This window comes from Mycolicibacterium sp. XJ879 (assembly GCF_053483935.1).
On record NZ_JBEFTH010000009.1, the window covers coordinates 1 to 57671 of the forward strand.

52 protein-coding genes (1 of these 52 running past the window's edge) are annotated in these 57671 nt (G+C 66.8%); 33 read left to right on the forward strand and 19 right to left on the reverse strand.

Translation table 11 applies throughout. The features are described from left to right. From pgl to tkt, 5 genes are all read right to left on the reverse strand, one after another. Nucleotides 1–725: 6-phosphogluconolactonase (gene pgl / locus ABQF13_RS18930; RefSeq protein ID WP_448394322.1), on the reverse strand; the 725-nt coding region annotated here is incomplete at its 3' end. Then, nucleotides 722–1630: a glucose-6-phosphate dehydrogenase assembly protein OpcA gene (opcA, locus tag ABQF13_RS18935; RefSeq protein ID WP_448394323.1), complete on the reverse strand. Its 909-nt coding sequence runs from the start codon at nucleotides 1628–1630 to the stop codon at nucleotides 722–724. The genes pgl and opcA, both read right to left, overlap by 4 nt. Beyond that, on the reverse strand, nucleotides 1627–3186 hold the full coding sequence (gene zwf / locus ABQF13_RS18940) for a glucose-6-phosphate dehydrogenase (protein WP_448394324.1): 1560 nt from the start codon (nucleotides 3184–3186) through the stop codon (nucleotides 1627–1629). Before zwf ends, opcA begins: the two co-directional genes overlap by 4 nt. Continuing rightward, a complete protein-coding gene (gene tal / locus ABQF13_RS18945) occupies nucleotides 3183–4322 on the reverse strand; it encodes a transaldolase (RefSeq protein ID WP_448394325.1) in 1140 nt (379 codons plus the stop codon). The genes zwf and tal overlap by 4 nt, the downstream gene beginning before the upstream one ends. A 19-nt stretch (nucleotides 4323–4341) precedes the next feature. After that, nucleotides 4342–6432, reverse strand: a complete 2091-nt coding sequence (gene tkt, locus ABQF13_RS18950; protein ID WP_448394326.1) for a transketolase — start codon at nucleotides 6430–6432, stop codon at nucleotides 4342–4344. A gap of 185 nt (nucleotides 6433–6617) precedes the next feature. Between tkt and ABQF13_RS18955 the strand changes: the two genes are divergently transcribed. Next, nucleotides 6618–7574, forward strand: a complete 957-nt coding sequence (locus tag ABQF13_RS18955; protein ID WP_448394327.1) for a heme o synthase — start codon at nucleotides 6618–6620, stop codon at nucleotides 7572–7574. Between the two features lie 18 nt (nucleotides 7575–7592). Here ABQF13_RS18955 and ABQF13_RS18960 read toward each other — a convergent pair whose 3' ends face one another. After that, entirely contained in the window at nucleotides 7593–8564 is a 972-nt protein-coding gene (locus ABQF13_RS18960; RefSeq protein WP_448394492.1) for a quinone oxidoreductase family protein, read from the reverse strand. 29 nt (nucleotides 8565–8593) lie between these two features. Between ABQF13_RS18960 and ABQF13_RS18965 the strand changes: the two genes are divergently transcribed. Continuing rightward, nucleotides 8594–9259 (forward strand): DcsG N-terminal domain-containing protein, encoded by a 666-nt coding sequence (locus ABQF13_RS18965; RefSeq protein ID WP_448394328.1) that lies wholly within the window; start codon nucleotides 8594–8596, stop codon nucleotides 9257–9259. On the opposite strand, the gene ABQF13_RS18970 is transcribed toward ABQF13_RS18965, so the two are convergent. The 3 genes from ABQF13_RS18970 to ABQF13_RS18980 are packed head-to-tail and all read right to left on the reverse strand — an operon-like array spanning nucleotide 9209 to nucleotide 11455. After that, entirely contained in the window at nucleotides 9209–10159 is a 951-nt protein-coding gene (locus tag ABQF13_RS18970) for a COX15/CtaA family protein (RefSeq protein ID WP_448394329.1), read from the reverse strand. The genes ABQF13_RS18965 and ABQF13_RS18970 overlap by 51 nt on opposite strands. Nucleotides 10160–10205: 46 nt before the next feature. Then, nucleotides 10206–10883 carry a DUF429 domain-containing protein gene (locus ABQF13_RS18975; protein WP_448394330.1) on the reverse strand — a complete coding sequence of 226 codons (678 nt, stop codon included), beginning with the start codon at nucleotides 10881–10883 and terminating at the stop codon, nucleotides 10206–10208. Beyond that, nucleotides 10880–11455, reverse strand: a complete 576-nt coding sequence (locus ABQF13_RS18980; RefSeq protein WP_448394331.1) for a TetR/AcrR family transcriptional regulator — start codon at nucleotides 11453–11455, stop codon at nucleotides 10880–10882. The genes ABQF13_RS18975 and ABQF13_RS18980 overlap by 4 nt, the downstream gene beginning before the upstream one ends. A gap of 89 nt (nucleotides 11456–11544) precedes the next feature. On the opposite strand from ABQF13_RS18980, the gene ABQF13_RS18985 reads away from it, so the two are divergent. Next, nucleotides 11545–12228 (forward strand): hypothetical protein, encoded by a 684-nt coding sequence (locus tag ABQF13_RS18985; protein ID WP_448394332.1) that lies wholly within the window; start codon nucleotides 11545–11547, stop codon nucleotides 12226–12228. Here ABQF13_RS18985 and ABQF13_RS18990 read toward each other — a convergent pair. The 3 genes from ABQF13_RS18990 to mptB are packed head-to-tail and all read right to left on the reverse strand — an operon-like array spanning nucleotide 12142 to nucleotide 15556. Further along, nucleotides 12142–12921, reverse strand: a complete 780-nt coding sequence (locus ABQF13_RS18990) for an ABC transporter permease (protein WP_448394333.1) — start codon at nucleotides 12919–12921, stop codon at nucleotides 12142–12144. The genes ABQF13_RS18985 and ABQF13_RS18990 overlap by 87 nt on opposite strands. Beyond that, the gene (locus ABQF13_RS18995) at nucleotides 12918–13826 is read right to left on the reverse strand and encodes an ABC transporter ATP-binding protein (protein WP_448394493.1); all 909 of its coding nucleotides are present in this window, start codon (nucleotides 13824–13826) and stop codon (nucleotides 12918–12920) included. Before ABQF13_RS18995 ends, ABQF13_RS18990 begins: the two co-directional genes overlap by 4 nt. Nucleotides 13827–13858: 32 nt before the next feature. Then, nucleotides 13859–15556 carry a polyprenol phosphomannose-dependent alpha 1,6 mannosyltransferase MptB gene (gene mptB / locus ABQF13_RS19000; RefSeq protein WP_448394334.1) on the reverse strand — a complete coding sequence of 566 codons (1698 nt, stop codon included), beginning with the start codon at nucleotides 15554–15556 and terminating at the stop codon, nucleotides 13859–13861. Nucleotides 15557–15665: 109 nt separating this feature from the next. Between mptB and ABQF13_RS19005 the strand changes: the two genes are divergently transcribed. The 8 genes from ABQF13_RS19005 to ABQF13_RS19040 are packed head-to-tail and all read left to right on the forward strand — an operon-like array spanning nucleotide 15666 to nucleotide 22910. Then, nucleotides 15666–16406, forward strand: a complete 741-nt coding sequence (locus ABQF13_RS19005) for a helix-turn-helix transcriptional regulator (protein ID WP_448394494.1) — start codon at nucleotides 15666–15668, stop codon at nucleotides 16404–16406. Next, nucleotides 16403–17848 carry a Fe-S cluster assembly protein SufB gene (gene sufB, locus ABQF13_RS19010; protein ID WP_448394335.1) on the forward strand — a complete coding sequence of 482 codons (1446 nt, stop codon included), beginning with the start codon at nucleotides 16403–16405 and terminating at the stop codon, nucleotides 17846–17848. The genes ABQF13_RS19005 and sufB overlap by 4 nt, the downstream gene beginning before the upstream one ends. After that, nucleotides 17845–19029: a Fe-S cluster assembly protein SufD gene (sufD, locus tag ABQF13_RS19015; RefSeq protein WP_448394336.1), complete on the forward strand. Its 1185-nt coding sequence runs from the start codon at nucleotides 17845–17847 to the stop codon at nucleotides 19027–19029. The genes sufB and sufD overlap by 4 nt, the downstream gene beginning before the upstream one ends. Then, nucleotides 19029–19796: a Fe-S cluster assembly ATPase SufC gene (sufC, locus tag ABQF13_RS19020; RefSeq protein ID WP_448394337.1), complete on the forward strand. Its 768-nt coding sequence runs from the start codon at nucleotides 19029–19031 to the stop codon at nucleotides 19794–19796. Before sufD ends, sufC begins: the two co-directional genes overlap by 1 nt. Before the next feature lies 1 nt (nucleotide 19797). Further along, entirely contained in the window at nucleotides 19798–21060 is a 1263-nt protein-coding gene (locus tag ABQF13_RS19025) for a cysteine desulfurase (RefSeq protein ID WP_448394338.1), read from the forward strand. A 9-nt stretch (nucleotides 21061–21069) separates the two neighbouring features. Further along, nucleotides 21070–21540 (forward strand): Fe-S cluster assembly sulfur transfer protein SufU, encoded by a 471-nt coding sequence (sufU, locus tag ABQF13_RS19030; RefSeq protein ID WP_448394339.1) that lies wholly within the window; start codon nucleotides 21070–21072, stop codon nucleotides 21538–21540. Continuing rightward, nucleotides 21518–21865 (forward strand): metal-sulfur cluster assembly factor, encoded by a 348-nt coding sequence (locus tag ABQF13_RS19035; protein WP_448394340.1) that lies wholly within the window; start codon nucleotides 21518–21520, stop codon nucleotides 21863–21865. The genes sufU and ABQF13_RS19035 overlap by 23 nt, the downstream gene beginning before the upstream one ends. 49 nt (nucleotides 21866–21914) lie before the next feature. After that, complete coding sequence (locus tag ABQF13_RS19040; RefSeq protein WP_448394341.1) at nucleotides 21915–22910, forward strand: GGDEF domain-containing protein; 996 nt, start codon at nucleotides 21915–21917, stop codon at nucleotides 22908–22910. A gap of 15 nt (nucleotides 22911–22925) precedes the next feature. Here the strand turns inward: ABQF13_RS19040 and ABQF13_RS19045 are convergent, their stop codons facing one another. After that, nucleotides 22926–23210 carry a hypothetical protein gene (locus ABQF13_RS19045; RefSeq protein WP_448394342.1) on the reverse strand — a complete coding sequence of 95 codons (285 nt, stop codon included), beginning with the start codon at nucleotides 23208–23210 and terminating at the stop codon, nucleotides 22926–22928. A 196-nt stretch (nucleotides 23211–23406) separates the two neighbouring features. Here ABQF13_RS19045 and ABQF13_RS19050 point away from each other — a divergent pair, with 196 nt between their 5' ends. The 6 genes from ABQF13_RS19050 to ABQF13_RS19075 all read left to right on the forward strand — a co-directional run bounded on the left by ABQF13_RS19050 (nucleotide 23407) and on the right by ABQF13_RS19075 (nucleotide 32324). Further along, nucleotides 23407–28251 carry a DEAD/DEAH box helicase gene (locus ABQF13_RS19050; protein ID WP_448394343.1) on the forward strand — a complete coding sequence of 1615 codons (4845 nt, stop codon included), beginning with the start codon at nucleotides 23407–23409 and terminating at the stop codon, nucleotides 28249–28251. A gap of 54 nt (nucleotides 28252–28305) precedes the next feature. Then, nucleotides 28306–28833, forward strand: a complete 528-nt coding sequence (locus ABQF13_RS19055; protein WP_448394495.1) for a hypothetical protein — start codon at nucleotides 28306–28308, stop codon at nucleotides 28831–28833. 304 nt (nucleotides 28834–29137) lie between these two features. After that, nucleotides 29138–29503, forward strand: coding sequence for a thioredoxin (gene trxA, locus ABQF13_RS19060; RefSeq protein WP_448394344.1), 366 nt, complete (start codon nucleotides 29138–29140; stop codon nucleotides 29501–29503). 18 nt (nucleotides 29504–29521) lie between these two features. Further along, nucleotides 29522–30352 (forward strand): enoyl-CoA hydratase, encoded by an 831-nt coding sequence (locus ABQF13_RS19065; protein ID WP_448394345.1) that lies wholly within the window; start codon nucleotides 29522–29524, stop codon nucleotides 30350–30352. Between the two features lie 15 nt (nucleotides 30353–30367). Beyond that, nucleotides 30368–32005 carry an ABC-F family ATP-binding cassette domain-containing protein gene (locus ABQF13_RS19070; protein WP_448394346.1) on the forward strand — a complete coding sequence of 546 codons (1638 nt, stop codon included), beginning with the start codon at nucleotides 30368–30370 and terminating at the stop codon, nucleotides 32003–32005. Between the two features lie 124 nt (nucleotides 32006–32129). After that, the gene (locus tag ABQF13_RS19075; protein ID WP_427058476.1) at nucleotides 32130–32324 is read left to right on the forward strand and encodes a helix-turn-helix domain-containing protein; all 195 of its coding nucleotides are present in this window, start codon (nucleotides 32130–32132) and stop codon (nucleotides 32322–32324) included. Here the strand turns inward: ABQF13_RS19075 and ABQF13_RS19080 are convergent. Both ABQF13_RS19080 and acnA read right to left on the reverse strand, forming a co-directional pair. Beyond that, complete coding sequence (locus ABQF13_RS19080) at nucleotides 32321–32890, reverse strand: TetR/AcrR family transcriptional regulator (RefSeq protein WP_448394347.1); 570 nt, start codon at nucleotides 32888–32890, stop codon at nucleotides 32321–32323. The two genes, ABQF13_RS19075 and ABQF13_RS19080, sit on opposite strands and share 4 nt — an antisense overlap. A gap of 3 nt (nucleotides 32891–32893) precedes the next feature. Further along, complete coding sequence (gene acnA / locus ABQF13_RS19085; RefSeq protein WP_448394348.1) at nucleotides 32894–35743, reverse strand: aconitate hydratase AcnA; 2850 nt, start codon at nucleotides 35741–35743, stop codon at nucleotides 32894–32896. Between the two features lie 129 nt (nucleotides 35744–35872). Here acnA and ABQF13_RS19090 point away from each other — a divergent pair, with 129 nt between their 5' ends. From ABQF13_RS19090 to ABQF13_RS19135, 10 genes are all read left to right on the forward strand, one after another. Beyond that, the gene (locus tag ABQF13_RS19090) at nucleotides 35873–36391 is read left to right on the forward strand and encodes an Rv1476 family membrane protein (RefSeq protein ID WP_448394349.1); all 519 of its coding nucleotides are present in this window, start codon (nucleotides 35873–35875) and stop codon (nucleotides 36389–36391) included. Between the two features lie 253 nt (nucleotides 36392–36644). Continuing rightward, entirely contained in the window at nucleotides 36645–38084 is a 1440-nt protein-coding gene (ripA, locus tag ABQF13_RS19095; RefSeq protein WP_448394350.1) for an NlpC/P60 family peptidoglycan endopeptidase RipA, read from the forward strand. A 14-nt stretch (nucleotides 38085–38098) separates the two neighbouring features. Continuing rightward, on the forward strand, nucleotides 38099–38806 hold the full coding sequence (ripB, locus tag ABQF13_RS19100; protein ID WP_448394351.1) for an NlpC/P60 family peptidoglycan endopeptidase RipB: 708 nt from the start codon (nucleotides 38099–38101) through the stop codon (nucleotides 38804–38806). Between the two features lie 148 nt (nucleotides 38807–38954). Then, complete coding sequence (moxR1, locus tag ABQF13_RS19105; protein ID WP_448394352.1) at nucleotides 38955–40115, forward strand: chaperone MoxR1; 1161 nt, start codon at nucleotides 38955–38957, stop codon at nucleotides 40113–40115. Further along, nucleotides 40112–41059, forward strand: coding sequence for a DUF58 domain-containing protein (locus ABQF13_RS19110; protein ID WP_448394353.1), 948 nt, complete (start codon nucleotides 40112–40114; stop codon nucleotides 41057–41059). Before moxR1 ends, ABQF13_RS19110 begins: the two co-directional genes overlap by 4 nt. Before the next feature lie 30 nt (nucleotides 41060–41089). Beyond that, the gene (locus tag ABQF13_RS19115) at nucleotides 41090–42097 is read left to right on the forward strand and encodes a VWA domain-containing protein (protein WP_448394354.1); all 1008 of its coding nucleotides are present in this window, start codon (nucleotides 41090–41092) and stop codon (nucleotides 42095–42097) included. 30 nt (nucleotides 42098–42127) lie between these two features. After that, nucleotides 42128–43138 (forward strand): VWA domain-containing protein, encoded by a 1011-nt coding sequence (locus ABQF13_RS19120; protein WP_448394355.1) that lies wholly within the window; start codon nucleotides 42128–42130, stop codon nucleotides 43136–43138. Between the two features lie 103 nt (nucleotides 43139–43241). Then, nucleotides 43242–44009: a 3-oxoacyl-ACP reductase FabG gene (gene fabG / locus ABQF13_RS19125; protein ID WP_448394356.1), complete on the forward strand. Its 768-nt coding sequence runs from the start codon at nucleotides 43242–43244 to the stop codon at nucleotides 44007–44009. Nucleotides 44010–44024: 15 nt separating this feature from the next. Then, the gene (inhA, locus tag ABQF13_RS19130) at nucleotides 44025–44834 is read left to right on the forward strand and encodes an NADH-dependent enoyl-ACP reductase InhA (protein ID WP_448394357.1); all 810 of its coding nucleotides are present in this window, start codon (nucleotides 44025–44027) and stop codon (nucleotides 44832–44834) included. A 3-nt stretch (nucleotides 44835–44837) separates the two neighbouring features. After that, nucleotides 44838–45836, forward strand: a complete 999-nt coding sequence (locus tag ABQF13_RS19135) for a ferrochelatase (RefSeq protein ID WP_448394358.1) — start codon at nucleotides 44838–44840, stop codon at nucleotides 45834–45836. Here ABQF13_RS19135 and ABQF13_RS19140 read toward each other — a convergent pair. Next, nucleotides 45833–46690 (reverse strand): Rv1486c family protein, encoded by an 858-nt coding sequence (locus ABQF13_RS19140; RefSeq protein WP_448394359.1) that lies wholly within the window; start codon nucleotides 46688–46690, stop codon nucleotides 45833–45835. The genes ABQF13_RS19135 and ABQF13_RS19140 overlap by 4 nt on opposite strands. A 59-nt stretch (nucleotides 46691–46749) precedes the next feature. Between ABQF13_RS19140 and ABQF13_RS19145 the strand changes: the two genes are divergently transcribed. Both ABQF13_RS19145 and ABQF13_RS19150 read left to right on the forward strand, forming a co-directional pair. Continuing rightward, nucleotides 46750–47181 carry an NfeD family protein gene (locus ABQF13_RS19145; protein ID WP_448394360.1) on the forward strand — a complete coding sequence of 144 codons (432 nt, stop codon included), beginning with the start codon at nucleotides 46750–46752 and terminating at the stop codon, nucleotides 47179–47181. A gap of 22 nt (nucleotides 47182–47203) precedes the next feature. Further along, nucleotides 47204–48370, forward strand: a complete 1167-nt coding sequence (locus ABQF13_RS19150) for an SPFH domain-containing protein (RefSeq protein WP_448394361.1) — start codon at nucleotides 47204–47206, stop codon at nucleotides 48368–48370. 18 nt (nucleotides 48371–48388) lie between these two features. Here ABQF13_RS19150 and ABQF13_RS19155 read toward each other — a convergent pair whose 3' ends face one another. Both ABQF13_RS19155 and ABQF13_RS19160 read right to left on the reverse strand, forming a co-directional pair. Beyond that, the gene (locus tag ABQF13_RS19155; RefSeq protein WP_448394362.1) at nucleotides 48389–50053 is read right to left on the reverse strand and encodes a glycine/sarcosine N-methyltransferase; all 1665 of its coding nucleotides are present in this window, start codon (nucleotides 50051–50053) and stop codon (nucleotides 48389–48391) included. Nucleotides 50054–50235: 182 nt separating this feature from the next. Then, nucleotides 50236–51000: a TVP38/TMEM64 family protein gene (locus tag ABQF13_RS19160; RefSeq protein ID WP_448394363.1), complete on the reverse strand. Its 765-nt coding sequence runs from the start codon at nucleotides 50998–51000 to the stop codon at nucleotides 50236–50238. A 104-nt stretch (nucleotides 51001–51104) separates the two neighbouring features. On the opposite strand from ABQF13_RS19160, the gene mutA reads away from it, so the two are divergent. The 4 genes from mutA to lipL are packed head-to-tail and all read left to right on the forward strand — an operon-like array spanning nucleotide 51105 to nucleotide 57506. Next, a complete protein-coding gene (gene mutA, locus ABQF13_RS19165) occupies nucleotides 51105–52949 on the forward strand; it encodes a methylmalonyl-CoA mutase small subunit (RefSeq protein WP_448394364.1) in 1845 nt (614 codons plus the stop codon). 1 nt (nucleotide 52950) lies between these two features. Next, nucleotides 52951–55197 (forward strand): methylmalonyl-CoA mutase, encoded by a 2247-nt coding sequence (scpA, locus tag ABQF13_RS19170; protein ID WP_448394365.1) that lies wholly within the window; start codon nucleotides 52951–52953, stop codon nucleotides 55195–55197. Next, on the forward strand, nucleotides 55198–56172 hold the full coding sequence (gene meaB, locus ABQF13_RS19175) for a methylmalonyl Co-A mutase-associated GTPase MeaB (protein WP_448394366.1): 975 nt from the start codon (nucleotides 55198–55200) through the stop codon (nucleotides 56170–56172). Nucleotides 56173–56231: 59 nt separating this feature from the next. Then, nucleotides 56232–57506 carry an esterase/beta-lactamase LipL gene (lipL, locus tag ABQF13_RS19180; protein WP_448394367.1) on the forward strand — a complete coding sequence of 425 codons (1275 nt, stop codon included), beginning with the start codon at nucleotides 56232–56234 and terminating at the stop codon, nucleotides 57504–57506. 3 nt (nucleotides 57507–57509) lie between these two features. Here the strand turns inward: lipL and ABQF13_RS19185 are convergent, their stop codons facing one another. Further along, on the reverse strand, nucleotides 57510–57671 hold the end of the coding sequence (locus ABQF13_RS19185; RefSeq protein ID WP_448394368.1) for a hypothetical protein. The gene runs 576 nt beyond the window's last position; 162 of the gene's 738 nt are visible here — the last part of the coding sequence; the start codon falls outside the window, past its right edge; its stop codon occupies nucleotides 57510–57512.

Genomic DNA, 57671 nt, shown 5'->3' on the forward strand with positions numbered 1-57671 from the left:
GCGGCGTCCTCGTCGAGCAGCCAGACCGTCGCTTCTCGACCGACCGCGCCCGCAGCCGGCCAATCGGCAGGGGTGGCACCGCCGACCGCGGCGGCCACCGCTTTAGCCTTGGCCCCGCCGGAGACCACCAGCCATACCTCCCGCGCCTGCTGCACCGCGGGCAGCGTCAGCGTGATGCGCTGCGGCGGCGGTTTGGGGGAGTCGTTGACGGCCACCACCATCCGGTCCTTCTCACGCACCGCAGCAGTGTGCGGAAACAGCGAGTTGATGTGGCCTTCTGGGCCCATGCCCAGCAGATGCACATCGAAGGCCGGAGCGGGCTCACCGTCTTCGGCGTTGGCGGCCAACTCCCGCTCGTAGTCCTGCGCGGCGGCCTCGATGTCGTCGCCGAACTGGCCGCCGCTGGCCGACATCGGGTGCACGTTGACATCGGGGATGTCGATGTGGTCCAGCAGCGCCTCGCGGGCCTGCTTGTAGTTGCGCTCGTCGTCGTCCTCGGGAACGAACCGATCATCGCCCCAGTACAGATGTACCTTCGTCCAGTCGATCCCGGAACTGCGCGCAGCGACGCGCTTGAGCAGGCCGATACCCGTACCGCCACCGGTCAACACGATGTGCGCGTTACCCCGCTCGGCGATCGCGTCGCCGATCGCACCGATCAGGCGATCACCTGCGGCCTCGACCAAAGCGGCGGTGTCCGGGTACTTCTCGACGATCGTGCTCACGTGTATTGCACCTTGCCTATGCCTTGTAGTGCTTCATGGTAGATCTCGTCTGGGTCCAGCCTGCGCATGTCTTCGGCAAGACACTCCTTGGCTTCTCTGCGCGCCAATGGAATTCGAGCCTCCGGCCTGCTGGTGCGGCTCAGCGTGGCGGTGACGCCATTCTGCGGCCGCTGCAGCGTGATCGTCTCGCCGCTGCGGACAAGTTCCACCTTGAGGTCACCCGACACCCGCCGTACTGGGCCGCCGATTCTACTGGCCAGCCAACCCGCCAGGATGTCCAGCGCGGGTTCGTTGCTGAGACCCGACACCAGCGCCGAGGTGATCGGCTCATGGGGATCCAGTTCGACGGCGGCAGCCAGCAGCGCCCGCCAGTAGGTGACCCGGCTCCACGCCAGATCGGTGTCGCCGTCGGCGTAGCCGTCCAGGCGGCTCTTGATCGTCGCCAGCGGATCAGCGCTGGCCGTGGCGTCCGTGATGCGTCGAATCGCCAACTTGCCCAATGGATCCTGCGCGGGCACCGGTGGCGCAGCGGTGGGCCACCAAGCCACCACCGGGGTATCGGGAAGCAGGAAGGGAAGCACCACGCTGTCGGCGTGCTCGGCGAGGTCACCATGCAGGCGCAGCACCACCACCTCACCGGCGCCCGCATCGGCGCCGACGCGAATCTCACCGTCCAGCCTAGGTTGCGGCGCGCCGCGATCGCCTGCGACCGCGACGATCACCCGGCACGGGTGCTCACGGCTGGCGTAGTTGGCCGCCTCGACGGCGTCCTCGAGACATCCATCGTCTGCTGCGATGACCAGCGTCAGCACCCGGCTGAGCGTTATCGCGCCACCTTCTTCACGCAACCCGGTGATCTTCTTGCTGATTTCGGTGGTGGTGGTGTCGGGCAGTTCGACGATCACGGCCGCCTCCATTCCCGGCCCATTTGATGCAGCATGTCGAACGCCGAAGACGGGCCCCAGGTGCCCGCCTCATAGGGTTCCGGTTTGCCGTGGGCAGCCCAATCGTTCAGTACGGGATCAAGGATCTCCCAAGATAATTCGACTTCGGCGTTCACGGGGAACAGCGAGGGCTCACCCAACAACACATCGAGGATCAGCCGCTCATAAGCCTCGGGGGAGTCCTCGGCGAACGCCGAACCGTAGGAGAAATCCATGTTGACGTCACGGACTTCCATCTGGCTGCCCGGCACCTTGGACCCGAACCGCGTGGTGATGCCCTCGTCGGGCTGGATCCGGATCACCAGCGCGTTCTGCCCGAGTTCCTCCGTCATGGTCTTGTCGAACGGCAGAAACGGCGCCTTCTTGAAGATAAGTGCGACCTCGGTGACCCTGCGTGCCAAGCGTTTTCCGGTGCGTAGGAAGAACGGCACACCGGCCCAGCGCCGGTTGTCGACCTCGAGGGTGATCGCGGCGAAGGTCTCGGTCGCGGAATCCTTCGAGAAGCCTTCCTCTTCCAGCAGCCCGGGTACTTTCACGCTGCCTTGCCACCCGGCGGCGTACTGGCCGCGTGCGGTGGTCCGGTCCAAGGGTTGCATCAGCTGGGTCGCCGAGAGCACCTTGATCTTCTCGGCCTGCAGTTCACGCGGTCCGAAGTTGGCCGGCTCCTCCATGCACACCAGCGCCAGCAGCTGTAACAGGTGGTTCTGGATCACGTCCCTGGCGGCCCCGACCCCGTCGTAGTAGCCTGCCCGCCCGCCGAGCCCGATGTCTTCGGACATGGTGATCTGGACGCTGTCAACGTAGTTGGCGTTCCACACCGGCTCATACAGCTCGTTGGCGAAGCGCAACGCCAGAATGTTCTGCACCGTTTCCTTGCCGAGGTAGTGGTCGATCCGAAACACCGACTCCTCGGGAAACACGCTGTTGACCACGGCGTTGAGCTCGCGGGCGCTCTGCAGGTCATGGCCGAACGGTTTTTCGATGACCACTCGGCTCCAGTGGCCTTGCGCAGGACGGGCCAACCCGGTCCTCTGCAGTTGCTCGCACACCACCTGAAAAGAATTGGGCGGGATGGAGAGGTAGAACGCGTGGTTGCCGGCGGTGCCCCGTTCGGCGTCCAGCTTCTCCAGCGTTTCGGCGAGCCGCACGAATGCCGCGTCGTCGTCGAAAGTGCCCTGGACGAACCGGATTCCCTCGGCCAAACGGTCCCAGACCTCTTGGCGAAACGGGGTACGCGCGTTCTTCTTGACGGCCTCATAGACCACCTCGCCGAAACTCTCGTCGGCCCAGTCGCGGCGAGCGAAGCCCACCAGGCTGAAGCTGGCGGGCAGCAGGCCACGGTTGGCCAGGTCGTAGATCGCCGGCATGAGTTTCTTGCGGGCGAGGTCGCCGGTGACGCCGAAGATCACCAGACCACAGGGGCCTGGGATGCGGGGCATTCGCTTATCCCGCTTGTCCCGCAGGGGATTACGCCATCCCGCACCGCCCGATGCGGCTCGCTGGGCCGCGGACGTCATTTGTTCGCGGCGTCGAGCTGACCCTGGGTAGCTTCGAGCAGCTCGAGCCATGACTTCTCGAACTTCTCAACTCCTTCGTCCTCCAGCACCCGGAACACGTCGGGCAGATCGATGCCGACGCCGCTGAGCTTGTCGAAGACGGCCTGCGACTCCGCGCCCTTGCCGGTCACCGTGTCGCCGCTGATGACGCCGTGGTCGGCGACCGCGTCGAGCGTCTGCTCCGGCATGGTGTTCACCGTGTGGGGGGCGACCAGCTCGGTGACGTAGAGCGTGTCGGCGTACTCGGGGTTCTTCACACCGGTGGACGCCCACAGCGGGCGCTGCACCCGTGCACCGTCGGCCTTGAGGGCCTCATAGCGTGAACCGCCGACGAACACTTCCTCGTACGCGGCGTAGGCGAGCCGGGCGTTGGCAACGCCGGCCTGACCGCGCAGCGCGAGGGCTGTGTCCTTCCCCGAGTCCGAGGCTATCTTCTCCAGCCGGTTGTCGATCTCGGTGTCGACCCGGGAGACGAAAAACGATGCCACCGAATGGATCTTGGACAGGTCGTGGCCGGCTTCCTTGGCCTTTTCCAGCCCGGCCAGGTATGCGTCCATCACCATGCGGTGCCGCTCGACGGAAAAGATCAGCGTGACGTTGACCGAAATACCTTCGGCCAGCACCGCGGTGATCGCGGGCAGCCCGGCCATGGTGGCCGGGATCTTGATGAACAGGTTGGGCCGGTCGACGATCTTCCACAGTTCCACGGCCTGCAGGATCGTCTTGTCGGTGTCGTGCGCCAGCCGCGGGTCGACCTCGATGGAAACCCGGCCGTCCACGCCGTCGGAGGCCTCGTGGGCCTTGGCGAGCACGTCGCAGGCATTGCGGACGTCGTCGGTGGTGACGGTGCGGACGGTGGCGTCCACATCGGCGCCTCGGCTGGCCAGTTCGTTCACCTGATCGTCGTAGGCGGTACCGTCCGAGAGCGCCTTCTGGAAGATCGTCGGGTTGGTCGTGACACCCACAACGCATTTGGTGTCGATCAACTCCTGCAAGTTGCCGGTCTGCAGCCGGTCTCGGGAGAGGTCGTCGAGCCATACCGACACTCCCGCAGCGGACAGCGCCGCCAGGTTGGGATTCTGGGTTTTTTCTGCCATTGCTCCTGAGCCTTTCACTTCAGTTGTCTAGCGATCGCTCCGCGGCGGCCACCACAGCTTCTGGGGTGAACCCGTACTCGCGGAACAACGTCTGGTAATCGGCGGATTCCCCGTAATGCTCGATCGATACGATCTCGCCGGTGTCGCCGACCAGTTTGTGCCAGCTCTGCGCGACCGCCGCCTCCACGGCAACGCGCGCAGACACCGCGGGCGGCAGCACGCTGTCGCGGTACTCGACCGGTTGCGCCTCGAACCACTCGACGCACGGCATCGACACCACCGTCGCGGTGACGCCCTTGTCGCCCAGCATCTTCTGGGCTGCCACGCACAGCTGCAACTCGGAGCCGGTGCCGATGAGCACGACGTCCGGTTGCTTGTCGGGGGCGCCGCCCAAGACGTACCCGCCCCTGGCAACGCCTTCGGCGTCCGTGCCCTCGAGCACCGGGATGGCCTGGCGGGTCAGGATCAGGCCGACGGGGCCGCTGTTGGCGCCGCGTTCGATGATCGTGCGCCAGGCGTAGGCGGTTTCGTTCGGGTCGCCAGGGCGCACCACGGACAGGTTCGGGATGGCGCGCAGCGCCGCGAGGTGTTCGATCGGTTGGTGGGTGGGGCCGTCCTCGCCGAGCCCGATCGAGTCGTGGGTCCAGATGTAGATGGTGTCGATGTCCATCAACGACGCCAACCGCACCGCGGCGCGCATGTAGTCGGAGAACTGCAGGAACGTACCGCCGAAGGCGCGGGTCGGTCCGTGCAGCACGATGCCGGACAGGATCGAGCCCATGGCGTGTTCACGCACACCGAAGTGCAGCACCCGACCGTACGGGTCCGCCGTGTAGTCCTTGGTCGAAATCGACGGCGGGCCAAAGGAGTTCGCGCCCTTGATGGTGGTGTTGTTACTGCCCGCCAGGTCGGCTGAGCCACCCCACAGCTCGGGCAGCTTCGACGCGACATCGTTGAGCACCTGGCCGAACGCGGCGCGGGTCGCGATGTCCTTGGAGCCGGGCTCCCAGTAGGTCAGGTCGGCGTCCCAGCCCGGTGGCAGCTCTTTGGCCAGCAGTCGGTCCAGCAGCGCCTTGCGTTGCGGTTCGCGCTGCGCCCAGGCGTCGAATTCGCTCTGCCACTTCTCGCGGGCCTCCTTGCCGCGATCGACCAACTTGCGGGTGTGCTCGATGACATCGGGGCGCACCTCGAAACTCTTGTCCGGGTCGAAGTCGAGGATCTTCTTGACCGCGGCGACTTCCTCCTCGCCGAGCGCGGCGCCGTGGGCCTTGCCGGTGTTCATCAGGTTGGGTGCGGGGTAGCCGATGATGGTGCGCAGCGCGATGAACGACGGTTTGTCGGTGACCTTCTTGGCCTCGGCGATCGCTTCCTCGAGCCCGACGACGTTCTCGCCGCCCTCGACTTCCTGCACGTGCCAGCCGTAGGCGCGGTAGCGGGCGGGGGTGTCCTCGGACAGCGCGATGTTGGTGTCGTCCTCGATCGAGATCTGATTGCTGTCGTAGAAGACGATCAGGTTGCCCAACTGCTGGGTGCCGGCCAGCGACGACGCCTCGCTGGTGACGCCCTCCTCGATGTCGCCGTCGGAGGCGATCACATAGATGTAGTGGTCGAACGGGCTGGTGCCGGGCGCGGCGTCGGGATCGAACAGCCCGCGCTCGTACCGCGACGCCATCGCCATCCCGACGGCGGAGGCCAGCCCCTGCCCCAGCGGGCCGGTGGTGATCTCAACGCCCTTGGTGTGCCGGAACTCCGGATGGCCGGGTGTCTTGGACTTGAAGGTGCGCAGCGCCTCGATGTCGGAGAGTTCGAGCCCGAAACCGCCCAGGTAGAGCTGGATGTACAGGGTCAGGCTGGAGTGGCCGGCCGACAGCACGAAACGGTCGCGGCCCAGCCAGTGCTGGTCGGTGGGGTCGTGGCGCATCTGGCGCTGAAACAGCGTGTAGGCCAGCGGAGCCAGGCTCATCGCCGTGCCGGGATGACCGTTGCCGCGCTTCTGGACCGCGTCGGCGGCAAGTACCCGCACCGTATCGACGGCGCGCGTATCGACCTCCGTCCAATCGTCCGGGTGGTGCGGGCGGGTGAGGGCGGAAATCTCGTCGAGTGTGGTCACTAGGCGCTCCTGGTCGAGGGTTGAGCTCGGCACGCTGCTCGTAAAAACACCCTAGTGCGGGATAGTCATCCAGTGCAGGCAGCAGCGGGAGGATATGGGGAGGATTAGGACGCCGTTCGGGTGCGGTCTACCATCGTCTGTAGTAGACGCTTCGCGTCGCCGGTATTTCGACAGGAGTGACCTGCGTGAACATTCGGGAAGGCCACCTCAACGAGGAGACGCTGGACCGGACGTCGGCTACCCAAAGCTTGCGGCGACAGTTCCTCGACAAGGTGCTCGGCTACATCTCGCTGACCAAGCCGCGCGTCATCGAGTTGCTTCTGGTCACCACCATCCCGGCGATGCTTCTGGCGAACCGCGGAACCGTCGACCCGCTGCTGATCCTCAACACCCTTGTCGGTGGCCTGCTGGCGGCCGCGGGCGCCAACACGCTCAACTGCGTCGCCGATGCCGACATCGACAAGGTGATGAAGCGCACCGAGCGCAGACCGCTGGCGCGGGCCACCGTGCCGCGCAGCCACGCGCTGGTGTTCGGCCTGGTGCTGTCGGTCGCGTCGTTCTTCTGGCTGTGGTGGACGACGAACCTGCTCTCGGCGCACCTGGCCGGCGCGACCATCGCCTTCTACGTGCTGGTGTACACGCTGCTGCTCAAACGCCGCACCTCGCAGAACGTCGTGTGGGGCGGGGCGGCCGGGTGCATGCCGGTGATGATCGGGTGGTCGGCGGTCACCGGCACCATCGCCTGGCCCGCGCTGGTGATGTTCGCGATCATCTTCTTCTGGACGCCGCCGCACACGTGGGCGCTGGCCATGCGGTACAAGGAGGACTACCGCGCCGCCGGGGTGCCGATGCTGCCCGCGGTGGCCACCGAGCGTCAGGTCACCAGACAGATCCTCATCTACACCTGGCTGACGGTCGGGGCGACGCTGGCGCTCGCGCCCGCAACCGGATGGCTGTACACGGCGGTGGCGCTGCTGGCGGGCGGCTGGTTCCTGGTGATGGCGCATCAACTCAACGCCGGGGTGCGCCGCGGTGAACCGGTCAAACCGTTGCGGCTGTTCCTGCAGTCCAACAACTATCTGGCCGTGGTGTTCTGCGCGCTGGCGATCGACTCGGTGCTCGCGCTGCCGACATTGTTCTGAGCGGGCTGACTCGCCCGGCTACGGCACCAGAACCACTGAGCCGAAGGTCTTTCGGCCCTCCAGGTCACTGTGCGCGGTTGCCGCGTCCTCGAGCCGGTAGCGTTCGCTGACCGTCACGTTGAGGGTGCCGTTGGCGATCGCCTCGAGCAGTTCTCCCGCGCGCCAGGCGAATTCATCGGGTGTGCGGGTGTAGTGCACCAGCGTGGGACGGGTCAAAAACACCGAACCCGAGGTGTTCAGCAACTGCGGGTCGAACGGCGGGACGGGCCCGCTGGCCGCGCCGAACAACGCCAGCGTGCCACGCACCGCCAAGCTGGCCAGGCTGGCGTCGAAGGTAGCCGCACCCACGCCGTCGTAGACGACCGAGACGCCGCCGTCGGTGAGGTCCTTGATCTGCGCGCCGAACTCGGCCGGATCGTCGGGGTAGTCCAGCACCTCGATCGCGCCTGCGTCGCGCGACATCTCGGCCTTCTCCGGCGTCGACACCGTCGTGATCACCTGGGCGGCCATGCTGGTGGCCCACTGCGTCAGGATCAACCCGACCCCGCCCGCGCCGGCGTGCACCAGCACGGCGTCACCCTGCTGCACCGGGTAGGTCGACTTGATCAGGTAGTGCGCAGTCATCCCCTTGAGCAAGGATGCGGCGGCCACCTCGGGGGCGACGACGTCGGGCACGTAAGCGCAGAAATCGGCTGCGGCGACGCTGTACTCGGCGTAGGCGCCGTTGGCCTGGGCGGTGACGACCCGGTCGCCGACCTTGAGCGCGGGAACGTTGTCGCCGACGGCCTCCACCGTGCCGCACACCTCGTTGCCGATGATGAACGGCGTCTCCCGCGGATACAGCCCGGAACGAAAGTAGGTGTCGAGGAAGTTCACGCCGATCGCGTCGGCCTTGATCAGCACCTCGCCAGGGCCGGGAGCGGGCTGCGGTTTCTCGACGTAGGTGAGGACCTCTGGTCCGCCCGTCTCGGTGATCTCGATAGCGTGCATGCTCACATCCTCCCAATATCCTTGCAGTTGTGAAGCTGGCCCGGCCCGACGTGTTCCATCCCCGCATCGTGCTAGCGGGTAGTACCGAGCTGCCCGCCGGGGACGGCGACGACGCCGGCCTGGTCGGGGCCCTGCGCGAGCACGGCCTGCACGCCCGGTGGCTGCCCTGGGATGATCCCGCCACCCTGGCAGCCGATCTGGTGATCCTGCGCGCGGCTGGCGCCGGCGAGGAGTTCCTGGCCTGGACCCGCCGGGTCCGCAACCTGCTGAACCCGCCGGCGGTGGTCGCCTGGAACACCGGCGCGCGGTATTTGCAGGATCTGGCCGACGCCGGCGTTCCGACAGCAACGCACGGCACCAAAGAGGTCTCGCTGGTGTTCCTCGGCGGTCGGCAGTCACACGCCTTCACCCGCCGGGCGCAGGCCGAACCGGACTTCGAGGTGTGGGACGTCGGCCACGCGGCCCTGGCGGCTGCAGCCGATCGTCTGCAGCTCGCACCGGCCGAGTTGCTCTACGCGCGCGTAGACCTGACCGGGGGGCCGCGTCTGCGCCGCCTCGACCTGGTCGCGCCGACGTTGGGCTGGGCACGGCTGGACCCGACCACCCGCGCTCGGCAGCAGCGGGTGTTCGTGCGCGGCGTGGAGTCAGCGCTGGACCGGCTCGGGCTCGGCCCGTTCTCGCATCGACGCCCATAGCGCGGCGGTGGCCGCGGTACACAACGCGGCGCCGGCGACGTGCACGGCCACCAGCGCCGCGGGCACGCCGGTGTAGAACTGTACGACGCCGACCAACCCTTGCGCGCACACCAACACCAGCAGCACCGCCAACCGGATCAGCACGGGGCGGGTGGTTTTCACCGCGAGCAGCCCGAAGCCCAGGCCAACCAGCAGCGCCAGATATGCCACCAGCAGCGACGAGTGCAGGTGCACCAGCGTGGTGATCTCGACCTCGAGCCGCGGGACCGGGCGGGTCGCGCTCTTGTCACCCGCATGCGGACCCGCGGCGGTGACCAGCGTGCCGGTCACCAGCACGGCGGCCAGTGCGACGCCGCTGAGAAATGTCAGCTGCCGCAACGGGTTCGGCGCTCGCCGGACCAGGACGCCGTCGTCGGGCTCGCCGATCTTGACGAACAGCAGCACCGCCAGCCACACCATCGTCATCGACGCCAGCAGGTGGATGGCCACCGTCCACCACAGCAGCCCGGTCAGCACCGTGATGCCGCCGATCACCGCCTGCACGACCGTCGATGCCGGCATCAGCCACGCATAGATCTGCACTTCGCGTCGCCGTCGGGCCCGGGTGACGGCGAGCACCGCGAGCGCGGCGGTGATCACCACCAGAAACGTCACCAACCGGTTGCCGAACTCGACCACCTGGTGCACGACCGGCACCTCGGCGACCGGAACCGGGGTGAAGCTGCCGGGGAAGCACTGCGGCCAGGTCGGACAACCCAGTCCGGACGCGGTGACGCGCACGATCGCGCCGGTGACCGAGATACCGCCCTGGGTCAGGATCACCAGGAAGGCGATGACACGCTGCGTCCGCAGGCTGGGCAGCGGCAGCAGGTCGACCAGCCGCAGAAAGACGCGTCGCACGCTCCGATGGTAGTTGAGGCCAACTACACGCCGTAGTAGCGGGTACTCAGTACCAGATCGCGATCAATTGGCCGTGCTCGTTGCGCTGCGGCGGATCCGGTACGCACACCGCCTCACCGCGCGCGATCCGGTCGGCGCTCCACGCCACCGCCGCGGCGTCCAGCACATCGTCGGCGGGCACCTGCCCGACCTCGGCGCCGAGGTCCTCCGGAACCACGACCCCGGCCTGGGCCAGCACCCGTAACCGCGCTCGCTGTCCGCGCCAGGTCTTCTTGGCACCGTCCTCGAAGCGCAACCCCAGCCGCTGAAACGACAACTCCGGGTGGACCTCGTGCAGCGCTGTGCCGGTGTCGTAAAGCCGGTTGGCCTCAAGTACTTTCGCGCGCAGTCCCCATGCCTGCCTGCTGGGCATCCAGCCTGCCAGAGCCTTGCAGCGACGCTTGGCCGCGTCGTAGTCGGGTTCGTCGAAGACCGGCCGCGGCGGCGTGATGTACACGCTGGCGCCGCGACGGCCGAGCATCGCGCGCGCTGCGCGGTCCGCGGTGCGTTCCCCGGACTGCACCAGCCCGAGTGGGATGTCGACGGCGACGACGTCCGCGTCGGTGAGGCGCGCGACGAGATCGTCGAGCCTCACGGCGAAGTGCGCGTCGGCGAATCCGGCGTCGTGCAGCTCCACGCCGACCCAGCCGGCGCGGCAGGCGTCCACGCCCAGCACGCACGTCATCGCCGGCGGGGCGCCACGAACGGCACCAGCACCTCGTCGACGAGCTGCACGACCAACTCGTCGGTGATCGGGTCGCCGGTGATCAGCAGCCGGTGCCACAACACGCTCTGGCCCAGCTCGCGGGCGATCTCCACGGGGACGTCGGCGCGGACGTCGCCACGCTCGATGCCGCGGGTCAGCAGGGCTGCCATCTCCTGCTTGCGCCAGCCGATGACGTCGTTGCGGAACGCCTCGGACAGCGCTGGGTCCTGCGCCGTCGCGGCGACCGCGGCGCGCAGCACCGCCGCGTCGGGCCCGGTGAACAGCGCCGCCCAGCCGCGCAGCACGCTGAGCATGTCGGTCCGGTAGCTGCCCGTGTCGGAATGCGGGATCGACGTCGTCGCGATGCGTAGCAACGTATCTCGCAGCAGTGTCGCCGCGTCGGGCCATCTTCGGTACAGCACCGGCTTGCTGGTCTGGGCGGCGGCGGCCACGGCTTCCATCGTCACGGCTGCCGGACCGTGCTCGGCCAACAGGCCGAGCACCGCGGTGCGGATGGCGGTGTCCAGTTCGTCGCCGCGCCGTCGCTGCATCGATATCCCCTAGGAAACGCTTGCGTATCTTAGCGCCGGAGCCTAACGTACCGAATATAAGAAACGAACCCGTATCTTGGAGGTCCGTCATGGCCCGGTCAGTGCTCTACCCGCTGCGTTCGGTCGACACCGCGACGGTCCGGTACGCGAGCTTTCCGCACCACCGGCGACGAGTCACGATCGTGCACCGCCCGCTGCCCGGGGTCACCCCGGCGATGCTGCTGGATTGGTTCACCCACCTCGGCGAAACCATGCGCTACGGCGGTGAGGTCATCGACCGCTATCTCGCCTGGCATCCCATCGACCACATCGCATGGGAACTCGCCAAGGCGGCGCCCGGCGGCGGCGCCGCCGAGGGCGCGCGCTTTCGCATCGTGGAGGCGTTCGGTGCCCGGCCGGAGTTCCGCGTCGACGTCGTGGAACGGGTCGAGAAACTCGACGAAACCGGGATCCGCCTGGTGCAGCGCCTCGGCGGGGTGGTGATCTTCGCGCTGGAGCACACCTGGTCGGCGGGTTCCGAAGGCACCCATTACGTCAGCGTGATGGACGTCGGGGCGCGCCCGGCGCTGATGGCGCCGGTCAACCGGGTGTTACGGCGCAAACTCCCCGACGAGATGCTCACCGCGTGGGTGAAACACAACATCGAGGAGGTCGGTCAGCTGGAGTATCTGCTGCCCGCGCTGGGCTCAAGTGAACCGGAACCAGCGCAGCGCGCACAACGCGGCCACCAGACCCCACACCGCGAGCACCAGCAGGCCGAACCAATCCACTGACACCGTCATCGCCTGCGACAGCGCCTCGGTCAACGCGCCCGACGGGGTCAGCCGGGCCACCCACTGGACCGCCTGCGGCACCATGCCGCCCTCCAAAGTCAGCGCACCGAGCCCGGCGAAGACGAACCACAGCAGGTTGGCCACCGCCAGCACGATCTCGGCGCGCAGCGTGCCGCCCAGCAGCAGACCCAACGCAGCAAACCCTGCGGTGCCCAGCGCGATGACCGCCGCGCCGAGCGCCAACCCGGCCAGCTCCGGCCGCCAGCCCAGCGCAAAGCCGATGCCGCCCAACACAATCGACTGCAGGAAAACCACCGCCACCACGGCCAGTGACTTGCCTGCGATGATGCCCCACACCGGAAGGGCGGTGGCCCCCAGCCGTTTGAGCGCGCCGTAGCGGCGATCGAACGCCACCGCGATCGCCTGGCCGGTGAACGCCGTGGAGATCACCGCCAGCGCCATGATCGCCGGCACGAACGTCGCCGCGCGGTCCGGGCCGAACGAGCCCAGCGGCAGCACGATCAACCCGATGAGCAGCGTGATCGGGATGAACATCGTCAGCAGCAGCTGTTCGCCGTTGCGCAACAACAACCGCAGCTCCAGCCCGAACTGGGCAGCCAGCATCTTCGACACCGCGGCCGGGCGAGGATCGGGCGAGAACGTGCCTGGCGCAAAACGATTCGGAGTGGTCACGGGCGCAGCTCCCTGCCGGTGAGGTCGAGGAACACGTCTTCGAGGCTGCGCTGTTCCACGCGCATATCGGTGGCCAGCACGTCGAGCCGAGCGCACCACGCCGTCACGGTGGCCAGCACCTGCGGGTCGATCGCACCCTCGACGAGGTACTCGCCGGGAGAGGTTTCGGTGGCTTTGTAGCTCTCCGGCAGCGCCGAGATCAGCAGCGAAAGGTCGAGCCGGCGCGGCGCGCGGAACCGCAGCTGGTTCTCCGCACCGCTGCGCATCAGCTCCTCGGGCGTGCCGGTCGCCACCGGCGATCCGTTGTCGATGATCAGGATCCGGTCGGCCAGCTCCTCGGCCTCGGTGAGCTGGTGGGTGGTCAACACCACCGTCACCCCGTCGCGGCGCAACCCGTCGATCAACTCCCACACCACGATCCGGGCGTGGGCGTCCAGACCGGCCGTCGGCTCGTCGAGGAACACCAGCTCCGGACGTCCGACGACCGCGCACGCCAGCGCCAGCCGCTGCTGCTGGCCCCCGGACAGCCGCCGATAGGTCGTCCGCGCTGCTTCGGTCAGCCCCAACGTCTGCATCAACCACTGCGGATCGAGCGGGTTGGCGGCGTAGGCGGCGACGAGGTCGAGCATCTCACCGGCGCGGGCTGCGGGATAGCCGCCCCCGCCCTGCAGCATCACACCGATGCGTGCGCGCACCTGCGCGTTGTCGTCGAACGGATCGAGGCCGAGGATCTCGATGGTGCCGGAGTCGGGTTTGAGAAACCCCTCGCACATCTCGACCGTAGTGGTTTTCCCCGCCCCGTTGGGGCCGAGCAGTGCGAACACCTCGGCGGTGTGCACCTCGAGGTCGAGGTTCGACACCGCGGTCGTCGAGCCGTACCGCTTGCTGACTCCGCGCAGGCGCACGGGAGCGGACGACGCCCGCGATCCAGGGTGGCTCACGGGGAATCAGCGTAGGCGTCGGGCTTCACCGAAGGTGGGGGCGGTGGCGAGGGCTGATCGTGGGGCGCCGGCTCATCGGTGGTGGGTAGTTTGCGCCAGGGTAGGCGGTTGTGGGACAGCATCATCAACAGCAGCACCGTCACGGTGCTCGCCACCACGGCAAGCAGGATCTGGAAAAGCGTGAACCGGTCGCCGTTGGCGGTCGGGCCGAAGATGCCGACCACCAGCGTCACCACGATCGTCGTGCCGCGGAACGCCGGCCGGGTGGCCCAGGCCGCAAGGGGGATCACCGCCCACAGCACGTACCAGGGCTGCACCACGGGGAACAGCAGCACCGTCATACCGAGCGCGACGCCGAGCCCGCCGACGGGGTGCAACTTGCCCCGCAGCACGGCCAGCAGCAGCCAGGTGACCAGGATCGCGATGATGAGGACGCCGATGCCGCGGGCCAGGCCGAGGATGGCGGTGGTGTGATCGCCGAGCCCCAACAGGATGCCGACCTGACCGGTGCCCAGGGCCAGCAGCGTGGGCAGTGACATCCAACTGCGCACGACGTTGGCCGTGCCCAGCGTGAACAGCCACCCGAAGCCCAGCCCGCTGGCCCAGCCGATCAACGCCATCACCGCCACGCAGATCGCGGCCAGCGACCCTCCGGAGGCGAAGAACGCCTTGACCGTGCCGCCCCAGCGGTGCGCCAGCGCCATCGCCACAAAGCCCAGCGCCAGCAGCGACGGCAGCTTGACCTGCGACGACATCGTGATGAGCACGACGCCGAGCAGCAGCATCGCCAGCGGGTACCACTGCGCCCACTCCTCGCGGCTGCGGGGCCATGTCATCGGGTGCGGAAAAAGGGAGCTGGCGGCGTCGACGCCGCGCAGCGCGAACTCCGTGCCCGCCAGCATCAGGCCCAGCATCAGCGCCTCGTTGTGGATGCCCGCAACCAGATGCATGATCAGCAGCGGGTTGGCCGCACCCAGCCACAGCGCGCTGACCTCGGCCACCCCGCACCTGCGCGCGAGCCGCGGGGTCGCCCACATGATGAGCGCGACACCAAGCAGCACTACCAGCCGGTGGCAGAGCACCGCGGCGACGATGTTCTCGCCGGTGATCTCGGATATGCCCTCGCCCAGCCAGACGAACAGCGGGCCGTAGGGCGCGGGGGTCTCGCGCCACATGGTCGGCACCGACAGCGTGAACACGTGATCGAGGCCCAGCCCAGTGGCCGGCCCGACCAGGTACGGATCGAGGCCCTTGCTCGCGATTTCGCTTTGGGCCAGGTAGGAGTACACGTCGCGGCTGTACATCGGCGGGGCGATGAGCAGCGGCGTCACCCACAGCAACAGGGTGCGGTCGAGCTGGCTGCGCGACATGCGGCGATCGCCGAGGACGAAGCGGCCCAGCATCAGCCAGGCCAGCGCCATCATCACCGCGCCGGTGGTGGTCATGGTCAGCGACACGGTCTGAAGCCGGGACGGCAGGTTGAGCAGCCGCACCCCGAAGGTAGGGTCCTGGACGACCGGGCGGGCGCCGACGCCCAGCGCCCCGATGGCCATCAGCACGGTGCCGGTGGCTCCGAAAACCCGGGTCCGCCGCAGCGCGATGACCTCGGCGTCGTTCAGTGGCGAGCCGACCGGCCGCTCGTCGGCGTGCCAGCGGGCGATCGACGAGGACAGGGACTTGAGGCGGGCAGCCACCACAGCAGCGTAGCGGCCCGGAATCGGTGGTCTCAGGCACGTTCGCGGCGGCTAAGGGTGCCCTTGCTTTACATGTGTTTTCGAATTCCGTCACAATGGTGTTGTGAAAATAAGTCCGGAAGTCAGCAGCGACCGCCACACGCGTGGCGCGATCGTGCAGATGCTGCTGGAATCCGGACCCATCACCGCAGGTGAGATCGGCGAACGGCTCGGTATTTCCGCAGCGGGCGTGCGCCGACACCTCGATGCGCTGATGGAGGCCGGCGATGCGCAAGCCAGCGCTGCGGCGACCTGGCAGCACAGCGGCCGGGGCCGTCCGGCCAAACGGTACCGGCTCACCGCTGCGGGCCGGGCCAAGCTCGGCCACCGCTACGACGACCTGGCGGCGGCCGCGATGCGGCAACTGCGGGAGATCGGCGGCGACGATGCCGTGCGGACCTTCGCACGTCAACGCATCGACAGCATCCTGGCGGGAGTAACCGGCGGGTCCGATGACGTTGAAACAACTGCGGACCAGGTGGCGGCGGCGCTTACCGAGGCCGGTTACGCCACCACCACGACGCCGGTTGCCGGTCCGGTGGACGGCATCCAGCTGTGTCAGCACCACTGCCCGGTGTCACACGTCGCCGAGGAGTTTCCCGAACTCTGCGAGGCCGAGCGCGAGGCGTTCGCCGAGGTGCTCGGAACCCACGTGCAGCGGTTGGCCACCATCGTCAACGGCGACTGCGCGTGTACGACGCACGTGCCGCTCGCCGAGAAGAGCGCGAAGAAGAGCAAGGCCAAACCGAAGACCCTTCGGCGCACAGCCCGCGCCGAAGCCCCGACAAGCAAACAAGGAGCGTCGAAATGACGACCACCCCCGAGATCCAGAAGGTCGGCGAACCGCTCAGCCAGGAAGAGGCCATCGCCTCGCTGGGCCGGTACGGCTACGGCTGGGCGGACTCCGACGACGCGGGCGCGGTCGCCCAGCGCGGTCTGTCCGAAGCGGTGGTGCGCGACATCTCGGCGAAGAAGAGCGAGCCGGAGTGGATGCTGGAAACCCGGCTGCGTGCGCTGCGCACCTTCGACAAGAAGCCGATGCCCAAGTGGGGTTCCGACCTCGGCGGTATCGACTTCGACAACATCAAGTACTTCGTGCGGTCCACCGAGAAGCAGGCGGCCACGTGGGACGACCTGCCCGAGGACATCCGCAACACCTACGACAAGCTGGGCATCCCGGAGGCGGAGAAGCAGCGCCTGGTCTCCGGTGTCGCGGCCCAGTACGAGTCGGAGGTGGTCTACCACCAGATCCGCGAGGACCTGGAGGCCCAAGGCGTCGTCTTCCTCGACACCGACACCGCGCTGCGCGAGCATCCGGAGATCTTCAAGCAGTACTTCGGCACTGTGATCCCGGCCGGCGACAACAAGTTCTCCGCGCTGAACACCGCGGTGTGGTCGGGTGGTTCGTTCATCTACGTGCCGCCCGGCGTGCACGTCGACATCCCGCTGCAGGCCTACTTCCGGATCAACACCGAGAACATGGGCCAGTTCGAGCGGACGTTGATCATCGTCGACGAAGGCGCCTACGTGCACTACGTGGAGGGCTGCACCGCACCGATCTACAAGTCCGATTCACTGCACTCCGCCGTGGTGGAGATCATCGTGAAGCCCGGCGGGCGGTGCCGTTACACGACGATTCAGAACTGGTCGAACAACGTCTACAACCTCGTCACCAAGCGGGCCCGCGCCGAGGCGGGCGCCACCATGGAGTGGATCGACGGCAACATCGGCTCGAAGGTCACCATGAAGTACCCGGCCGTGTGGATGACCGGTGAGCACGCCAAGGGCGAGGTGCTCTCCGTCGCGTTCGCCGGCGAGGACCAGCACCAGGACACCGGCGCGAAGATGCTGCACCTGGCGCCGAACACGTCGAGCAACATCGTGTCCAAGTCGGTGGCCCGCGGCGGCGGACGCTCGTCCTACCGCGGTCTGGTGCAGATCAACAAGGGCGCGCACGGCTCTAAGTCCAATGTGAAATGCGATGCGCTGCTGGTCGATACGATCAGCCGTAGCGACACCTACCCGTATGTCGATATCCGCGAGGACGACGTCACGATGGGCCACGAGGCCACCGTGTCGAAGGTCAGCGAGGATCAGATGTTCTATCTGATGAGCCGCGGCCTGTCCGAGGACGAGGCGATGGCCATGGTGGTGCGGGGCTTCGTCGAGCCGATCGCCAAGGAGCTCCCAATGGAGTACGCGCTGGAGCTCAACCGGCTGATCGAGCTGCAGATGGAAGGCGCAGTTGGGTGACGACAAGCAATCTGACCACGGCCGTCGAGGGGCAGAACAAAGGCGAGGTGTTCACCTCGTTCGACGTCGACGCCTTCGAGGTGCCGCACGGCCGTGACGAGATCTGGCGGTTCACGCCGCTGAAGCGGTTACGCGGGCTGCATGACGGCACCGCGCCGGCCACCGGAAGCGCGCGCATCGACGTGACCGAACGCCCGGGTGTGACGGTGGAATCCGTGCGCCGCGGCGACCCGCGACTGGGCGAAGGTGGCGTGCCCGCCGACCGGATTGCCGCCCAAGCGTTTTCGTCGTTCAACAACGCGACGGTCGTCACCGTCGGACGGGACACCGTGGTGGACGATCCGATCGAGATCGTGGTGACCGGGCCCGGTGAGGGCGCAACGGCATACGGTCATCTTCAGGTGCGCGTCGAAGAACTCGCAGAGGCGGTGATCGTCATCGATCACCGCGGCAGCGGAACCTACGCCGACAACCTCGAGTTCGTCGTCGGTGACGCCGCCACGCTCAAGGTGGTGTCGATCGCCGACTGGGCCGACGATGCGCTCAACGTCAGCATGCACCACGCATCGCTGGGCAAGGACTCGGTGTTTCGGCACACCGCGGTCACACTGGGCGGCGACCTGGTCCGGATGACGGGACGGGTGCGCTACCGCGCGCCAGGCGGTGACGCCGTACTGCTGGGCCTGTACTTCGCCGACGACGGGCAGCATTTCGAGTCACGCCTGCTCGTCGACCACGCCGAGCCGAACTGCCGCTCGCAGGTGACGTACAAGGGTGCGCTGCAAGGCGATCCGGCGTCGGCCAAACCCGATACCCGCACGGTGTGGATCGGCGATGTGCTGATCCGGGCCGCGGCCAGCGGCACCGACACCTTCGAGACCAACCGCAACCTGGTGCTCACCGATGGTGCGCGTGCGGACTCGGTACCCAACCTCGAGATCGAAACCGGTGAGATCGTCGGCGCCGGCCACGCCAGCGCGACCGGGCGGTTCGACGACGAGCAACTGTTCTATCTACAGGCGCGCGGCATCCCCGAGGATCAGGCGCGACGGCTGATCGTGCGCGGCTTCTTCGGCGAGATCATCCAGCAGATCACCGTACCCGCAGTGCGCGAACGCCTCAGCGACGCCATCGAACACGAGCTCGAGCTCACCGAAGTACTTCAAGGCAAGGACAGCTAATGACCACTCTGGAAATCAAGGACCTGCACGTCAGCGTCGCAGCCACTGAAGCGGCCGATGCGATCCCGATCCTCAAGGGCGTCGATCTCACCGTGAATTCGGGGGAGGTCCATGCCCTGATGGGGCCCAACGGATCCGGGAAGTCCACGCTGTCCTACGCGGTGGCCGGACACCCCAAATACGAGGTGACCTCGGGCTCGATCACGCTCGACGGCCAGGATGTACTGGAGATGACCGTCGACGAGCGCGCCCGCGCCGGCCTGTTCTTGGCCATGCAGTACCCGGTGGAGGTGCCCGGGGTGTCGATGTCGAACTTCCTGCGTTCGGCCGCGACGGCGGTGCGCGGTGAGGCCCCCAAGCTGCGGCACTGGGTCAAAGAGGTCAAGGGCGCAATGCAGGCCCTCGACATCGACACGTCGTTCTCCGAACGCAGTGTCAACGAGGGCTTTTCGGGCGGTGAGAAGAAGCGTCACGAGATCCTTCAGCTGTCGCTGCTGAAGCCGAAGATCGCGATCCTCGACGAGACCGACTCCGGTTTGGACGTCGACGCGTTGCGCGTCGTCAGCGACGGGGTGAACCAGTACGCCGAAACCGAGAACGGCGGCATCCTGCTCATCACGCACTACACGCGGATCCTGCGGTACATCCAGCCGCAGTTCGTGCACGTGTTCGTCGGTGGGCGCATCGCGGAATCGGGTGGACCCGAACTGGCCGACGAACTCGAGGAGCACGGCTACGAACGGTTCGCCCAAGCCGTGGAGGCCTGAGATGACGACCGCGCAGACTCTGGACGTCACCAGGATCCGGGCTGACTTCCCGATTCTGAAAAAGGTGATGCGCGGTGGGAAAACGTTGGCGTACCTGGATTCCGGAGCCACCTCGCAGCGGCCGGTGCAGGTGCTCGACGCTGAGCGGGATTTCCTGACCACGTCCTACGGCGCGGTGCACCGCGGCGCGCACCAGTTGATGGAGGAGTCCACGGACGCCTACGAACAGGGCCGTGAAGACATCGCCGCGTTCGTCGGCGCCCGGCCCGATGAGCTGGTGTTCACCAAGAACGCGACCGAGGCGCTCAACCTGGTGTCCTACGTCTTCGGCGACAACAGGTTCGAGCACGCGGTCGGCCCCGGAGACGTCATCGTGACCACCGAGGTGGAGCACCACGCGAACCTGATCCCGTGGCAGGAACTGGCCCGTCGTACCGGCGCGACGCTCAAGTGGTACCAAGCCACTTCCGAGGATCCCGAAGCCGGACGCATCGACCTCGACTCCCTTGCGCTCGATGACCGCGTCAAAGTCGTTGCGTTCAGCCATCACTCGAACGTGACGGGTGCCCTGGCGCCGGTGCACGAACTGGTGGCGCGGGCCAAGGCCGTCGGAGCGCTGACTGTGCTGGACGCGTGCCAGTCCGTTCCGCACCAGCCGGTGGACTTCGCGGCCCTGGATGTGGACTTCGCGGCATTCTCCGGACACAAGATGCTGGGCCCCACCGGCATCGGCGTGCTCTACGGACGGCGTGAACTGCTCGATGCGATGCCGCCGTTTCTCACCGGCGGCTCGATGATCGAAACCGTCACGATGGATGGCGCGACGTACGCCCCGCCGCCGCAGCGCTTCGAGGCCGGAACGCCGATGACGTCTCAGGTCGTCGGATTGGGCGCCGCCGCACGCTATCTCCGCGAGGTCGGGATGGACGTGGTGGAAGAGCACGAGGCGCAACTGGTGGCCGCGGCGCTCGAGGGGTTGGCCGGCATCGACGGCGTACGCATCATCGGGCCGACGACGCTTGCGAACCGGGCGTCCCCGGTTTCGTTCGTCGTCGACGGTGTGCACGCCCACGACGTCGGGCAGGTGCTCGACGACGAGGGTGTCGCTGTGCGCGTGGGTCATCACTGCGCGTTTCCGCTGCACCGCAAGTTCGGGATCGCCGCAACGGCGCGCGCGTCGTTCGCGCTCTACAACACCCTCGACGAGGTCGACCGCCTGGTGGCCGGTGTGCGGCGGGCTATCGAGTTCTTCGGCAGGGCCTGAGGTTTCGCGATGCGTCTCGAGCAGATGTATCAGGAAGTGATCCTCGATCACTACAAGCGTCCGCACCATCGGGGTCTGCGCGAGCCGTTCGCCGCCGAGGTGCACCACGTCAACCCGACGTGTGGTGACGAGGTGACGCTGCGGGTGGCGCTGTCCGCCGACGGGGAGACCGTTACCGACATCTCCTATGACGGGCAGGGTTGTTCGATCAGCCAGGCGGCGACATCGGTGCTGACCGATCAGGTGATCGGCCAGAGCGTGGGCGATGCGCTCAAGACGGTGGCGGCCTTCAGTGAGATGGTTTCGTCGCGCGGCACCGTTGCAGGGGATGAAGATGTGCTCGGCGACGGCGTGGCATTCGCGGGGGTGGCGAAATACCCCGCGCGGGTGAAGTGCGCGTTGCTGGGCTGGATGGCTTTCAAGGATGCGCTTGCGCAAGCCAGTGAGGAGATGTCAGATGAGCGACACCGCAGTGCCTAATGAGGAACTGTTGTTCGATCTCGAGGAGGCGATGCGCGACGTCGTGGACCCCGAACTGGGGATCAACGTCGTGGACCTCGGCCTCGTCTACGGTCTGAACGTCGAGAAGGGGGAGCAGGGCAACGTCGCGCTGATCGACATGACGCTGACGTCGCCGGCCTGCCCATTGACCGACGTCATCGAGGACCAGTCACGTACCGCGCTGGTGGGCACTGGGCTGGTCAACGAGATCAAGATCAACTGGGTGTGGAACCCACCGTGGGGGCCCGACAAGATCACCGACGACGGCCGCGAACAGCTGCGGGCACTCGGCTTCACCGTCTAAAGCGACAGTCAACCGGCGCCCCGATGCGGCGTCGGATTAGTCTGATCGCGTGATCAGCGGGACGGCTGTATCGCCGTTGGGAAGTGCGTTGCGCAGGCGCATGCTGGTGGCCTACCTGGTGATCCTGCTGGGCTTGTACGCGCTGAGCGTGGCGGTCGCGTTCGGGGGGGACTCACCACCGTCGGATGTGCGGGGCGAGGGTCTGGCGGTCGCGCTATGCCTGGTCGGGGTGCTACTCGCGGTGCGCACACCGCTGCGGGGCTGGCGCTACATCGCAGCGGTGGCGTGCGCGGGCACTGCCCCCATCGTCGCCCTGTTGTTTCACGAACAGCTTGCCGCGCAGGTCTGGTCGGTTGTTCCGCTGATGTTCGTGGCGATATTTCTGCGGAGCTGGCATCGGCCGGTCACGGCGCGCGCGACGTCTGCGGCTATCGCTGTCGGTGCGGCGTTGACGCTGTTGGTGGCCCCGGCCCCGGTGCCGGCAATGTGGTTGGTGCTGTACCTGGTGTGCATACCCGGGGCAGGGGAAGTGTGCGGCTGGGTGAGCTCGGCATTGATCGACCTAGCGTTGCGTGATCCGCTGACGGCGGTATGGAATCGGGCCGGTGTCGAGCGACACGCGAACGAGATGGTGGCGCGTGCGCGACGGCGGCGCCAGCCGGTTGCCGTGATCGTCCTCGACGTCGACGACTTCAAGACCGTGAACGACAGCCACGGGCACCTGGCCGGTGACGCAATCCTGGTCGAGCTGACGCAGCGGTGGACCCCGATAGTGCCTGAATCGTCGGTATTGGGCCGGGTGGGCGGTGACGAATTCGTCGTCGTTCTCACCGGGTATGACCAAAACCGGGCCCGGGCACTGGCCGCCGAACTCGCCGACGGGAATGCGGTGCACGTCACCTACGGGCTGACGCTCGATCCGACCGGCGCCGAACTTTTCGAGACACTGTTTCGGGCCGCCGATCGGGACCTCTATCGGCGCAAGCGGATGCGCAAATCCCAACCGAGGGGCACGGTTGACCTGACGAACTTCTCGGCAAGCTGAAGCCGGTCGGCGCAGCTATCTGTCGCGTAGTCCGATGATCAGGTCTGTCATCTCGGCCATGTGCTCTTCGACAGACCGAAAGCGGGAGTCCGTTAGCCGCAAGCCGTGGTCCATCCGTTGGAACCCCTGGTTCACACGTTGCTCGAGTTCGGTGAGCCTCGTGGTGTGGTCGCGCTGGTGCATCGCGAGTTCACGCTGGTTGGCACCCAACGCGTTGACGGCCGCGAGCACGGCGCGGTAGTCGGCCTGGGAGGCCTCCAGTGCCGCTATGCGCGCCTCGAAATCTTCCAGTGTCGCCACGTCACCATCATAAGGCGGGGTCCTGCATCGGATGGTCGCGTCTGTGTCGGGCTGTGAATGACGCGTCGGGCCAGGATCGCTGACTCGCCCACGTCGACGAAGTCCACGCACCTCTTTGCCAGCGCAATTGCCTGCGGCATGTCAGTTGCCGTAAGTATGGTCGTGACGCTTTGCGTGAGAGGGGAGGTGGACGGCCATGGGCTCCGTGCACGACGTCATCGACGCACTTCGTAAGGCGCCGTCGAACTCCGAGCGCGGAACGAAGTTCGAGAGGCTGATGGTGCGCTATTTCGAACTCGACCCGACGCTGTCACAGCAGTACGACGCCGTTTGGCGCTGGACCGACTGGCCGGACCGCAAGGGAAAGGTCGACACCGGCATCGACCTGGTCGCCCGCGAACGTGACACCGGTGAGTACACCGCGATCCAGTGCAAGTTTTACGAGCCCACACACACCCTCTCGAAAGGTGACATCGACTCGTTCTTCACCGCGTCGGGAAAGAAGCCGTTCACCAACCGGGTGATCATCTCCACGACTGACCGATGGGGTAAGAACGCGGAGGACGCCCTCGCCGACCAGACCGTCCAGGTCCAGCGGATCGGTATGGCCGAAATCGCCGAATCGCCGATCGACTGGGACATCGCCTGGCCGCAGGGCGATCTCGAGGTCAGTTTGTCGCCGGCGCAGCGACACGGCGCCAGACCGCACCAGGTCCAGGCGATCGAGAAGGTGTTCAACGGGTTCGCGGTCGGTAACGACCGCGGCAAGCTGATCATGGCGTGCGGCACGGGTAAGACATTCACCGCATTGAAGATCGCCGAGGGCACTGCTGTCGAAAACGGGAACAAGGCGCGGATTCTGTTCCTGGTGCCGTCCATTTCGCTGCTGAGCCAGACGTTGCGGGAATGGACGGCGCAGTCCGAACTCGATCTGCGTGCCTTCGCAGTGTGTTCGGACACCAAGGTGTCGCGGTCAGCCGAGGACTACAACATCCACGACGTGCCGATCCCGGTCACGACAGACCCCCAAGTTCTATTGCACGAAATGCAGCACCGCAGGCGCGCACAAGGCTTGACGGTGGTGTTCTGCACCTATCAGTCGCTGCCGGTGGTCGCCAAAGCCCAAGGGCTCGGCCTGGATTCGTTCGATCTGGTGATCTGCGATGAGGCACATCGCACCACCGGTGCGACGCTCGCCGGCGAGGACGAGTCGAACTTCGTCCGCATCCACGACGCCGACTACCTCAAGGCCACCCGACGGCTGTACATGACGGCGACGCCACGCATCTTCGATGAGAACGTCAAGGACAAGGCCAACGAGCATTCGGCTGAGCTGGTGTCCATGGACGACGAGCTCACCTACGGTCCGGAGTTTCATCGGCTGACGTTCGGTGAGGCGGTCGACCGGGGTTTGCTGACCGATTACAAGGTGCTCGTTCTCACCGTCGACCAGTCGGTGATCGCGGCTCGGCTGCAGCAGGAACTCGCCAACGTATCGGGTGAACTGTTGCTCGACGACGCCTCGAAGATCGTGGGTTGCTGGAACGGGCTCGCCAAGCGGGCAGGTACTGCGCCAGACGGGACGGGTTTCGCGCCAGCAGAGGCGCCGATGCGCCGGGCGGTCGCGTTCGCTCAGGACATCAAGACATCGAAGCGGGTCGCCGAGATCTTTCCCCGGGTGGTGGAGGCGTATGCCGATCTGCTGAACGAGCGCGAGGACGACGGCGAGCGTGTCGAGGAGACCAACCGTGGTTTGAAGTGTTCGGTCCGCCACGTCGACGGCACATTCAACGCGTTGGCCCGAAACGCGGAGCTGTCATGGCTCAAAGGTGTTGTCGCCGAAGATGAATGCCGCATTCTAACTAATGCCCGGTGCCTATCCGAGGGTGTCGATGTACCCGCACTCGACGCGGTGCTGTTTCTCAATCCGCGTAACTCGCAGGTGGACGTGGTGCAGTCCGTCGGCCGGGTGATGCGCAAGGCGCCGGGTAAGGACTACGGGTATGTGATCCTGCCGGTCGCAGTGCCGGAGGGTGTTGAGCCGTCGATCGCCCTGGACGACAACAAGCGGTTCAAAGTGGTGTGGCAGGTACTCAATGCCCTGCGGTCACACGACGAGCGCTTCGATGCGATGGTCAACAGCCTCGCGCTTAATAGCAAGTCCGACACCAAGAGGGCCGGCGAAGGCAGCAACAAACTACTTGGCGGTCACGTAGGGCCGACAACCGATGAACCCGGTTCGGATGTCGGCTTACAGCAGCCCGGCAACACCGCGGCGCAGATGGCGTTGTTTTCGCTGGCGCAATGGCAAGAAGCGATCTATGCGCGCATCGTCGACAAGGTCGGCACCCGGACGTACTGGGAGCAGTGGGCCGCCGACGTGGCCGACATTGCTGCGGCGCTCATCACCCGGGTCAAGGCGCTGCTCGGCGGCGCGAACCCCCGGGTCTCCGAGGCATTTGACCAGTTCGTCGCGGGCCTGCGGGACAACCTCAACGACTCGATCACCACCGAAGATGCGATCAGCATGCTCTCACAGCACCTGATCACCAAGCCGGTGTTCGACGCGTTGTTCTCCGGGCACGACTTCGCGTCCCACAACCCGGTGTCGCGGACCATGCAGAAAATGGTCGACACGCTCGGCGACGCGGGGTTGGAGGCGGAGACCGCGAAGCTGGAGGGCTTCTACGAATCGGTGCGGCGTCGCGCGAGCGCAGTGTCCAGCGCCGAAGGCAAGCAGCAGGTCATCGCCGAGCTGTACGAGAAGTTCTTCCGAATTGGCTTCAAAAAGCAATCTGATGCGCTGGGAATCGTCTACACACCAGTAGAAGTCGTCGACTTCATTCTGCGGGCGGCCGACCACGTGATGCGCGAACACTTCGGCAAGGGCCTGACGGACGAGGGCGTGCACATCCTCGACGGGTTCGCCGGCACCGGCACGTTCATCACGCGGTTGATGCAGTCCGGCTTGATCACTCCAGGGGATCTGGCGCGCAAGTACGCGAATGAGTTGCACGCCAACGAGATCATGTTGCTGGCGTACTACATCGCTGCGGTGAACATCGAGGCCACCTATCACGCGCTGGTGGGCAAGACTGCCGACACCGGTGACTACGAGCCTTTCCCGGGGATTGCGCTGGCCGATACGTTTCAGATCAGTGAAGCCGACGACAGCATGGACGCGATCATGTTCCCCCAGAACAACAATCGGATCCTCAACCAGCTACAGACACCGATGAACGTGATCATCGGCAACCCGCCGTACTCGGTGGGTCAGACGAGCGCGAACGATCTGAACGCGAACGTCAAGTACCCGACGTTGGATTCACGGATTGAGCAGACGTACGCGAAGCGGTCCACGGCTACGAACAAGAACAGCCTGTATGACTCGTATATTCGTGCATTCCGGTGGGCAACAGACCGGATTGGCGACGCAGGGGCTATCGCGTTCGTGTCCAATGGGGGCTGGATCGACGGCAACACCGCAGATGGCATGCGGCTGTCTCTGGCCAATGACTACTCGACGATCTATGTGTATAACCTCCGAGGCAACCAGCGGACTGCGGGCGAGCTGTCGCGCAAGGAGGGCGGCAAAGTGTTCGGCGGTGGCAGCCGCAACACCGTGGCAGTGTTCATCGGTGTCAAGGATCCCACCCACGCCGGACCGTGCCGGGTCTTCTACCGCGATATCGGCGACTACCTCAGCCGCGAGGATAAGTTGCGCATCGTCGACGCCGAGCAGGTCGACGCGGTCGAATGGACCAGCATCACGCCGAATGACCATGGCGACTGGGTGAACCAACGTGACGAAGCCTTCCTCGTCTGGCCCCTCATAGGCGACAAGGAAGGCGGTCAGCGAGTCTTCGCGAATTACTCGGCGGGCCTGAAGTCCAACCGCGATAGCTGGGTCTACAACTTCTCAGCAAAAGTAGTCGAGTCAAACGTGAGCCGAATGATCGACTTTTATAACGGCCAAGTCGACGCCTTCGCTGCTCGCCGTACGGCAGATCCGCTGGCAGACGTTGACGCGTTCATCGATACCGACCCCACTAAGATCAGTTGGGGGGGAAGCATCAAGTCGCAATTATCAAGGGGCAAGCGCTTCACATACCGTCCGGGTCACGTTGTCCCGGCGTTGTATCGGCCGTTCCATCCGCAATGTGTCTACTTCGATGCCCAACTTAACGAGCGTCGGTACCAGCTGCCGACGATGTTCCCGACCCCGCAGCACACGAACCTCGGTTTCTATACTCCGAATGCTGGCAGCATGGCTCCTCCCTTCATGTGCCTTATGACGGATCGGCTGCCGGATAACGGTGTTGCGGGTACCAGCGCGGCAAACTACTACTCCCGCTGGACCTACGAGAAGGCGGAATCCGCCACCGGGGAACTCGATTTCGGTGCGGCTACCGATATCGACGAATACGGCTACCGGCGCATCGACAACGTCACCGACGAGATCCTCAAGCTCTACCGCGAAGCCCTCGGCGAGCAGGTCACCAAGGACGACATCTTCTACTACGTTTACGGTCAACTGCACGACCCGGACTACCGCGAGAAATATGCCGCCGATCTCAAGAAAATGCTGCCGCACATCCCCACGCCGGGAAGTCATGAGCGGTTCGACCAACTCGCGGACGCCGGCCGAAAGCTCGCCGAGCTGCATGTCAGCTACGAATCAGTCGAGCCGTATCCGCTTGATGTGCAACTGAAACCAGGTGTCGATCCGGATGATCGCGAGACCTGGCGCGTGCAGAAGATGAAGTGGCGGTCCAAGACTGACCACTGCGCGATCACATATAACGCCAAAGTGACTATCGCGGGCATTCCCCAGGAAACCGAGCGTTACATGCTCGGATCACGATCCGCGCTCGGCTGGATCATCGACCGCTACAAGGTCACCACCGACAAAGCCTCCGGCATTGTCAACGACCCCAACGACTGGTGCGATGAGCACGATGACCCGACCTACATCGTCGACCTCATCAAGCGGGTTACCACGGTGAGCATAGCGACGATGAAGATCGTCGATACCCTCTGACGCACGGGGGCGAGCCACAAAACCGACTGATCGAAGGGACGGCCGTTGGTCACGGTGCCGGCATTCGCATGGCGCGGCGGCTTTGTCCGCCGAGCGCTGACGATCGGGCCTGCGGTCGGGCTGGTCCTCGGTGTGCTGGCATGGCTGGATTCGGGTCTGGTTGCTGCAGGCGTTTGCGTTCTGGTGATTGTCGGTGTGTTCTACGGCGTCTGGATGGCGCGGCGTATGAAGCGGTATTGGCCTGGCGCCGAAGGTCTTTCGGGCGCGGAGCGAGTGAAGGTGGTGCGTGCCGCACGACGCGGTGAGCGCATCACCGATGCCCGGCTGACCCCAGCGGCCCTCGACTACCGCACCGGCATCCACGCGGCGGCGGAAGAAGCCAAACCGTTCCGCTGGCTGTTGCCCGTCGTCTTGGCTGTCGGTGTGGCCACCGCCGGGTGGGACGCCGCTTTCGGCTCATGGGGCAACGCAGTGGCCTCGTTCATCTACCTGGTGATGCTGCTGGCGGAGGTGTTGTGGTGGCCGAGGCGACGCGCGCGGCTTCTGTCCAACGTCGACCGCGCATCCAGCACCCCTCGATGAGCTTCGACCCCCTCTGCGTCGCCACCCGACGCTAGCTACGCGGGCTGGCGGAAAGCCTGATCGCGGGCTCGCTGTACCGGGTGGCGGGCACCATCCTGTCGGCGGTGCGTCCGGCCGGCTTCGCGGGCCCCGGGATCGCGCTGGCCGAACGCGCCGTTCGGAGCACTGAACGCCCTGGACCCGGCCCACGACGCCGACACGCTTACCGAGCGCATCGTCGCGTTCTTCGTGCGCGGCCGCACCGAACTGTGGGGTGGCCCGTAGGCTGGGAACATCCCACCGCCAACCAGCGTTAGGAAGCAACGTGGCTACCAAGGAATTGACCGCCGAAGAATTCAACGACACCATCAACGACAACGAGATTGTGCTGGTGGATTTCTGGGCGTCGTGGTGCGGCCCGTGTAAAGCGTTCGCGCCGACGTTCGCAGCGTCTGCGGAGGAACACCCCGACGTGGTGTTCGCCAAGGTCGACACCGAGGCCGAGCAGGAACTCGCGGCCGCCGCCGACATCCGCTCCATCCCCACCCTGATGGCGTTCAAGAAGGGCAAGCTGGTGTTCAACCAGGCCGGGGCGCTGCCGCCCGCGGCGCTCGAGGAGCTCGTGCAGCGCGTCAAGGAATTCGACGTCGACGCCGCGATCGCCGCTCAGAACGACGGCCAGCCCGAGTGAGCGGACGCACGCGATAGCGTGCAGTCCGTGACCGAGCAGACCGATTTCGTCCTCGTCGACCGCCCGCGCGCCGATATCGCGCTGGTGACCCTGAACCGGCCCGAACGCATGAACTCGATGGCGTTCGACGTGATGGTTCCGCTCAAGAAAGTCCTCGACGAGCTGAACTACGACAACGCCGTGCGGGTGATCGTGCTCACAGGCGCCGGGCGGGGCTTCTCGTCGGGCGCCGACCACAAGTCGGCGGGCAGCGTTCCGCACACCGATGGCCTGACCCGGCCGACGTTCGCGCTGCGATCGATGGAAGTGCTCGACGAGGTGGTCCTGGCGCTGCGCAAGATGCACCAGCCGGTGATCGCCGCGGTCAACGGCGCAGCGATCGGCGGGGGCCTGTGCCTGGCCCTGGCCTGCGACATCCGGGTGGCCGCCACCAGCGCGTATTTCCGCGCCGCCGGGATCAACAACGGCCTGACCGCCAGCGAGTTGGGCCTGTCGTATCTGCTGCCCCGCGCGATCGGCACCTCGCGGGCGTTCGAGCTGATGCTCACCGGCCGCGACGTCGAGGCCGAGGAGGCCCAACGGATCGGCCTGGTGTCCACGACGGTGGCCGACGACCAACTGCTGCAGACCTGCTACCAGCTGGGGGAGCGGATCGCGTCGTTCTCGCGGCCGGGAATCGAGTTGACCAAGCGCACACTGTGGAGTGGACTGGACGCCGCTAGCCTCGAAGGGCACATGCAGGCCGAAGGTCTGGGCCAACTCTATGTGCGTCTGCTCACCGCGAACTTCGAAGAGGCGGTGGCCGCGCGCGCCGAGAACCGGGCCCCCAACTTCACCGACGACAAGTAACAGGAGAGCAGCCGCGTGATCACCGCAACGGACCTCGAGGTCCGCGCCGGCGCGCGCACGCTGCTGTCCACCGACGGTTCGGCGCTGCGCGTGCAGCCCGGCGATCGCATCGGGCTCGTCGGACGCAACGGCGCCGGGAAGACCACCACCATGCGGATTCTGGCGGGTGAGGGCGAACCCTACGCCGGAAAGATCTCCCGGGCAGGTGAAATCGGGTACCTGCCACAGGATCCGAAAGAGGGCGACCTCGACATGCTGGCCCGCGACCGGGTGCTGTCCGCCCGCGGCCTCGACACGCTGCTCTCCGACCTGGAAAAGCAGCAGGTGCTGATGGCCGAGGTCGCCGACGACACGGCCCGGGACAAGGCCGTTCGGCGCTACGGCCAACTCGAGGAGCGGTTCGCCGCACTGGGCGGCTACGCCGCCGAGAGCGAGGCCGGCCGGATCTGCGCGAGTCTGGGCCTGCCCGAGCGGGTTCTCACCCAGCCGCTGCGCACGCTGTCGGGCGGACAGCGGCGCCGGGTGGAGCTGGCGCGAATTCTGTTCGCCGCCTCCGAAGACGGCTCGGGGGCCTCGGGTTCCACGACCACGCTGCTACTCGACGAGCCGACCAACCACCTCGACGCCGACTCCATCGGTTGGTTGCGCACCTTCCTGCAGAACCACACCGGCGGGCTGGTGGTCATCAGCCACAACATCGACCTGCTCGCCGACGTCGTGAACCGGGTCTGGTTCCTCGACGCCGTGCGCGGTGAGGTCGACGTCTACAACATGGGCTGGCAGCGCTACCTCGACGCCCGTGCCACCGACGAGCAGCGTCGCCGTCGGGAACGCGCCAACGCCGAACGCAAGGCGGCCGCACTGCGCACCCAGGCCGCGAAGATGGGCGCCAAGGCAACCAAAGCCGTTGCCGCGCAGAACATGCTGCGCCGGGCCGACCGGATGATGGCCGCGCTCGACGAGGAGCGGGTGGCCGACAAGGTGGCCCGAATCAAGTTTCCGACGCCGGCCCCGTGCGGGCGCACCCCGTTGGTGGCCAAGGGGCTGACCAAGAATTACGGGTCGTTGGAGGTGTTCTCGGGCGTCGACCTGGCCATCGATCGCGGCTCGCGCGTGGTGATACTCGGTCTCAACGGTGCGGGCAAGACCACGCTGCTGCGCCTGCTGGCCGGGGTGGAGACACCGGACGCCGGCGCGATCGAGCCGGGCCACGGCATGAAGGTCGGCTACTTCGCCCAGGAGCACGACACCCTCGACGACGCCGCCACGGTGTGGGAGAACATCCGCCACGCGGCACCCGATACCGGCGAGCAGGATCTGCGGGGGCTGTTGGGCGCGTTCATGTTCAGCGGTCTGCAACTCGAGCAGCCGGCAGGCACCTTGTCCGGCGGCGAGAAGACCCGGCTGGCATTGGCCGGCCTGGTCGCCTCCACCGCCAATGTGCTGCTGCTCGACGAGCCGACCAACAACCTCGACCCCGCGTCCCGCGAACAGGTGCTCGACGCGCTGCGCAGCTACGTCGGCGCGGTGGTGCTGGTGACACACGATCCGGGCGCAGCCGAGGCGCTGGACCCGCAGCGCGTCGTGCTGCTGCCCGACGGCACCGAGGACTTCTGGTCCGAGGAGTACGCGGAGCTGATCGAGCTCGCCTGACCGGCGGGCGGGTGTGTAGCCGAATTGCGAACCGTTTCACCCATTTCCACCCACCGGGTGTAGCAGCTTCCTACGCTGGGTATCCGTCGGGGCATCACAAGTGCGCGGGGAGGTGCCAGGCAGGATGACCCAGAAGAAGTCCAGCAAACCAAGAGACCAGCTCTTGAACGAGTTGCGCAGCGCGTACGAGAACGGCGCGAGCATCCGGACGTTGGTCGCGTCGACCGGCCGCTCGTACGGCTCGATACACAGCATGTTGCGGGAGTCAGGTACGACGATGCGCAGCCGCGGTGGTCCCAACCACCGCAGCCGCCGTTAGCGTTGCTGCTGGCGCAGCGACGCCTCGACGAGGTCCAGTACGCCGCTGAGCCTTTCAGGATCATCGCCTGACGCCAGCCGTGCGACCAGACCGTCGAGCACGAGGTCGAGGTAGGTTTGCAGGACGGCGCTGGGGACGTCGTCGCGCAGCCGCCCGGCCTGCTTCTGCCGCCGCAGTCGCGCCGTGGTCGCGGCCGACAGTTCAGCCGAGCGTTCCTTCCAGCCGCGGTGAAACTCCGGGTCGTTGCGCAGCTTGCGGGCGATCTCCAACCGGGTGGCCAGCCAGTCGAACTGATCGGGCGCGGCCAACATATCCCGCATCACCTGCACGAGGCCTTCGCGCGCCGCCACATCGGCCATCCGCTCGGCGTCCTCGCGGGCCAACTCGAAGAACAGCGTGTCCTTGTCGCGAAAGTGATGGAAGATGGCGCCGCGCGACAGCCCGATGGTCTGCTCGAGCCGCCGCACGGTCGCCTTGTCGTAGCCGTACTCCGCGAAACACCTCCGGGCACCGTCGAGGATCTGGCGGCGGCGGGCCGCCAGATGGTCGTCGGTGACCCGCGGCATCCGTCAGGACTTCAACATGTTGCGCAACACGTACTGCAGGATGCCGCCGTTGCGGAAGTAGTCCGCCTCACCGGGGGTGTCGATGCGCACCACCGCATCGAACTCGACCGGATCGACGCCCTCCTTCGTGGCTTTCACCTGCACGGTCTTGGGCGTCTTGCCTCCGTTTTTCCCGTCGCTGCGCTCGCCCCGGTCGTTGAGCGCCTCGATGCCGGTGATGTCGAACGTCTCGGTGCCATCCAGCCCGAGGCTGGCCGCCGACTCGCCCTGGGGGAACTGCAGCGGGATGACGCCCATGCCGATCAGGTTGCTGCGGTGGATCCGTTCGAACGACTCGGCGATCACCGCGCGGACGCCCAGCAGGCTGGTGCCCTTGGCGGCCCAGTCCCGCGACGAGCCCGAACCGTACTCCTTACCGCCCAGCACGACCAGCGGAATGTTCTGCGCCGCATAGTTTTGCGCGGCATCGTAGATGAACGCCTGCTCGCCGTCCTTGGTGAAGTCGCGGGTGTAGCCGCCCGCGACGTCGTCGAGCAGCAGGTTGCGCAATCGGATGTTGGCGAAGGTGCCGCGGATCATCACCTCGTGGTTACCGCGCCGCGAACCGTAGGAGTTGTAGTCCTTGCGCTCCACGCCGTTGGCGTCGAGGTACTGCGCGGCCGGTGTGCCGGGCTTGATCGCGCCGGCGGGGGAGATGTGGTCGGTGGTCACCGAGTCACCCAGCAGCGCAAGTACTCTGGCGCCGCTGATGTCGGACACCGGCTCGGGCTCGGCGGACATACCGTCGAAATACGGGGGCTTGCGGACGTACGTCGAGTCGGGGTTCCACTCGAAGGTGTTACCGCTCGGCGTCGGCAGGTTGCGCCACCGTTCGTTGCCCTTGAAGACATCGGCGTAGTTCTTGGTGAACATCTCGCGGTTGATCGCCGAGGCGATCGTGTCGTTGATGTCCTGCTGCGACGGCCAGATGTCCTTGAGGTAGACCTCGTTGCCGTCCTTGTCCCTGCCCAACGGTTCCGCGTCGAAGTCGAAGTCCATCGTGCCCGCCAACGCGAAGGCGATCACCAAGGGCGGCGACGCGAGGTAGTTCATCTTCACGTCGGGGTTGATGCGGCCCTCGAAGTTGCGGTTGCCCGACAGCACCGCGGTCACCGACAGGTCGTTGTCGTTGACGGCCTGTGAGATCTCGTCGGGCAGCGGGCCGGAGTTACCGATGCACGTGGTGCAGCCGTAGCCCACCAGATAGAAGCCGAGCTTCTCCAGATAGGGCCACAACCCGGCCTTCTCGTAGTAGTCGGTGACCACCTGCGAACCCGGCGCCATCGTGGTCTTCACCCACGGCTTGGTGCTCAACCCCTTCTCCACGGCGTTGCGGGCCAACAGCGCCGCGCCGAGCATGACCTCGGGGTTGGAGGTGTTGGTGCACGAGGTGATCGCCGCGATCACCACGGCACCGTGATCGATGATGAACTCGCCGTGCTCGTCGGACTTCACCTCCACTGGGTTGGTCGGCCTGCCGTCGGCGCCGACGGCCGCGGACGGAACCACCGCATCGTCGTCGGCGAAGGCGAGGCTGGCTGCGGGATCACTGGCCGGGAAGGTGTCCTCGACGGCCTCGTCGAGCTTGGTGTGCTCAACGGGCATGTTCTGTTCGACGTAGTTGTGGATGTCCTTGCGAAACGCGGTCTTTGCGTCGTTGAGCGCGATGCGGTCCTGCGGCCGCTTCGGTCCAGCGATCGACGGCACCACCTCGGACAGGTTGAGCTCGAGGTACTCGCTGAACTTCGGCTCCCGACTCGGGTCGTGCCACATGCCCTGTTCCTTGGCGTAGGCCTCGACCAGCGCCAGCTGCTCGTCGCTGCGCCCGGTGAACCGCAGGTAGCTGATGGTCTCTTCGTCGATCGGGAAAATCGCTGCGGTGGAACCGAATTCCGGGCTCATGTTGCCCAGCGTGGCACGGTTGGCCAGTGGCACCTCGGCCACGCCGTCGCCGTAGAACTCGACGAACTTGCCGACCACACCGTGCTGTCGCAGCATCTCGGTGACGGTCAGCACGACGTCGGTGGCGGTGACTCCTGGCTGGCGCTCGCCGGTCAGCTTGAACCCGACCACCGGGGGGATCAGCATCGACACCGGCTGGCCCAGCATGGCGGCCTCGGCCTCGATACCGCCCACGCCCCAGCCCAGCACGCCGAGCCCGTTGACCATCGTGGTGTGACTGTCGGTGCCCACGCAGGTGTCGGGGTAGGCGGTCCCGTCGCGGTCCATCACGACGCTGGCCAGATACTCGATGTTGACCTGATGCACGATGCCGGTGCCCGGCGGCACCACCTTGAAGTCGTCGAACGCACCCTGTCCCCACCGCAGGAACTGGTAGCGCTCGCCGTTGCGCTCGTACTCGATCTCGACGTTGCGCTCGAACGCATCGGCGCGGCCGAACAGGTCGGCGATCACCGAGTGGTCGATCACCAGGTCCGCGGGGGCGAGCGGGTTGACCTGTTCGGGGTCACCACCAAGTTCGGCGATCGCCTCACGCATGGTGGCCAAGTCGACAATGCACGGCACGCCGGTGAAGTCCTGCATCACCACCCGGGCGGGGGTGAACTGGATCTCCACGCTGGGTTCGGCTTCCGGATCCCAGTTGGCGATCGCCTCGATGTGCTCTTTGGTGATGTTGGCGCCGTCCTCGGTGCGCAGCAGGTTCTCGGCTAGCACCTTGAGGCTGAAGGGAAGGCGCTCGGTGCCCGGCACCGCGTCGAGGCGATAGATCTCGTAGCTCTTGTCGCCGACCTTGAGCGTGTCACGGGCACCGAAAGAGTTCAGGGACGAATTGGCGTTATTACCTTTGCTCACATCAACTCCCGGCTAGTTCTCGCCGCCGACGGGCTGAGTCGACGGCCCACGTAACCCTAACAGTACGCTTGTCCTGCAATACGGCCAGGGTCGTCGCTTTACGGGTACCCATAACGTACGGTTCTGACTGTGAACGGACCGCACGTAATCCCGTATCTGCCGGGTTATATCCCGCCGGACGTCGATATGGACCAGATCAACGCCGACGTTGCCGACGACGGGGTTGCCGTGCCGCCCGCCGCCGCAGCCGACGTACCCGCGTTACGTGAGGTCGTCGAGCAAGCAGGCCAGGAAGGCATCGACCTCAAGATCGTCATCATCGAGCACAACCCGCCGATCGACACCCCGCTGCGCGACATCGCGACCGAGGTCGGCCAGGCGCATCCGGGGTCCACGGTGCTGGTGCTTAGCCCCTCGGAGTCCGGCACGTACAGCCCGACCATCGACCGGGTCACGCTGGAGGCCGGCCAGGACGTCGCTGAGGGCCGCGGGCCGGTGCAGGGTGCGAAGAACTTTCTCGGCGAGTTGACGACCGAGCACTTTCCATGGACGGCATTCACACTATTGCTCGTACTCGGGGTGGTGGCCGCCGTTATAGCGACCCGAATGTTGCAGGTTCGTAGCAAGCGCGTACTTTCCCGCGACTAACCTCAAAGTCCACGCCAGCCAGCAGCTTTTGTCTGCATTAGGTGCCGCCGGGCAAATGCAAAGATCACGGCGAGATAACACCTTCTGCAATTACAAAGTTGTAGTTTGTTACTAAAGTTTCTTCAGCGTCAGATGTGTCGTACGGTGCAAACGGTGGCTGATGTTGTAGTTGTGATTGCTGTGACTTCTGCGTACTCAGGCGCCCGACGAATGTGCCCGCACGTTCGCGTCGAGCCATAGGAGACACGAGTCGATGAGACGCAACCCTGGCGCCTCTGTTTCGCGGCCGCGCGGACGTCTTTGCGCGGCTCTGCTGGCGGTAGGCGTGTTGTTCGCGACACCCGGTTTGGTGACACCGGCCCCCGCCGCCGCGCAACCCGGCGGGGCAGACGGGGTCGCAGAGCTTGTCGCCGCCGTCGCCAACGCCAACCAGAAGCTGCAGGACCTCGGCGCGGCGATCCAGGCCGAACAGGAGAGCGTCAACAAGGCGATCGTCGACGTGGCGACCGCGCGCGACAACGCCGCCGCCGCACAGCGCGAGGTCGAGGCGAGCAGCCAGCGGGTCGAGGACGCCAACCGGGCGATCGAGGCCGCACAGCAGCGGTTCGACAAGTTCGCGGCCGCCGCCTATATCAACGGCCCCTCGGACTCGTACCTGACCGCGGGCGACCCGGGCGACATCCTCGACACCGTCGCCGTCGGACAGACCCTGGCGGTCAGCACGCAACAGGTGATCGAAGACCTGCAGCGGGCCCGCACCGATCAGGTGAACCGCGACTCCGCGGTGCGGTTGGCCAAGCAGAACGCTGACAAAGCCCTCGCTGAAGCCGAAGCCAGCCAGCACGAAGCGGTTTCGGCGCTCAAGACCGCGCAGGGCACCTTCAGCGCGCAGCAGGCCGAACTGGACAAGCTCACCGCCGAACGCGCCGCCGCGCAGGCCAAGCTCAACGAGATCCGCCCGATGGCCGCACAGGCGCCGGCGCCGGCCAGCGGCCCGCAGCCGCAAGCGGCACCGGGGGCGCCGGCGAACCCGGCCGCCGACTGGGACCGCGCACCCCAGAAGATCGACCCGGCCACCGGCAACTGGGCCACCGCGTGGGATCCGTTCCTGCCTGCCATTCCCAGCGCCTTCGTCAGCGGTGATCCGATCGCGATCATCAACGAGATCCTGGGCATCATGGCGACCTCGGCGCAGGTCACCCAGGACCTGGGCCGCAGCTTCCTGCAGAAGTTGGGGCTGCTGCCCACTCCGACCGGCTACACCAACGGCGCGATACCCCGCGTCCACGGCCGCCAAGCCACCGAGTACGTCATCCGGCGGGCCATGACCCAGCTCGGGGTGCCCTACTCGTGGGGCGGCGGCAACGCGGCCGGTCCCAGCCGCGGCATCGACTCCGGTGCAGGCACAGTCGGATTCGACTGCTCCGGGCTGATGCTTTATGCGTTCGCCGGTGTCGGCATCAAGCTGGACCACTACTCGGGTTCGCAATACAACGCGGGCCGCAAGGTTCCGTCGTCGCAGATGCGCCGCGGCGACATGCTCTTCTGGGGACCTAACGGCAGCCAGCACGTGGCCCTCTACCTCGGTGACGGCCAGATGCTCGAGGCGCCCTACACCGGGTCGGTGGTCAAGGTGTCACCGGTGCGCACCAGCGGCATGACCCCGTACGCGACACGTCTCATCGAGTGGTGACAGTAAGGACTCCCTTGCGTTTCAGGCTCTTTCGTTATCTCACCGGTCTGCTGCTCTGGGTAGCGGCCCTGGCGGTGGCGGCCGGGTTGGCCACGCCCACCGCGGCGGCGCCCAACGACGGCCAGTGGGACCCCACCCTGCCCAAACTGATCAGCGCCGGGGCGCCCGGGGATCCGTTGGCCATTGCCAACGCGTCGCTGGCGGCGACCGCCCAGGCCACCGAAGTCACGATGAACCTGGGCCGCAAGTTCTTGTCCACCCTGGGTCTCGCACCACCGGAGGCGGCGGCGGCCGGCGTCGCGCCGGGCCGGGTGCGCGGCCCGCAGGCCATCGAGTACGTGATCCGTCGCGGCGCCTCGCAGATGGGTGTGCCCTACTCGTGGGGCGGCGGTAAGCCCAATGGCCCGAGCCGCGGCATCGACTCCGGCGCCAACACCGTCGGCTACGACTGCTCGGGGTTCACCCAGTACTCGTTCGCCGGGGTCGGCGTGCTGATCCCGAAGTATTCGGGCGACCAGTACGACACCGGGCGTAAGGTGCCGACCTCCCAAGCCAAGCGCGGTGACCTGTTGTTCTGGGGTCCGGGCGGCAGCCAGCACGTCGCGATCTATCTGGGCGGCGGGAAGATGCTCGAGGCGTCCGGTAGCGCGGGCAAGGTCACCGTCAGCCCGGTGCGGCATGCGGGGCTGCAGCCGTACGTGGCGCGGATCATCGAAAGCTGAACGCACGCTGAGCGCACGCTGAGGGATTCGACGTACCGTACGGGCAACGTCGACGGATTCCGAACTGCCTGGAATAGTTGACGACGAGCTACCGGCGCAGATCGGGCCGAGCCGCCATGACCAGCGAGTTGATGTGGAAGGAACGTTGATGACGTCACCGAGTGGGCCGCCGCAGGGCGCTGGAGGGTACTCCGGCCAGGCACCGGGGCAGGGTTACCCGCAGGGCTCACAGGGCTCACACGCCGCACCGGCAGGAACGACCCCCTCCAATGGCGGGCTGCAGCAGGAGGTCCACACCCTGGAACGGGCGATCTTCGAGGTCAAGCGCATCATCGTCGGCCAGGACCAGCTGGTCGAGCGGATGCTCGTCGGGCTACTGGCCAAGGGCCACGTACTGCTCGAGGGTGTGCCCGGCGTGGCCAAGACGCTGGCCGTCGAGACCTTCGCCAAGGTGGTGGGCGGCACCTTCGCGCGCATCCAGTTCACCCCCGACCTGGTGCCCACCGACATCGTCGGCACCCGCATCTACCGGCAGGGCAAGGAGGAGTTCGACATCGAGCTCGGGCCCGTCGTCGTCAACTTCCTGCTCGCCGACGAGATCAACCGCGCCCCGGCCAAGGTGCAGTCGGCGCTGCTGGAGGTCATGGCCGAGCGCAAGATCTCCATCGGCGGCAAGACGTTCCCGCTGCCGCAGCCGTTCCTGGTGATGGCCACGCAGAACCCGATCGAGCAGGAGGGCGTGTATGCCCTGCCCGAGGCCCAGCGCGACCGCTTCCTGTTCAAGCTCAACATCGACTATCCGACACCCGAGGAAGAGCGCGAGATCATCTACCGGATGGGCGTCAAGCCGCCGGAACCCAAACAGGTGCTCGCCCCCGGTGATCTGCTGCGCCTGCAGGACGTGGCGGCCAACACCTTCGTGCATCACGCCTTGGTCGACTATGTGGTGCGGGTGGTCACCGCCACCCGCCAGCCCGAGAAGTTCGGGATGCCCGACGCCAAGGCGTGGATCGCCTACGGCGCCTCACCGCGCGCGTCGCTGGGCATCATCGCGGCATCGCGCGCGCTCGCACTCATCCGGGGCCGCGACTACGTGGTCCCGCAGGATGTCGTCGAGGTGATCCCTGATGTGCTGCGGCACCGGTTGGTGCTGACCTACGACGCGCTTGCCGACGAGATCTCGGCCGAGACGGTGATCAACCGCATCCTGCAGACCGTGGCCCTGCCGCAAGTGAATGCCATTCCGCAGCAAGGTCATTCGGTGCCGCCCGTCGTGCCCGCCGCCGCAGGCGCGGCCAGCAGTCGGTGACTAGTTCGCGGCGCCCGGTCGACCTGCCGTCGCTCAAGCGCGGGGAGATCCGTGATCCGGCGCTGAGCGCGGCGCTGCGCAAGCTCGAGCTGACGGTGCGGCGCAAGCTCGACGGTGTGCTGCACGGCGATCACCTCGGGCTGCTGCCCGGCCCGGGTTCGGAACCGGGGGAGTCGCGGCTCTACCAGCCCGGCGACGATGTGCGCCGGATGGACTGGTCGGTCACCGCGCGCACCACCCATCCGCACGTGCGCCAGATGATCGCCGACCGCGAGCTGGAGACGTGGTTGGTGGTCGACATGTCGGCCAGCCTGGACTTCGGCACCACCGGCTGCGAGAAGCGCGACCTCGCGGTGGCCGCCGCCGCGGCGATCACGTTCCTCAACAGCGGTGGTGGCAACCGGATCGGCGCCGTCATCGCCAACGGCGACACGGTGCGCCGAGTACCCGCGCTGTCCGGCCGCATGCACGAGCAGCAGATGCTGCGCACCATCGCGACGATGCCCAAGGCGCCGACGGGGGTGCGCGGTGATCTGGCCGCCGCGATCGACGCGCTGCGCCGTCCGGAGCGCCGCCGCGGCATGGCGGTGATCATCAGCGACTTCCTGGGCCCGATCAACTGGATGCGGCCGCTGCGCGCCATTGCCGGCCGCCACGAAGTGCTCGGCATCGAGATCATCGACCCGCGCGACGTCGAACTTCCGCCGGTCGGCGAGGTCGTCCTACAAGACGCGGAAACCGGTGTGACCCGCGAGTTCACCATCGACGAGCAGCTGCGCGACGACTTCGAACGCGCCGCGGCCGCACACCGCGCGGAGGTCGCCAGAACGCTGCGGCGCTGCGATGCACCGCTGTTGACGCTGCGCACCGACCGGGACTGGATCGCCGACGTCGTCCGATTCGTCGCCAACCGTAGGCGCGGCGCGCTGGCGGGCCACGCCTGATCGGGTTGGCCGTGAAATGATTAGGCGCACATGACATTGCCGTTGCTCGGTCCGATCACCCTTTCGGGCTTCGAACACGCTTGGTTCTTCCTGTTCTTCCTCGTGGTGCTCGCGGTGATCGGGCTCTACATCATCGTTTCGCTGTCGCGGCACCGGCGCATGCTGCGCTTCGCCAACATGGAGTTGCTGGAAAGCGTTGCGCCCAAACGGCAGACACGCTGGCGGCATCTGCCCGCGATCCTGCTCGTGGCCGCGTTGGTGTTCTTCACCGTGGCGATGGCCGGGCCGACGCACGACGTTCGCATCCCGCGAAACCGCGCGGTGGTGATGCTGGTGATGGACGTGTCGCAGTCGATGCGGGCCACCGACGTGCTGCCCAATCGGATGGCCGCCGCTCAGGAGGCGTCCAAACAGTTCGCCGACGAGCTCACTCCGGGCATCAACCTCGGGCTGATCTCGTATGCGGGTACGGCCACGGTGCTGGTGTCGCCGACGACCGGGCGCGAGGCCACCAAGAACGCGATCGACAACCTGCAGTTCGCCGACCGCACCGCGACCGGTGAGGGCATCTTCACCGCGCTGCAGGCGATCGCCACCGTCGGCGCGGTGATCGGCGGCGGCGACGAACCGCCGCCGGCACGCATCGTGTTGTTCTCCGACGGTAAGGAGACCGTGCCGTCGAACCCGGACAACCCCAAGGGCGCCTACACCGCGGCCCGCACCGCCAAGGACCAGGGGGTGCCGATCTCGACGATCTCGTTCGGCACGCCGTACGGCTACGTCGAGATCAACGAGCAACGCCAACCGGTGCCCGTCGACGACGAGATGCTCGCCAAGATCGCCGATCTGTCCGGCGGCGAGGCGTTCACCGCTTCCAGCCTCGAACAGCTGCGCCAGGTGTACGCCAACCTGCAGCAGCAGATCGGCTACGAGACCATCAAGGGTGACGCAAGCACCGGCTGGCTGCGGCTGGGAGCGCTGGCGCTGGCGCTGGCAACGCTTGCGGCGCTGGCCATCAACCGTCGGCTGCCGAACTGAGCCGAACGCGAAGACAGGGACGACCTTGACATGACCCTTCCGATGCTGGGACCGGTATCGCTCACAGGCTTCCAACACATCTGGTGGTTCGTGCTGTTCCTGGCCGTCGTGCTGGGCCTGGCCGGCTTCTACGTCATCACCCAACTCGCCAGGCGCCGGCGGCTGCAGCAGTTCGCCAACACCGAGCTGCTCGACAGCGTCGCGCCGAAACGGCCGAGCCCGTGGCGGCATGTTCCGGTAGCGCTGCTGGGAATCGCGTTGCTGCTGTGCACGGTTGCGCTTGCCGGGCCCACCCACGATCAGCGGCTTCCGCGCAACCGCGCGGTCGTGATGCTCGTCATGGACGTGTCGCAGTCGATGAAGGCCACCGACGTCGAACCCAGCCGCCTGGCGGCCGCGCAGGAAGCGTCGAAGAACTTCGTCGACGAACTCACCCCGGGCATCAACCTTGGCGTGATCGCCTATGCCGGCACTGCCACGGTGCTGGTCTCGCCGACCACCAACCGCGACGCCAGCCGGCGCGCCATCGAAAATTTGCAGGTGGCCGACCGCACCGCCACCGGTGAGGCGATTTTCACCGCGCTGTCGTCGATTTCGACCGTCGGCGCGGTGATCGGCGGCGGCGACACCCCGCCGCCCGCGCACATCGTGTTGTTCTCCGATGGTAAGGAGACCTCGCCGAACAACCCGGACAACCCCAAGGGCGCCTACACCGCGGCCCGGGCCGCCAAAGACCAGGGCGTGCCGATCTCGACGATCTCGTTCGGCACCGCCAACGGTTCGGTCGAGGTCAACGGTGAGCGAGTGCCGGTGCCCGTCGACGACGCGATGTTGAAGCGCATCGCCGAACTCTCCGGGGGCGAGCCCTACACCGCGGCCAACCTCGACGAGCTCAACAAGGTCTACGACACGCTTCAGGATCAGATCGGCTATGAGACCGTCCGCGGCGAGGCCACCACGGGCTGGTTGCGGTTGGCCGCTCTGGTGGCCGCCGTCGCGGCGGTGGCGAGCCTGTTGATCAACCGTCGGCTGCCGCTGTGACCCCCGCGCCCATCTGTGCCAACTTCGCCCAAACGTCGGTTTCGATGGCGGCACCGGCCCAGTGATTTCAGTCAACCGCAGCTCGCACGTTAGGTTGGCGGGCATGACCGAGACTGAAACAGGTGAATCGGCCAGCCAGACGCCCGGCGCCCGTCCGGCGTTCGTGTCCCGTTCGGTGCTGGTCACCGGTGGTAACCGGGGGATCGGGTTGACGATCGCGCAACGGCTGGCCGCCGACGGGCACAAGGTGGCCGTCACGCACCGCGGTTCGGGTGTGCCCGACGAGAACCTGTTCGCCGTCGAGTGCGACGTCACCGACAGCGCCGCCGTCGACCGCGCGTTCACGGAGGTCGAAGACCATCAGGGCCCGGTCGAGGTGCTGGTCTCCAACGCCGGCATCTCCAAGGACGCCTTCCTCATCCGGATGACCGAGGAGCGGTTCGAAGAGGTCATCAACGCCAACCTCACCGGCGCGTTCCGGGTGGCCCAGCGTGCGTCCCGCAGCATGCAGCGCAAACGTTTCGGCCGGATCATCTTCATCGGGTCGGTGTCGGGCATGTGGGGCATCGGCAACCAGTCCAACTACGCGGCCGCCAAGGCCGGCCTGATCGGCATGGCCCGCTCGATCTCCCGTGAGCTGTCGAAGGCGGGCGTCACCGCCAACGTGGTGGCCCCCGGCTACATCGACACCGAGATGACCCGCGCGCTCGACGAACGGATTCAGGCCGGGGCGCTGGACTTCATCCCGGCCAAACGGGTCGGCACCGCAGCGGAGGTGGCCGGCGCGGTCAGCTTCCTGGCGTCCGAGGACGCGTCTTACATTGCCGGCGCGGTGATCCCGGTCGACGGCGGCATGGGCATGGGCCACTAAGAGATAAGGACAGACATGGCAGGGCTTCTGGACGGCAAACGCATACTCGTCACGGGGATCATCACGGACTCCTCGATCGCATTCCACATCGCGCGGGTGGCACAGGAAGCCGGCGCCGAAGTGGTGCTGACCGGATTCGACCGGATGAAGCTCATCCGGCGCATCGCCGACCGGTTGCCGAAGGAGGCGCCGCTACTCGAACTCGACGTGCAGGACGAGAAGCACCTCGACACGCTCGCCGACCGGATCACCGAGGCGATCGGTGACGGCAACAAACTCGACGGCGTGGTGCACTCGATCGGGTTCATGCCGCAGTCGGGGATGGGCATCAACCCGTTCTTCGACGCGCCCTACGAGGACGTCTCCAAGGGCATCCACATCTCCGCCTATTCGTACGCCTCGCTGGCCAAGGCGACGCTGCCGATCATGAACCGCGGCGGCAGCATCGTCGGCATGAACTTCGACCCCACCCGCGCGATGCCCGCCTACAACTGGATGACGGTGGCCAAGAGCGCGCTGGAGTCGGTCAACCGGTTCGTCGCGCGCGAGGCAGGCCACCACGGTGTGCGGTCCAATCTCGTTGCGGCAGGCCCGATTCGCACGTTGGCGATGAGCGCGATCGTCGGCGGCGCGTTGGGCGAGGAAGCCGGTGAGCAGATGCGGCTGCTCGAGGAGGGCTGGGACCAGCGCGCACCCGTCGGCTGGGACATGAAGGACCCGACCCCGGTCGCCAAGACGGTGTGCGCCCTGCTCTCAGACTGGCTGCCCGCCACCACCGGTACGGTGATCTACGCCGACGGCGGCGCCAGCACGCAGTTGCTGTAAGCGATGGTCGACTCGGCCGTTGACGCCGTCCTGCTGCTGTCGTTCGGCGGGCCGGAGGGTCAGGCCGACGTGATGCCGTTCCTGGAGAACGTCACCAAGGGCCGCAACATCCCGCGGGAGCGGCTGGCCGACGTCGCCGAGCACTACCTTCACTTCGGCGGAGTGTCGCCGATCAACAGGATCAACCGCGCGCTGATCGAGCAATTGCGTGAGCTCATCGACGTGCCGGTCTATTACGGCAACCGCAACTGGCAGCCGTACGTCGAAGACACCGTCGCCGCGATGGCCGACGACGGCGTTCGACGCGCGGCGGTGTTCGCCACGTCGGCGTGGGGCGGCTACTCCAGCTGCACCCAGTACGTCGAGGACATCGCACGGGCCCGTGCGGCCGCGGGTGAGCGCGCGCCGCATCTGGTCAAACTGCGCCAGTACTACGATCATCCGCTGTTCGTGCAGATGTTCGCCGACGCGGTCACCGCCGCCGCGCAGACCGTGCCCGACGGCGCGCGGCTGGTGTTCACCGCGCACTCGATCCCCCTGTCGGCCCGATCCCGTTGCGGACCGGACCTTTACCCACGCCAGGTCGCCCACGCCGCCCGGTTGGTCGCGACCGCGGCGGGCTACGACGACTACGACCAGGTGTGGCAATCACGCTCCGGTCCACCGCAGGTGCCGTGGCTGGAACCCGATGCGGCCGACCACCTCACCGAGCTCGCCGACGGCGGCACGACGGCGGTGATCGTATGTCCCATCGGCTTCGTCGCCGACCACATCGAGGTGGTGTGGGATCTGGACCACGAGCTGAGATTGCAGGCCCAGGACGCCGGCATCGCGTTCGCACGGGCCGCCACCCCCAACGCCGACCTCGCGCGGGTGGCCGCCGACCTGTTCGACGAGCTGCGTACCGGACGCGAACCTTCCCGCGTCACTACGGCGAACCCGCCTCCGCTGCAGGGATATTCGGTCGACGGGGTGGTGTGCACACCCAACTGCGAGGGTTAGTTACGCCACGCGGAGTGCAGGATCGCGGTGACTGCAGCCAACCGCGCCGAACGCACCACGGCCGAAAGCGGCTGCAGCACATCGGAGGCCAGCCGTAGCTCCGAGGAGCTGTGCAGGCCGATCGGAATCAGCCCTGCGCTCACGGTGATGATCGCGTCGACCTGTGCCGCGTTCTCGAGCACCCGAAGCGCCCGGGTCGGCGCATGGTCGGGGAGCCGGTGTCGACGCTCGGATTCCAGCACCTGGGCCACCAGCCCGCGCGGGTCGTCCACGTCCAACTCGGCGGCGCCCGCGCGCAACGTGGCCAACGCCTCCGCCGCCGAACGCACCGCGGAGCGCAACTCGTACTCGGCGTCCCCGAGATCCGGCATCGCCGCGGGCGCAACGGCGGGCACCGAGTAGACGGTCCACGCGATCGCGCACGGATACGCATCCTCGTCGGCGTCGTCCTCGAGGTCGGCAAGCTCCGGGTACTCGAAATCGGGCACCAACCCGACGGCCTCGGTGCCGTCACCGGTGACGATGACGGCCTCCCCGGCGGTCACCGCGTCGCGCTGGAACTGGGTTCCGGCCGGTAGACCACGCACGTCGCCGGGGACCGGCAACGCAAGCGCCACCGGAGGAGTCGACGTCGTGCCCGACGCGGTGCGCAACGTCTGAAGCATCGAGACCGCGCCCGCATCGACTAGATCCGGCCACGGCAGGCCCGTGCGGCCGGCGGCGACGGAATCATAGGCGAGAACGGAATGCTTTGGTGCCCAAAGCGATAACGCGTCGAGGAGATCGTCGGGAGCGGCCGCGCCTGCGAGCCAGGCGTTGGCCCACACCGACAACGAGACACTGGGACACCACATGATGGTCGCAGTGTAGTTGTTCGCAGGGGCGTATCGCGGACCCGCGCTAGGCTGGCGGTATGCCCGTTGCATTGATCTGGCTTGTCGCCGCGCTGGCCCTCGCCGGTGCCGAGGCGCTGACCGGCGACATGTTCCTGCTCATGCTGGGCGGCGGCGCGTTGGCCGCGGCGGGCTCCAGCCTCATCTTCGATGAGCTGTGGGTCCACGGCGCGGTGTTCGCAGTCGTGTCGGTGCTGCTGCTGGTGCTGGTCCGGCCGGCACTGCGCAGACACTTCCAGTCCGGTCGGGGCCTGTCCGAGCCGGTCAAGGCGCTGGAGGGCAAGAGCGCGCTGGTGCTCGACCGGGTGGCGCGCCACGAAGGGCAGGTCAAGCTCGAGGGTGAGGTCTGGACCGCACGCCCCCTGAACGCAGACGATGTGTATGAACAGGGCGACCACGTGACCGTGGTGCACATCGACGGCGCCACCGCCGTCGTCCACAGGCTCGACTAGGGGCACGAAAGAAGGAACCACCATGGACGGTGCCGTTGCCGGTTTGATCCTCCTCGCCGCGTTGGTGGTGTTCGCCGCCATCATCGTCGCCAAGTCGATCGCGCTGATTCCGCAGGCGGAGGCCGCGGTCATCGAGCGGCTGGGCCGCTACAGCCGCACGGTCAGCGGCCAGCTGACACTGCTGGTGCCGTTCGTCGACAGGATCCGCGCCAGGGTGGACCTGCGCGAACGGGTGGTGTCGTTTCCGCCGCAACCGGTGATCACCGAGGACAACCTCACGGTCGCGATCGACACGGTGGTCTACTTCCAGGTCACCAACCCGCAGGCCGCGGTCTACCAGATCAGCAACTACATCGTCGGCGTGGAGCAGCTGACCACGACGACGCTGCGCAACCTGGTCGGTGGCATGACCCTGGAGCAGACGCTGACCTCGCGCGACCAGATCAACACCGCACTGCGCGGAGTACTCGATGAAGCCACCAACCGGTGGGGGCTCCGAGTGGCGCGGGTGGAGCTGCGCGCCATCGATCCGCCGCCCTCGATCCAGGATTCGATGGAAAAGCAGATGCGCGCCGACCGGGAGAAGCGCGCGATGATCCTGACCGCCGAGGGCCAACGCGAGTCGGCGATCAAACAGGCCGAAGGGCAGAAGCAGGCGCAGATCCTGGCCGCCGAGGGCGCCAAACAAGCAGCGATCCTGGCGGCGGAGGCCGATCGGCAGTCGCGGATGCTGCGGGCGCAAGGTGAGCGCGCCGCCCAGTATCTGCAGGCCCAGGGCCAGGCCAAGGCGATCGAGAAGACGTTCGCCGCGATCAAGGCCGGCCGTCCGACCCCTGAGCTGCTGGCCTACCAGTACCTGCAGACCCTGCCGCAGATGGCCAAGGGGGAGGCCAACAAGGTGTGGCTGGTGCCCAGCGATTTCGGCGCCGCGCTGCAGGGCTTCGCGAAGCAACTCGGCGCGCCCGGCGACGACGGCGTGTTCCGGTACACCCCCTCGCCGGTCGAGGACGATCTGCCCAAACCCGAGGACGACTCCGACGAAGTGGCCGACTGGTTCTCCACCGAGACCGACCCGGCCATCGCGCAGGCCGTCGCCAAGGCCGAGGCGGAAGCCCGCATCCCGGTGCAGCAACCGGGTTACCCTGCGCCGCAACTGGATCGGTCGTCGAGCAGCCAGCCCGAACGCTGAGCCGGCGACCGCCAGGTCCTACTGGGCAGGCTTGCGGAACCGCTGGATCCCCCACGCGAGGTGGCCCTCGTCGGCGGCCTGCACCCAGTTGCGCAGGCCGACCATCATCTTGTCGAGGTAGGCCTTCGACGACTGCTGTTCGAGCTCGTCGCGGCGGGCCTCGAGTTCGGAATGCACCCGGTCGTAGTGGGTCCGCAGGTTGTGCACCAGGTCGATCTGCTCGACCACCTCGAACCCGAGTGCCAGTGCGGCCTGCTGGTAGAACCGCATGGATCCCAGGTCGGGCAGGTTGAGCCGGTCGTAGACCGGCTGCAGAACGCCGTCGGGCACGTCGTCGGCCTGCATCGGGTCGGTGAAGATCATCTCCCCGCCCGGTTTGAGCACCCGAAACGCCTCGCTGAGCACTTTGCGGCGGTCCGACGCGTGCAGGATCGCGTCCTGGGACCATACGACGTCGAACGTGTTGTCCGGTGCGGGGATGTCGTCGAAGCTGCCGTGCACGACGCGGATGCGGTCGGCGAGTCCGGCCGCAACGTTCTTGGCGCGGTTGGCGTCGTTCTGGGTTTCGGAGATGTTCAGACACGTCACCGTGCAGCCGCGCGTGGCGACCAGGCGCCGTGCCGAACCTCCGTAACCGGAGCCCAGATCGAGCACGTTGCTGCCGGGTTCCAGATGCGGCAGCCGCCCGATCATCCGGTCGACGGTCTCCACGCTGGCGGCCCGGATATCGCGGCTGTTCTCGTAGCAGCCGACGTGGATGTCTTCGCCGCCCCAGATCATCGAGTAGAACGCGTCGGCGTCGTCGCTGTCGTAATAGGCCTCAGCGTCCGCGCGGGTGGTCACCGTCGCATCTTCGACCACCGACTTCTCGGCGATGTGGATGAAGAAGTCGGGCTCGTTCTCCTGGTAGGTCTCCTGGAAGTCGCCGTAGGTGCGGACCCGTTCGAACCCGGCCTCGCGCATCAGGCGCCGAACGTAGTTCTTGCGCAACGGGTACATGTTCAGCGTGTACTTGGCGCCGTCTGGGAACTCGTAGTTGAAGCGGGCCAACCCGTCGTCGATGTGCTCGGGTTCGGCGGACACCTGATCACCGCAGTAGTAGTACTTGTGCTTCGACGAGAAGCCGTTGTCGAGCATCTCGTCGTAATTGCGCTGGTCCAGGATCAGGATCCCGTCGTGGCGCAGCGCGGCGTAGAACTCGGCCAGCGCGCGCCGCCGGTCCTGCTCTTCGTGCAGGTGGGTGAACGAGTTACCGAGGCAGATGATCGCGTCGTACTTGCCCTGGATGCCTCGGTTCAACTGTCGCCAATCGGCCTGCACCGTCTTGAGGATCAGCCCGCGGCGTTGGCCGTTCTCGAACGCTTTGGCCAGCATCGCCGCCGAGCCGTCGGCGCTGGTGACGTCGAAGCCCGCCTCCGTGAGACGCACGGAATGAAATCCGGTGCCGGTCGCGACGTCGAGCACAGTCTGCTTGTTGCGCGCCCGCAGCACGTCGATGAAGAACTGTCCCTCGGACTGAGCGCGCGCCTCCCAGTCGATCAGCTCGTCCCACTTCTCGACAAAGCTCATCACGTATTCGCCTCGGTACAGATCGGTTTCGCGATCAGCTAACGGGTCATCGCCGTAACTTTGTTCGCGCAACACCAATTCCGCGTTGTCTTGAAGGCCAGGTGGCCGGGACACTTCAACCTCCTCCTGTAGTAGTGCTCCCAACGTCGACACGTAAAAGAGCACCGGTTACGCGGGCGGGAACACTGCGGCGGGACCAAGAATCGTGCGGAGGGCAAGCTGGCCGCGCCGGCCAACGCTCGAATCATCCTCGCTTTTCACCGCTTAACCAGCCTAACGGTTGCCGATAACGCAGGTCACAGCGGGTCAGCGGCAAATTCACCTTCGGTCGAGATCGCCTGTGCCACAGGAGGAGCCACTTTCATCGGATGGTGGCGGCGGTGTGCGCGGAGTTCGTATACCAAACCGGCGATGCCGACACTGGCGGTGCACGCCGACACCAACACCAGCAGCGGGTTGACATTGCCGGTGAGCGCGTCGCCGAGGATGACCACGGCCGCGGTGCCTGGGAGCAGTCCGACCAGGGTGGCCAGTGTGTAGGGCAGCGCCCGCACCGCAGAGGCACCCGCGGCGTAGTTCAGCACCGAGAACGGCACGGCGGGGATCAACCGCATGGACACCACGGTCGGCCAACCGCGTTGGCGTAGCCGCGCGTCCAGCAAGTCGATGCGTGGATGGCGCACAACGCGGGCCAGCTGCCACCCGACTGCGCGGACCAACAGCAACGCGATCAGGGCGCTGACGGTGGCCGCCGCCACCGCCAGCGGGATGCCCAGCGCCGGGCCGAAGAGCAACCCGGCGGTCAACGTGAAGACCGTGCGCGGAAACGGGAAGACCGTCGCCACGATGTGCGCGCCCAGAAACGCCAGCGGGAACCACGGGCCGACCGAGGTGGCCCAGTCGCGCAGTTGAATCGCGGTCGGCAGCGGCACGAGCAGCGCAACTGCGATGAGGATCACAATCGCGGCGACGATCGTGGCGATGCGTCGCCGGGGCACGCTGGTAGCCGTGACGATCACCGCCGCGCGGACCGCGCGCAGGGTGCTGACGACTGTGTTCACGCCTACTAAGAGTACGGAACTCCGCCCGGTATCGGCGCTCAGCGGCGCGGGGAGTCGCCTGCCCGGCGAACAACCGCTCCAGGGTGATCAATTAGCCTGATGGCGTGCAGAAATCCACTGCGATCGAAGCCGATGTCCAGCGTTGGCGCTCGGCGGTGGCCGGGGTGTTGGCGAAGAGCACCAAGCGGGACCCTGCCGATCTGCCCGCCGAACCTGAACGGCTGCTGGACTCGCCGACCTACGAGGGCTTCCCGATCCGGCCGTTGTACACCAGCCTCGACAGCGTCGCCGAGCATCCGCTGCCCGGCCAGTGGCCCTACGTACGCGGCGGCGACGCGCTGCGGGACGTCAAGGCGGGCTGGAAGGTCGCCGAGGCCTTCCCCGCCAACGGCTCGACCGCGGCGGCCGGTGAGCAGAACGGCGCCCTGCTGCTCGCGCTGACCGAAGGTGTCAGCAGCCTGGTACTCAACATCGGCGGACCGGGCGGGGTACCCGCGGCCGAACTGGACCAGCTGCTAGACGGCGTATTCCTGGACCTGGTCCCGGTGGTGCTGGACGCGGGAAGCGACTACGTCTCCGCCGCCGAAGCAATTCTTGCTCTGCTGACCGATTTCGACGACGACCAACGCGCGCGGTTGTCGCTGGACCTGGGTGCCGATCCGCTGACCGCCGCAGTCAGCGGCCGACCCGCGCCCGACATTGCCGACGTCGTGCAGACCGCGGCCAAGGTCACCGGCCACGACGGACACGTGCGGGCCATCACGGTCGACGGCCCGGCGTTCCACAACATCGGCGCCAACGCATCGTGGGAGCTGGCGGGCAGTATTGCGGCGGCGGTGACGTACCTGCGGCTGCTTGGCAACGGCGGCGTCGGCGGAGTCGATGCGGTGCGCCAGATCAGCTTCCGGCTGGCCGCCGACGATGACCAGTTCATGACGATCGCGAAGATGCGTGCGGCGCGGCTGCTGTGGGCGCGGGTGGCTGAGGTCGTCGGCGCGCCGACCGCCGGCGGTGCCGGCAATCTGGCCGAAGCTGGGGCGGCGACGCTGCACGCGGTGACGTCGTTGCCGATGATGGCCAAACGCGACCCGTGGGTGAACATGTTGCGCACCACGCTGGCCGCCTTCTCCGCGGGCGTCGGCGGCGCCGACACCGTGCTGGTGCATCCGTTCGACGTCGCGATCGTCGGCGGATTTCCTGGCACCGCAGCCAGTTTCGCGCGCCGCATCGCCAGAAACACGCAGCTGCTGCTTATCGAGGAGTCCCATGTCGGCCGGGTAATGGACCCGGCGGGGGGCTCCTGGCACGTCGAAGACCTCACTGAGCAACTGGCCGAGCAGGCGTGGAAACAGTTTCAGGACATCGAATCCCGCGGCGGTTTCCAGACGGCCCGCGACTACGTCGTCGAACAGATCACCGCGGTGGCCGAGCGGCGCGCGGCCGACATCGGCCACCGCCGCACCGCGATCACCGGTGTCAACGAATATCCGAACCTCGGTGAACCGCCGCTGCCACCGGGGGAGACGTTGCCCGGCGTGGCCCGCTACGCGGCCGGGTTCGAAGCGCTGCGGGACCGCAGCGACGCGTTCCTGGAGCGCACCGGCGCCAGGCCCCAGGTGCGGTTGCTGCCGCTGGGTCCGCTCGCCGAACACAACATCCGGGCGACGTTCGCGACGAACCTGTTGGCCTCCGGCGGTATCGAGGCCGTGACCGACGCAGACGGGGCCGACCCGGCGAAGGTGGCGGTGATCTGCGGCACCGACGCCCGCTATGCGACCGAGGCGTCGGCCGCCGTCGATGCGGCGCACCGCTCAGGTGTCGAGCACGTACTGCTGGCCGGACCGGAAAAGGCGGTCGCCGAAGCGGATTCGAAACCGGACGGCTACCTGACAACGAAGATCGACGCGGTCAGCGTGTTGTCGGACCTGCTCACCAGATTGGGGGCCTGAGATGACTGTCAACGATGTCGCCGGGACGGATATCGCGAGCTTCGCCGACGTGCCGTTGCGCGGCGAGCAGACACCGCCGCCGCCGACGCCGACCGACGTCGCGGCCCATGTCGAAGCCGCGGCCGCTGCCCACGGTTACGCCGCCGAGCAACTGACCTGGATCACCCCGGAGGGCGTCGACGTCAAACCGGTCTACGTCGGCGCCGACCGGGACACCGCCGTCGCGGCCGGCTACCCGCTGGACACCTTCCCAGGGGAACCGCCCTACATCCGCGGGCCGTATCCGACCATGTACGTCAACCAGCCCTGGACCATCCGCCAGTACGCCGGGTTCTCCACCGCCGCGGAATCCAACGCGTTCTACCGGCGCAACCTGGCCGCCGGCCAGAAGGGTTTGTCGGTGGCGTTCGATCTGGCCACCCACCGCGGCTATGACAGCGACCATCCCCGGGTGCAGGGTGACGTCGGAATGGCCGGCGTGGCAATCGATTCGATCCTGGACATGCGACAGCTCTTCGACGGCATCGACCTGTCGACGGTGTCGGTGTCGATGACGATGAACGGCGCGGTGCTGCCCATCCTGGCGCTGTATGTGGTGGCCGCCGAGGAGCAGGGTGTGCCGCCGGAGAAACTGGCGGGGACCATCCAGAACGACATCCTCAAGGAGTTCATGGTCCGCAACACCTACATCTATCCGCCGAAGGCCTCGATGCGGATCATCTCCGACATCTTCGGCTACACCAGCGCGAAGATGCCGAAGTTCAACTCGATATCGATTTCGGGCTACCACATCCAAGAGGCCGGTGCCACAGCGGATTTGGAGCTGGCCTACACGCTGGCCGACGGAGTCGAGTACATCAAGGCGGGGCTGGACGCCGGGCTGGACATCGACAAGTTCGCACCGCGGCTGTCGTTCTTCTGGGGTATCGGCATGAACTTCTTCATGGAGGTGGCCAAGCTGCGCGCCGGGCGGATGCTGTGGAGTGAGCTCGTCGCGCAGTTCGAACCCAAGAACCCCAAGTCCAAGTCATTGCGTACGCACTCGCAGACGTCTGGCTGGTCGCTGACTGCCCAGGACCCGTTCAACAACGTCGCGCGGACCTGCATCGAGGCGATGGCGGCCACCCAGGGCCACACCCAATCGCTGCACACCAACGCGCTCGACGAGGCGCTGGCGTTGCCGACGGACTTCTCGGCCCGCATCGCCCGCAACACGCAGCTGCTGTTGGCTCAGGAGTCCGGCACCACCAGGCCGATCGACCCGTGGGGCGGCTCCTACTACGTCGAATCGCTGACCCAGGCGCTGGTGGAGAAGGTCCGCGAGCATATGCAGGAGGTCGACGAGCACGGCGGCATGGCGCAGGCGATCAGCGACGGCATCCCCAAGCTGCGCATCGAGGAGGCCGCCGCACGCACTCAGGCCCGCATCGACTCCGGGGCGCAGCCGGTGATCGGCGTCAACAAGTACCAGGTTGCCACCGGCGATGGCACCGACCACGAGATCGAGGTGCTCAAGGTCGAAAACAGCAGGGTGCGCGCCGAGCAGCTCGCCAAGCTGGAGCAGCTGCGCGCGGACCGTGATCAGGGCGCCGTCGACGCCGCGCTGGCGGCGCTGAGCCGCGCCGCGGAATCAGAAGGCAACCTGCTGGAGCTCGCCGTCGACGCCGCCCGCGCCAAAGCCACCGTCGGCGAGATTTCTGACGCGCTGGAGAAGGTTTGGGGCCGCCATCAGGCCGAGATCCGTACCATCGCCGGGGTCTACCGCGACGAAGTCGGAAAGGTCAGCAACATCTCAAGCGCGAGCGAGTTGGTGCAGAAGTTCGCCGAGGCCGACGGCCGTCGGCCACGCATCCTGGTGGCCAAGATGGGGCAGGACGGCCACGACCGCGGACAGAAGGTCATTGCCACCGCGTTCGCCGACATCGGCTTCGACGTCGACGTCGGCTCGCTGTTCTCCACCCCCGACGAGGTGGCCCGGCAAGCCGCCGACAACGACGTCCACGTGGTCGGCGTCTCCTCACTGGCCGCGGGGCACCTCACGCTGGTACCCGCGCTGCGCGAGGCGCTGGCCGAGGTCGGCAGGCCCGACATCATGGTCGTCGTCGGCGGCGTCATTCCGCCCGGTGACTTCGACGAGCTCTACGCCGCCGGTGCCACGGCGATCTTCCCGCCGGGCACCGTCATCGCCGACGCCGCGGTCGGTCTGCTGAAGAAGCTGGCCGAGCGGTTGGGATACCAGCTGAGCTAAATGGTCGCCACGAAGCTTGCGTCGGGCATTTCAGATGGCGACCGCGCCGCGCTGGCCAAGGCGATCACGCTGGTCGAATCCACCCGACCCGACCACCGTGAACAGGCCCAGCGGCTGCTGCTCGAGCTGACCCCGAGAGCCGGGGACGCGATCCGCGTCGGGATCACCGGGGTGCCCGGCGTCGGCAAGTCGACGACGATCGAGGCGCTGGGCATGTACCTCATCGAGCAGGGCCACCGCGTCGCGGTGCTGGCGGTCGACCCGTCGTCCACCCGCACCGGCGGATCGATTCTCGGCGACAAGACCCGGATGGCGCGGCTGGCCGTGCACCCCGACGCCTACATCCGCCCGTCGCCAACATCGGGCACGCTGGGCGGGGTCGCCAAGGCGACCCGCGAGACCATCGTGCTGCTGGAGGCGGCCGGCTTCGACGTCATCCTGGTCGAGACCGTCGGCGTCGGACAGTCCGAAGTGACGGTCGCCGACATGGTGGACACATTCGTGTTCCTGACCCTCGCGCGCACCGGAGATCAGTTGCAGGGCATCAAGAAAGGTGTCCTCGAACTGGCCGACGTCGTCGTGGTGAACAAGGCCGACGGTGAGCATGCGGTGGAGGCCAGAAAGGCCGCCCGTGAGCTGTCCCAGGCGATCCGGCTGATTTACCCGCGCGAGACGCTCTGGCGTCCGCCCGTGCTGACGATGAGCGCGCTGGAAGGCGTCGGCCTGGCCGAGATGTGGGACACCGTGCTCAAACATCGTCAGGTGCTCACCGAGGCGGGGGAGTTCGAGGTGCGCCGCCGTGACCAGCAGGTCAACTGGACCTGGTCGATGGTGCGCGACGCCGTGCTGGACCGTGTGCTGTCCCATCCGGCAGTAAAGGAGATCCGTACCGAGGTCGAGCGCCAGGTCAGATCCGGCGAATTGACCCCAGCGCTTGCTGCGCAACAGCTACTCGATGCGGCTGAACTGGGCTGACCTAACAAATGGGTAACGGCTGGTTTATTTGCCGGGCTAACAGGTAAATTATATTCATTGTGCTGTACGTCAATAATGGGGAGCGCAGCGCCGCGCTCCCGCACGGTATCCAGGGCGCAGCCGACGCGAACTTCGCATGCTCACTGCGCGCTTTCTCCCAGCTGTTCCCGGGGCGCCGATTCGGCGGCGGTGCCCTGGCGGTCTACCTGCACGGCGAACCGGTCGTCGACGTGTGGACGGGTTACGCGGACCGGCGTGGCACCGAGTACTGGACCGCCGACACCGGCGCCATGGTCTTCTCGGTCACCAAAGGCATGGCGTCGACCGTCATCCACCGGCTGGCCGACCGCGGGCTGATCGACTACGACCGGCCGGTGGCCAAGTACTGGCCGGAGTTCGGCGCCAACGGCAAGGAAGCGATCACCGTGCGCGAGGTGATGCAGCACCGCGCCGGGCTGTCGCACCTCAATGGCTGCACCAGGGCCGAGTTGCTCGACCACCAGGCGATGGAGAAGCGTGTCGCGGCCGCGCCGGTGAACCGGCTGCTGTACGGGCATCAGGCGTATCACGCGCTGACGTACGGCTGGCTGATGTCGGGGCTGGGACGCGCCGTCACCGGCAAGGGGATGCGCGATCTGATCCGCGAGGAACTCGCCGAGCCGCTCAACACCGACGGGCTGCATCTCGGCCGTCCACCGGCGAAGGCTCCGACCCGTTGCGCGCAGATCCTCGCACCGCAAGGCACGATGGCCAACCCGATCTTCAACTTCGTCGCCCCCCGCGTGGCCGCGATGGGCATATCGGGCATGTTCGGCTCGATGTACTTCCCGGGCATGAAGGCCGTCGTACAGGGCGACACACCGTTTCTGGACTCCGAGATCCCCGCGGCCAACGGCGTGGCCACCGCTCGGGCGCTGGCCAAGATGTACGGCGCGATCGCCAACGGTGGCCGCATCGAAGACACCCAGTTCCTCTCCCAGGAGCGCGTCGCGGCGCTGACGGGGAAACCGGTGTACTGGCCGGACCGCAACATCTTCGTGCCGCTGAGCTTTCACCTGGGCTACCACTCCGTGCCCTTCCCGCCGGGAATTCTGCCCGGCTTCGGGCACGCCGGTTTGGCCGGTTCGGTCGGGTGGGCCGACCCGTCGACGGGACTGTCGTTCGGCTTCGTGCACAACCGGCTGCTCACCAGAATGGTGTTCGACCAGGTGACGTTCGCCGCACTGGGAACGCTGATCCGGCGCGACGCCGCCAAGGCGCGGCGGCGCGGTTACGAGACGGTGCCGCGGTTCGGCGCGCCGTACTACCCGGCGCTCAAACCGGTCGCAGGTTAGCGGTCAGTGGTTTGCGCTGGTGAACCACTTGGTCTTGTTGCGCCACGACTCCGCTGAGGTGATCGCGAACCCGGCGCCACAGCCGCACGCGAACACCCATACGAGCACCGAACCGTTGTCCCACGCCTGCAGCTGAGGAATGAACGCGGTGGCGAGCCGGGCCAG

Bases quoted from the DNA above. Each gene is read 5' to 3' on its own strand.
- ABQF13_RS18960 (WP_448394492.1), bottom strand. From the start codon at position 8,564: ATGCACGCTATCGAGATCACCGAGACGGGCGGACCAGAGGTCCTCACC.
- ABQF13_RS19080 (WP_448394347.1), bottom strand. From the start codon at position 32,890: ATGCCGCGGGTCACCGACGACCATCTGGCGGCCCGCCGCCGCCAGATC.
- ABQF13_RS19135 (WP_448394358.1), top strand. From the start codon at position 44,838: ATGGTCGACTCGGCCGTTGACGCCGTCCTGCTGCTGTCGTTCGGCGGG.
- zwf (WP_448394324.1), bottom strand. From the start codon at position 3,186: ATGACGTCCGCGGCCCAGCGAGCCGCATCGGGCGGTGCGGGATGGCGT.
- tal (WP_448394325.1), bottom strand. From the start codon at position 4,322: ATGGCAGAAAAAACCCAGAATCCCAACCTGGCGGCGCTGTCCGCTGCG.
- ABQF13_RS19025 (WP_448394338.1), top strand. From the start codon at position 19,798: ATGACGACCGCGCAGACTCTGGACGTCACCAGGATCCGGGCTGACTTC.
- moxR1 (WP_448394352.1), top strand. From the start codon at position 38,955: ATGACGTCACCGAGTGGGCCGCCGCAGGGCGCTGGAGGGTACTCCGGC.
- fabG (WP_448394356.1), top strand. From the start codon at position 43,242: ATGACCGAGACTGAAACAGGTGAATCGGCCAGCCAGACGCCCGGCGCC.
- ABQF13_RS19145 (WP_448394360.1), top strand. From the start codon at position 46,750: ATGCCCGTTGCATTGATCTGGCTTGTCGCCGCGCTGGCCCTCGCCGGT.
- meaB (WP_448394366.1), top strand. From the start codon at position 55,198: ATGGTCGCCACGAAGCTTGCGTCGGGCATTTCAGATGGCGACCGCGCC.
- ABQF13_RS19035 (WP_448394340.1), top strand. From the start codon at position 21,518: ATGAGCGACACCGCAGTGCCTAATGAGGAACTGTTGTTCGATCTCGAG.
- sufU (WP_448394339.1), top strand. From the start codon at position 21,070: ATGCGTCTCGAGCAGATGTATCAGGAAGTGATCCTCGATCACTACAAG.
- inhA (WP_448394357.1), top strand. From the start codon at position 44,025: ATGGCAGGGCTTCTGGACGGCAAACGCATACTCGTCACGGGGATCATC.
- ABQF13_RS18980 (WP_448394331.1), bottom strand. From the start codon at position 11,455: ATGCAGCGACGGCGCGGCGACGAACTGGACACCGCCATCCGCACCGCG.
- ripA (WP_448394350.1), top strand. From the start codon at position 36,645: ATGAGACGCAACCCTGGCGCCTCTGTTTCGCGGCCGCGCGGACGTCTT.
- ABQF13_RS19150 (WP_448394361.1), top strand. From the start codon at position 47,204: ATGGACGGTGCCGTTGCCGGTTTGATCCTCCTCGCCGCGTTGGTGGTG.
- ABQF13_RS19075 (WP_427058476.1), top strand. From the start codon at position 32,130: ATGACCCAGAAGAAGTCCAGCAAACCAAGAGACCAGCTCTTGAACGAG.
- sufC (WP_448394337.1), top strand. From the start codon at position 19,029: ATGACCACTCTGGAAATCAAGGACCTGCACGTCAGCGTCGCAGCCACT.
- ABQF13_RS19120 (WP_448394355.1), top strand. From the start codon at position 42,128: ATGACCCTTCCGATGCTGGGACCGGTATCGCTCACAGGCTTCCAACAC.
- ABQF13_RS19140 (WP_448394359.1), bottom strand. From the start codon at position 46,690: ATGTGGTGTCCCAGTGTCTCGTTGTCGGTGTGGGCCAACGCCTGGCTC.
- ABQF13_RS18985 (WP_448394332.1), top strand. From the start codon at position 11,545: ATGGCCCGGTCAGTGCTCTACCCGCTGCGTTCGGTCGACACCGCGACG.
- sufB (WP_448394335.1), top strand. From the start codon at position 16,403: ATGACGACCACCCCCGAGATCCAGAAGGTCGGCGAACCGCTCAGCCAG.
- ABQF13_RS19050 (WP_448394343.1), top strand. From the start codon at position 23,407: ATGGGCTCCGTGCACGACGTCATCGACGCACTTCGTAAGGCGCCGTCG.
- ABQF13_RS19115 (WP_448394354.1), top strand. From the start codon at position 41,090: ATGACATTGCCGTTGCTCGGTCCGATCACCCTTTCGGGCTTCGAACAC.
- ABQF13_RS18975 (WP_448394330.1), bottom strand. From the start codon at position 10,883: ATGACGTGCGTGCTGGGCGTGGACGCCTGCCGCGCCGGCTGGGTCGGC.
- scpA (WP_448394365.1), top strand. From the start codon at position 52,951: ATGACTGTCAACGATGTCGCCGGGACGGATATCGCGAGCTTCGCCGAC.